Annotated in this window: 53 protein-coding genes (2 of these 53 running past the window's edge); 33 read left to right on the forward strand and 20 right to left on the reverse strand. The window is 64.5% G+C overall.

The genetic code is table 11. From position 1 onward, the window contains the following. Together EWM57_RS03805 and EWM57_RS03810 are read left to right on the forward strand one after the other, a co-directional pair. Window positions 1-1,358: the 3' portion of an outer membrane beta-barrel protein gene (locus tag EWM57_RS03805; protein ID WP_129919804.1), read on the forward strand. 226 nt of this gene lie to the left of the window's left edge; the window shows 1,358 of its 1,584 coding nt (coding positions 227-1,584); its start codon lies off the left edge, out of view; the stop codon is at window positions 1,356-1,358. A 39-nt stretch (window positions 1,359-1,397) separates the two neighbouring features. Further along, window positions 1,398-2,360, forward strand: coding sequence for a hypothetical protein (locus tag EWM57_RS03810; protein ID WP_129919805.1), 963 nt, complete (start codon window positions 1,398-1,400; stop codon window positions 2,358-2,360). 94 nt (window positions 2,361-2,454) lie between these two features. Here the strand turns inward: EWM57_RS03810 and hutI are convergent, their stop codons facing one another. After that, entirely contained in the window at window positions 2,455-3,714 is a 1,260-nt protein-coding gene (hutI, locus tag EWM57_RS03815; RefSeq protein ID WP_165370405.1) for an imidazolonepropionase, read from the reverse strand. A 76-nt stretch (window positions 3,715-3,790) separates the two neighbouring features. Next, entirely contained in the window at window positions 3,791-4,927 is a 1,137-nt protein-coding gene (locus tag EWM57_RS03820; protein WP_129919807.1) for a hypothetical protein, read from the reverse strand. A gap of 247 nt (window positions 4,928-5,174) precedes the next feature. Between EWM57_RS03820 and pncA the strand changes: the two genes are divergently transcribed. Together pncA and EWM57_RS03830 are read left to right on the forward strand one after the other, a co-directional pair. Continuing rightward, window positions 5,175-5,792: a bifunctional nicotinamidase/pyrazinamidase gene (gene pncA / locus EWM57_RS03825; protein WP_129919808.1), complete on the forward strand. Its 618-nt coding sequence runs from the start codon at window positions 5,175-5,177 to the stop codon at window positions 5,790-5,792. Continuing rightward, on the forward strand, window positions 5,789-6,310 hold the full coding sequence (locus tag EWM57_RS03830) for a 2'-5' RNA ligase family protein (RefSeq protein WP_129919809.1): 522 nt from the start codon (window positions 5,789-5,791) through the stop codon (window positions 6,308-6,310). The genes pncA and EWM57_RS03830 overlap by 4 nt, the downstream gene beginning before the upstream one ends. Window positions 6,311-6,313: 3 nt before the next feature. Here the strand turns inward: EWM57_RS03830 and EWM57_RS03835 are convergent, their stop codons facing one another. Beyond that, complete coding sequence (locus EWM57_RS03835) at window positions 6,314-7,048, reverse strand: SDR family oxidoreductase (RefSeq protein WP_129919810.1); 735 nt, start codon at window positions 7,046-7,048, stop codon at window positions 6,314-6,316. 202 nt (window positions 7,049-7,250) lie between these two features. On the opposite strand from EWM57_RS03835, the gene EWM57_RS03840 reads away from it, so the two are divergent. Then, complete coding sequence (locus EWM57_RS03840; RefSeq protein ID WP_129919811.1) at window positions 7,251-7,808, forward strand: GNAT family N-acetyltransferase; 558 nt, start codon at window positions 7,251-7,253, stop codon at window positions 7,806-7,808. 4 nt (window positions 7,809-7,812) lie between these two features. Here the strand turns inward: EWM57_RS03840 and EWM57_RS03845 are convergent, their stop codons facing one another. Together EWM57_RS03845 and ctlX are read right to left on the reverse strand one after the other, a co-directional pair. Beyond that, complete coding sequence (locus tag EWM57_RS03845; protein ID WP_129919812.1) at window positions 7,813-8,616, reverse strand: class I SAM-dependent methyltransferase; 804 nt, start codon at window positions 8,614-8,616, stop codon at window positions 7,813-7,815. A gap of 28 nt (window positions 8,617-8,644) precedes the next feature. Further along, window positions 8,645-9,568: a citrulline utilization hydrolase CtlX gene (gene ctlX, locus EWM57_RS03850; protein WP_129919813.1), complete on the reverse strand. Its 924-nt coding sequence runs from the start codon at window positions 9,566-9,568 to the stop codon at window positions 8,645-8,647. Between the two features lie 116 nt (window positions 9,569-9,684). Between ctlX and EWM57_RS03855 the strand changes: the two genes are divergently transcribed. Next, on the forward strand, window positions 9,685-10,089 hold the full coding sequence (locus tag EWM57_RS03855; protein ID WP_129919814.1) for a hypothetical protein: 405 nt from the start codon (window positions 9,685-9,687) through the stop codon (window positions 10,087-10,089). Between the two features lie 38 nt (window positions 10,090-10,127). Here the strand turns inward: EWM57_RS03855 and EWM57_RS03860 are convergent, their stop codons facing one another. The 5 genes from EWM57_RS03860 to EWM57_RS03880 form a co-directional block, all read right to left on the reverse strand. After that, complete coding sequence (locus EWM57_RS03860; protein ID WP_129919815.1) at window positions 10,128-11,312, reverse strand: DUF1624 domain-containing protein; 1,185 nt, start codon at window positions 11,310-11,312, stop codon at window positions 10,128-10,130. A gap of 50 nt (window positions 11,313-11,362) precedes the next feature. Continuing rightward, on the reverse strand, window positions 11,363-12,196 hold the full coding sequence (locus tag EWM57_RS03865; RefSeq protein WP_129919816.1) for a phosphatase PAP2 family protein: 834 nt from the start codon (window positions 12,194-12,196) through the stop codon (window positions 11,363-11,365). A gap of 89 nt (window positions 12,197-12,285) precedes the next feature. Then, window positions 12,286-13,353 (reverse strand): glycosyltransferase, encoded by a 1,068-nt coding sequence (locus EWM57_RS03870; RefSeq protein WP_129919817.1) that lies wholly within the window; start codon window positions 13,351-13,353, stop codon window positions 12,286-12,288. A 56-nt stretch (window positions 13,354-13,409) separates the two neighbouring features. Continuing rightward, window positions 13,410-14,474 (reverse strand): glycoside hydrolase family 16 protein, encoded by a 1,065-nt coding sequence (locus EWM57_RS03875; RefSeq protein WP_129919818.1) that lies wholly within the window; start codon window positions 14,472-14,474, stop codon window positions 13,410-13,412. A gap of 164 nt (window positions 14,475-14,638) precedes the next feature. Next, a complete protein-coding gene (locus tag EWM57_RS03880) occupies window positions 14,639-15,067 on the reverse strand; it encodes a BLUF domain-containing protein (protein ID WP_129919819.1) in 429 nt (142 codons plus the stop codon). A 271-nt stretch (window positions 15,068-15,338) separates the two neighbouring features. Between EWM57_RS03880 and EWM57_RS03885 the strand changes: the two genes are divergently transcribed. Next, window positions 15,339-16,292: an NmrA family NAD(P)-binding protein gene (locus EWM57_RS03885; RefSeq protein ID WP_129919820.1), complete on the forward strand. Its 954-nt coding sequence runs from the start codon at window positions 15,339-15,341 to the stop codon at window positions 16,290-16,292. Window positions 16,293-16,381: 89 nt separating this feature from the next. Then, complete coding sequence (locus EWM57_RS03890) at window positions 16,382-17,443, forward strand: TolB family protein (protein WP_129919821.1); 1,062 nt, start codon at window positions 16,382-16,384, stop codon at window positions 17,441-17,443. A 102-nt stretch (window positions 17,444-17,545) separates the two neighbouring features. Here EWM57_RS03890 and EWM57_RS03895 read toward each other — a convergent pair whose 3' ends face one another. The 5 genes from EWM57_RS03895 to hutU form a co-directional block, all read right to left on the reverse strand. Further along, window positions 17,546-17,866, reverse strand: a complete 321-nt coding sequence (locus EWM57_RS03895; protein WP_129919822.1) for a GNAT family N-acetyltransferase — start codon at window positions 17,864-17,866, stop codon at window positions 17,546-17,548. Between the two features lie 140 nt (window positions 17,867-18,006). After that, the gene (locus EWM57_RS03900) at window positions 18,007-18,834 is read right to left on the reverse strand and encodes an NADPH-dependent F420 reductase (protein ID WP_129919823.1); all 828 of its coding nucleotides are present in this window, start codon (window positions 18,832-18,834) and stop codon (window positions 18,007-18,009) included. Between the two features lie 408 nt (window positions 18,835-19,242). Beyond that, window positions 19,243-19,959, reverse strand: coding sequence for a hypothetical protein (locus tag EWM57_RS03905; protein WP_129919824.1), 717 nt, complete (start codon window positions 19,957-19,959; stop codon window positions 19,243-19,245). Between the two features lie 543 nt (window positions 19,960-20,502). Beyond that, the gene (locus EWM57_RS03910) at window positions 20,503-21,051 is read right to left on the reverse strand and encodes an REP-associated tyrosine transposase (protein ID WP_129919825.1); all 549 of its coding nucleotides are present in this window, start codon (window positions 21,049-21,051) and stop codon (window positions 20,503-20,505) included. Between the two features lie 776 nt (window positions 21,052-21,827). Continuing rightward, window positions 21,828-23,588, reverse strand: coding sequence for a urocanate hydratase (hutU, locus tag EWM57_RS03915; RefSeq protein WP_129919826.1), 1,761 nt, complete (start codon window positions 23,586-23,588; stop codon window positions 21,828-21,830). 266 nt (window positions 23,589-23,854) lie between these two features. On the opposite strand from hutU, the gene EWM57_RS03920 reads away from it, so the two are divergent. Next, window positions 23,855-24,058: a hypothetical protein gene (locus EWM57_RS03920; RefSeq protein ID WP_129919827.1), complete on the forward strand. Its 204-nt coding sequence runs from the start codon at window positions 23,855-23,857 to the stop codon at window positions 24,056-24,058. 205 nt (window positions 24,059-24,263) lie between these two features. After that, the gene (locus EWM57_RS03925) at window positions 24,264-25,256 is read left to right on the forward strand and encodes an MBL fold metallo-hydrolase (RefSeq protein WP_129919828.1); all 993 of its coding nucleotides are present in this window, start codon (window positions 24,264-24,266) and stop codon (window positions 25,254-25,256) included. An 18-nt stretch (window positions 25,257-25,274) separates the two neighbouring features. Here EWM57_RS03925 and EWM57_RS03930 read toward each other — a convergent pair whose 3' ends face one another. The 3 genes from EWM57_RS03930 to EWM57_RS03940 form a co-directional block, all read right to left on the reverse strand. Further along, window positions 25,275-26,078 carry a DUF4097 family beta strand repeat-containing protein gene (locus EWM57_RS03930; RefSeq protein WP_129919829.1) on the reverse strand — a complete coding sequence of 268 codons (804 nt, stop codon included), beginning with the start codon at window positions 26,076-26,078 and terminating at the stop codon, window positions 25,275-25,277. Window positions 26,079-26,237: 159 nt separating this feature from the next. Next, the gene (locus tag EWM57_RS03935; RefSeq protein WP_129919830.1) at window positions 26,238-27,047 is read right to left on the reverse strand and encodes a DUF4097 family beta strand repeat-containing protein; all 810 of its coding nucleotides are present in this window, start codon (window positions 27,045-27,047) and stop codon (window positions 26,238-26,240) included. A 166-nt stretch (window positions 27,048-27,213) separates the two neighbouring features. Then, window positions 27,214-28,119 carry an arginase family protein gene (locus tag EWM57_RS03940; protein ID WP_165370406.1) on the reverse strand — a complete coding sequence of 302 codons (906 nt, stop codon included), beginning with the start codon at window positions 28,117-28,119 and terminating at the stop codon, window positions 27,214-27,216. Window positions 28,120-28,196: 77 nt separating this feature from the next. Here EWM57_RS03940 and EWM57_RS03945 point away from each other — a divergent pair, with 77 nt between their 5' ends. From EWM57_RS03945 to EWM57_RS03995, 11 genes are all read left to right on the forward strand, one after another. Continuing rightward, window positions 28,197-28,652 carry a hypothetical protein gene (locus tag EWM57_RS03945; RefSeq protein ID WP_129919832.1) on the forward strand — a complete coding sequence of 152 codons (456 nt, stop codon included), beginning with the start codon at window positions 28,197-28,199 and terminating at the stop codon, window positions 28,650-28,652. A 40-nt stretch (window positions 28,653-28,692) separates the two neighbouring features. Continuing rightward, the gene (locus tag EWM57_RS03950) at window positions 28,693-29,550 is read left to right on the forward strand and encodes an SDR family NAD(P)-dependent oxidoreductase (RefSeq protein WP_129919833.1); all 858 of its coding nucleotides are present in this window, start codon (window positions 28,693-28,695) and stop codon (window positions 29,548-29,550) included. A gap of 107 nt (window positions 29,551-29,657) precedes the next feature. Beyond that, the gene (locus EWM57_RS03955) at window positions 29,658-30,392 is read left to right on the forward strand and encodes a YebC/PmpR family DNA-binding transcriptional regulator (protein WP_129919834.1); all 735 of its coding nucleotides are present in this window, start codon (window positions 29,658-29,660) and stop codon (window positions 30,390-30,392) included. Window positions 30,393-30,523: 131 nt separating this feature from the next. After that, window positions 30,524-31,588: a serine hydrolase domain-containing protein gene (locus EWM57_RS03960; RefSeq protein WP_129919835.1), complete on the forward strand. Its 1,065-nt coding sequence runs from the start codon at window positions 30,524-30,526 to the stop codon at window positions 31,586-31,588. Between the two features lie 57 nt (window positions 31,589-31,645). Continuing rightward, the gene (locus EWM57_RS03965; RefSeq protein ID WP_129919836.1) at window positions 31,646-33,106 is read left to right on the forward strand and encodes an MBL fold metallo-hydrolase; all 1,461 of its coding nucleotides are present in this window, start codon (window positions 31,646-31,648) and stop codon (window positions 33,104-33,106) included. 67 nt (window positions 33,107-33,173) lie between these two features. Then, a complete protein-coding gene (locus EWM57_RS03970) occupies window positions 33,174-34,250 on the forward strand; it encodes a proline iminopeptidase-family hydrolase (protein ID WP_129919837.1) in 1,077 nt (358 codons plus the stop codon). An 81-nt stretch (window positions 34,251-34,331) separates the two neighbouring features. Continuing rightward, the gene (locus EWM57_RS03975) at window positions 34,332-35,003 is read left to right on the forward strand and encodes a hypothetical protein (RefSeq protein ID WP_129919838.1); all 672 of its coding nucleotides are present in this window, start codon (window positions 34,332-34,334) and stop codon (window positions 35,001-35,003) included. A gap of 38 nt (window positions 35,004-35,041) precedes the next feature. Next, a complete protein-coding gene (locus tag EWM57_RS03980; RefSeq protein WP_129919839.1) occupies window positions 35,042-35,389 on the forward strand; it encodes a hypothetical protein in 348 nt (115 codons plus the stop codon). 92 nt (window positions 35,390-35,481) lie between these two features. Further along, window positions 35,482-36,558: a 23S rRNA pseudouridine(2604) synthase RluF gene (gene rluF, locus EWM57_RS03985; RefSeq protein WP_129919840.1), complete on the forward strand. Its 1,077-nt coding sequence runs from the start codon at window positions 35,482-35,484 to the stop codon at window positions 36,556-36,558. A gap of 141 nt (window positions 36,559-36,699) precedes the next feature. After that, window positions 36,700-37,251: a GNAT family N-acetyltransferase gene (locus EWM57_RS03990; RefSeq protein WP_129919841.1), complete on the forward strand. Its 552-nt coding sequence runs from the start codon at window positions 36,700-36,702 to the stop codon at window positions 37,249-37,251. 119 nt (window positions 37,252-37,370) lie between these two features. Beyond that, on the forward strand, window positions 37,371-37,616 hold the full coding sequence (locus tag EWM57_RS03995) for a Kazal-type serine protease inhibitor family protein (RefSeq protein WP_129919842.1): 246 nt from the start codon (window positions 37,371-37,373) through the stop codon (window positions 37,614-37,616). Between the two features lie 92 nt (window positions 37,617-37,708). On the opposite strand, the gene EWM57_RS04000 is transcribed toward EWM57_RS03995, so the two are convergent. After that, window positions 37,709-40,498 (reverse strand): TonB-dependent receptor, encoded by a 2,790-nt coding sequence (locus EWM57_RS04000; RefSeq protein WP_165370407.1) that lies wholly within the window; start codon window positions 40,496-40,498, stop codon window positions 37,709-37,711. 309 nt (window positions 40,499-40,807) lie between these two features. Here EWM57_RS04000 and bioB point away from each other — a divergent pair, with 309 nt between their 5' ends. The 11 genes from bioB to lysA all read left to right on the forward strand — a co-directional run bounded on the left by bioB (window position 40,808) and on the right by lysA (window position 53,168). Then, on the forward strand, window positions 40,808-41,815 hold the full coding sequence (gene bioB, locus EWM57_RS04005) for a biotin synthase BioB (protein ID WP_129919844.1): 1,008 nt from the start codon (window positions 40,808-40,810) through the stop codon (window positions 41,813-41,815). A gap of 74 nt (window positions 41,816-41,889) precedes the next feature. Next, entirely contained in the window at window positions 41,890-43,023 is a 1,134-nt protein-coding gene (locus EWM57_RS04010; RefSeq protein ID WP_129919845.1) for an aminotransferase class I/II-fold pyridoxal phosphate-dependent enzyme, read from the forward strand. A 23-nt stretch (window positions 43,024-43,046) separates the two neighbouring features. Beyond that, entirely contained in the window at window positions 43,047-43,721 is a 675-nt protein-coding gene (locus EWM57_RS04015; RefSeq protein ID WP_129919846.1) for a hypothetical protein, read from the forward strand. 19 nt (window positions 43,722-43,740) lie between these two features. Next, complete coding sequence (gene bioD / locus EWM57_RS04020) at window positions 43,741-44,370, forward strand: dethiobiotin synthase (RefSeq protein ID WP_129919847.1); 630 nt, start codon at window positions 43,741-43,743, stop codon at window positions 44,368-44,370. 136 nt (window positions 44,371-44,506) lie between these two features. Next, entirely contained in the window at window positions 44,507-45,838 is a 1,332-nt protein-coding gene (gene bioA / locus EWM57_RS04025) for an adenosylmethionine--8-amino-7-oxononanoate transaminase (RefSeq protein WP_129919848.1), read from the forward strand. Then, complete coding sequence (locus EWM57_RS04030) at window positions 45,831-47,081, forward strand: beta-ketoacyl synthase N-terminal-like domain-containing protein (RefSeq protein WP_129919849.1); 1,251 nt, start codon at window positions 45,831-45,833, stop codon at window positions 47,079-47,081. The genes bioA and EWM57_RS04030 overlap by 8 nt, the downstream gene beginning before the upstream one ends. A 204-nt stretch (window positions 47,082-47,285) precedes the next feature. Then, window positions 47,286-48,665 (forward strand): M20/M25/M40 family metallo-hydrolase, encoded by a 1,380-nt coding sequence (locus tag EWM57_RS04035; RefSeq protein WP_129919850.1) that lies wholly within the window; start codon window positions 47,286-47,288, stop codon window positions 48,663-48,665. Between the two features lie 30 nt (window positions 48,666-48,695). After that, window positions 48,696-49,340: a hypothetical protein gene (locus tag EWM57_RS04040; protein ID WP_129919851.1), complete on the forward strand. Its 645-nt coding sequence runs from the start codon at window positions 48,696-48,698 to the stop codon at window positions 49,338-49,340. Window positions 49,341-49,549: 209 nt separating this feature from the next. Continuing rightward, window positions 49,550-50,326: a slipin family protein gene (locus EWM57_RS04045; protein WP_129919852.1), complete on the forward strand. Its 777-nt coding sequence runs from the start codon at window positions 49,550-49,552 to the stop codon at window positions 50,324-50,326. A gap of 308 nt (window positions 50,327-50,634) precedes the next feature. Next, complete coding sequence (locus EWM57_RS04050; RefSeq protein ID WP_129919853.1) at window positions 50,635-51,975, forward strand: aspartate kinase; 1,341 nt, start codon at window positions 50,635-50,637, stop codon at window positions 51,973-51,975. Between the two features lie 44 nt (window positions 51,976-52,019). Then, window positions 52,020-53,168, forward strand: a complete 1,149-nt coding sequence (gene lysA / locus EWM57_RS04055; RefSeq protein WP_129919854.1) for a diaminopimelate decarboxylase — start codon at window positions 52,020-52,022, stop codon at window positions 53,166-53,168. Between the two features lie 114 nt (window positions 53,169-53,282). Here lysA and EWM57_RS04060 read toward each other — a convergent pair whose 3' ends face one another. Further along, window positions 53,283-54,944 carry an ArnT family glycosyltransferase gene (locus EWM57_RS04060; protein WP_129919855.1) on the reverse strand — a complete coding sequence of 554 codons (1,662 nt, stop codon included), beginning with the start codon at window positions 54,942-54,944 and terminating at the stop codon, window positions 53,283-53,285. A gap of 121 nt (window positions 54,945-55,065) precedes the next feature. Between EWM57_RS04060 and EWM57_RS04065 the strand changes: the two genes are divergently transcribed. Next, window positions 55,066-55,883, forward strand: the 5' portion of a protein-coding gene (locus EWM57_RS04065; RefSeq protein WP_129919856.1) for an SDR family oxidoreductase. 655 nt of this gene lie beyond the right edge of the window; the window shows 818 of its 1,473 coding nt (coding positions 1-818); its start codon is at window positions 55,066-55,068; the stop codon falls past the right edge of the window.

The raw sequence follows: 55,883 nt of genomic DNA on the forward strand, positions 1-55,883 counted from the left end.
CCGGCCAGGCCGCCCGTATTTCCTCCACGACGCCCCTGGCCTCCCCGGCGGCCCAGCAGAACCGCGCGCCCGGTCTGCCCGCGCCAGCCGGGGCCGGCAGCACCACCGCAACCGAGCCAGCAGCAGCGGCAACCTCGTCAGCGCTTGCTGTAACCAGCACAGCTCCCCTAGCGGCCACTTCGGGCAAGGCTCTGGCTTCCGGGCAAAGAAACATCGTGGCCGGGCCAGGCCGCACCGGGCGCCTGCTGCTTGCCGCCGATTCCCGCCGGTCGAAGCGGCTGGCGCGTAAGTACGGGGAAAGCTCGGCGGCGCAGACTGGCAGCTCGGAGGAGTTAGCCAGCGCTGAAATGGGCCGCTCACGCCGGAAAATGAGCCGTTCGGCGCGCCTGCTGGCCACCTCCCGTTCCCGCCAGCGGGCTTTGGGCCTCGAAATTACGGGCAGCCGTACGAGCCATTCGGAAGCGCTGGGCCGGGTAATGCGCCGCCGCAGGGCGGCCGGCCGCGCCGTAGCCGGCCCCGAGGTCGACGCAACGGAAAGCTCGTTGGGCGAAACCAGCCAGAACACGACCTCCGGGCGGCGCCGAACCCGGCAGCCGAAAATCAGCAATGCGCCCCTGGCCCTGCTGGTGGTACGCCCCGCCGTGGAAGAAGCGGCCGAGCCGGAAGTGCACGCCACCAAGCGCCGTCCACGGAAGCGCCCTACCAAGCAGGAGCTGCGCCTGCGCAACTGGAGCGCCCAGGTTCTGGTGGGCTCGGGCCTTACCTACCGGGTGTTGGGCGGCACGCCTACCCAGCTCGAAACCCTGGAGCGGCCCAGCCTGGGCTTCAGCGGCCAGGCCACGGCCACCTACGCCTTTTCCCGGCAGCTGGCGGTAGCCGTGGGCCTCGGCTACGCCGAATACGCCACAGCGCTGCACTACCAGCTCCAGAAAAAAACCCTGGAAACCGTGGAGCAGAAGGATTTCCGCGACGTGTACCGCTTCCTGACCGTGCCCGTGCAGGCCCAGCTCACCCTGGGCGGCAACGCCCGCTGGCGCTACGGCGTGCTGGGCGGCGGCACGCTGGCCCTGCTGACCGGCGCCCGCACCACCGAAGGCTCGGCCTGCAACTGCCAGCAGACTCAGTGGACCAGCGACGCGGTGAATTTGCCCTTCAACCGTACCAACCTGCAGCTCACGGGCGGCGCCTTCGCCAGCTACCAGTTCGGGCTGGGTCAGTGGCTCACCATTCGGCCCCAGGGTCAGATTTTCCTGAACTCCCTCACCACGCCCGCCAGCACCCGGGCCGACCGCCGCCCCTGGAGCCTGGGGGTGCAGGCCGGCTACAGCTGGGACCTGGACCCGCGCAACAAGCACTAGGGCTACCTCTTTCTTTCCGCTACCTGACTACCGCTACCCATGAATAAATTCCTCGTTACCGGCCTGCTACTCGTTTCCGGCCTGCTCACGGCCTGCCAGTTCGACTCCGCCACGGTAGTTTGCGAAGACGGCACCACGCCCGGCCCGGTTCTGCCAGTACCCGCCACTCTGCAGCAGCTTTACACCCAGCTTGGTGCCCCCGTGCAAACCCTGACCTACGACCCGAGCCGGGCCAACACCTTTACCGGCACGAAGGGCACGATTGTCACGATTCCGGCCAATGCCTTCGTCCGGAACGGGCAGCTTGTGACGGCGCCCGTGCAGCTGGCCTTCCGCGAGATTTTCAGCCGCGCCGATATGGTGCTCAGCAGCATGCCCACTGTCTCCAACGGCCGCCTGCTCGAATCGGCGGGGGAAGTATACCTGCGCGCCGCCCAGGATACCAGCATTCGGCTGAGCCAGGGCGCCACTATCCGCCTGCAGACGCCTACTCCGGCCAATGTGGCCTCCCGGGACTCCATGCGGCTGTTTGCGGGCCCCACGGGCACGGGTGCGGCCTGCTTCAACTGGACGCTCAACACCGACCCCGGCTCTTACCTCACACCGAATTCCAACGGCTATACCATCACTGTCGGCAGCGTCCTGTATAACTCGGGGGTGGGCTGGTTTAACTGCGACCGGTTTTACAGCAGCCCCAATCCGCAGAGTATCACGGTCAACGTCACCGGCAACAACATTGACCCGGAGAAGAACACGATGGTATTTGCTGTGTTCCGCACCTTCAACGGCTCCCTGCGCATCTGCGACTTCACTGCCCCAGGCACCTTCCGCTCCGGGGGCGTTCCTCTGGGCACGCCGGTCAGCGTGGCCGTTATCCGCACCGATGGTGGCAAGCTCTACTACGGCCGGCAGGATGGTACTGTACAGGCCAACTCGCCCTTTACCCCCACGCTCAAGGAAACGACGCCCGCCGCCCTGGTAGCCGACCTCAACCTCTTGTAATACTTTACCCGACTTATTCTTACCCCGACGTCTTTATCCTCGTCTACTTATAGTACCCCAAAACGGCCGCCTAGCTAGGCGGCCGTTTTTTGTGTTAGCTATCCTGCTGCGCTTGGCCTCCGATGATAACCTGCTGCACGGGGTTTTCGCCCAGCCAGTACGGAATTTCCTGGTAGTCGCGCAGGTCGAGCACCAGCATATCGGCGCGCTTGCCTACTACCAGGCTGCCGATTTCGGCGGCCCGGTTCAGGGCCCAGGCGGCGTTCAGCGTGACGGCCGCCACGGCTTCCTTGAGGGTAAAGCCCATTTTCAGGCAGGCCACCGACAAGGCCAGCCACAGGTTTTTGCTCGGGCAGGAGCCAGGGTTGAAGTCGGTGCTCAAAGCCACGGGCACGCCCTGCTCGATGAGCTGCCGGCCCGGGGCGTATGTTGACTGGCGCAGAAACAGCGGCACCAGCGGTAGCAGCACGGCCACGGTGGCACCCGCGGCAGCTATGCGGCCCGCGTCGGCGGCGTTGAGGTAGTCGCAGTGGTCGACGCTGACGGCGCCTAGCTCGGCGGCCATGGCACTGCCGCCCAAATCGTGGAGCTGCTCGGCGTGAATTTTCAGCCCGAAGCCCAGCTCCCGGGCCCGCGCGAGGTAGCGCCGGGAGTCCGGCACGCTAAAAGCGCCTTCCTCGCAGAAGATATCCACGAACTCAGCCTCTCCCCGCAGTTCGGGCAGCACCTCGGTGGCCAAAAAGTCGAGGTAGGCGGCCCCGCGGCCCTTGTATTCGGGTGGCACCACGTGGGCGCCCAGAAACGTGGGCACGACGCGCACGGGCTGGCGGCGGCCGGCCTCCCGGGCCACGCGCACCAGCCGTAGCTCGGTGTCCTTGTCCAGGCCGTAGCCGCTCTTGGCTTCGAGCGTGGTGATGCCGTAGCGCCGGAAGCCCTCGAGGTGGCGCAGGGCATTGGCCAGCAGCTCGGCTTCGGAAGCGGCCCGGGTGGCCCGCACCGTACTCAGGATGCCACCGCCCGAGGCCAGAATATCGAGGTAGGACTCACCCTGGAGCTTGCGCTGAAACTCCTGGGCCCGGTTGCCGGCAAACACGAGGTGGGTATGGCACTCCACCAGGCCCGGCATCACCACCCGCCCCCCGGCGTCCACAACCACTGTCTCGGCCGTTACCTTGGCTTCGTCAAGCGCCGCCATCGGGCCCACGGCCACTATTCTTTCCCCCTCGCAGGCTACAAACGCGTCGGTCAGCACTTGCCAGTCGGTCAGGGCGGCGCCGGTCAGGGGCCGGTCGGTGGGGCCGCCGGCCAGGGTCAGCAGCTGGCCGCAGTTACGAATCAGAAGGGAATAGGGCACGGGGCAGGGCGGAAAAAGTGAAGCGCGAAGCTGCAAAAATTAACCTAAAACGCCCCACTGGCGGGCGTCGGCCGGGCTACGGCGTGGCCTGCTTGCGGATAACCAGGGCGGGCAGGGGCGTGAGGTAAAATTCCTCCTTGTTGGTGAATACCTGCTCGGCGTAGGACCCGGGCTGGTGGCTGCTGCCAAACGGGAGGGCGGCCAACGGGGTGTCGGGCGCCGCGGTGGCGGCGGGCGGCAGGGCAAAGCAGGCGTCGTAGACCAAGCCCCGCTCGTCGAGGGGTCCGCTCCAGGCCACGCAGTGCACTCGAAAATCGGCCTTGGCGGGCTTGGTAAAGCCCATGGGCACCAGCTTACGGGTCACGAGGTAGTAGGCCGAGTTTACCTTGACGCGGCGCAGCTGGCAGCCCAGGGCATTGCTGAGCATCACCACGCAGCCGGCCGCGTCGTAGCAGTTGAGCTGCAGGTGAGTCATGGCCGGGTTGTTCAGGCTTTGGAGCAGGGCCTGCAGCTCTTCGGTGCGCACCACGTAGCGGGCCGTGGCCGCGTCGAGGTGGGTCAGGTTGGCGTCGGGCAGCATCGGGTTGTACTGAAACTTGGTATCTCCGCCCTCCCCCACCCGGCTGCCGTACACGTAGCGCGTGACGGCGCTGGCGGCCTGCTCGGCGGTGCGGGCCCCGGCTGCCGCCCGGCAGCTGACTTCGAGCGTGGCCGCCCAGAGCGCGGCGCCGCCCTCGGCCTCCCGCAGCCCGGCCCAGGGCGAGCCGGGCCCGCCGAGCACCCAGTACAGGCGGTGGCGGGTGGTGGCAAAGGTGGTCCAGGCCCCCGCGCCCGCTTTGCTTTCCCAGCGCAGCACCAAGTCGGCGGCTTCGATGGCTGCCGCGCCGGCGGCGGCTCCAAACGTTAGCTCCACGGTCCGCCGACCGGCCGCTCCGGCCACGGTTTTGGTGGCCGTGCCCAAACCGGCGTGACTAGCCACGGCGCGAATCGTGACGGAATCGGTGGTACCCGGCAGCTGCAGCTGAATCCGTACGGCCGGCCGGGAGTTGCCTACGGCCAATACCACCCGCTCGGGTCCGTTGGGCGCCGCGGCCTGTCCGGCGGACCCAGCTGTTGGAGCAGCCAGCCCGATGGAATTGACGAACTCCAGCCCCTGCAAGGCGGGCTGCTGAGCGGCCGCCGGCAACGCAAGCCAGATCAGCAGCCACCCCAACAGCCGACATTGCAGCCCTGGTCCGGAGAATCGAAAGAGGTTTGCCGGCTTGCGTTGTTGCTGCATGGAAAGGTTGGGTCAGCCCGGAACCTGGCCAGCAGCCGGATTTTTCGGGCTTTAAATATAACCCCAACCCGGCACCGTTCAACGGTTTATTCCCATCAGCCAGCCGTACTACCCGCCGCGGGCGGCGACCCGGCCCCGGTAATTGCCGTACAATCTCGCTCATTCCTCCTTTTTTTCCCGCATGAAGGCACTTCTGGTCATCGACATTCAAAACGACTTTCTGCCCGGCGGCCGCCTGGCCGTGGCCGACGGCGACGCCATCATTCCGCTCGTCAATGCCCTGCAGCCGCAGTTCGACCTGGTGGTGGCTACCCAGGACTGGCACCCGGCCGGCCACCAAAGCTTTGCGGCCAGCCACGCGGGCAAGCAGCCCTTCGACACCACCGAGCTACGCGGCCTGCCCCAGGTGCTCTGGCCCGACCACTGCACCCAGGGTACGCCCGGGGCTGAGCTGGCCCCCGGCCTCGACCAGCGGGCCATTGAAGCCATTTTCCGCAAGGGCACCGACCCGGAAATTGACAGCTACAGCGGCTTTTACGACAACGGCCACCAGAAATCCACCGGCCTGACCGACTACCTGCGCGGCAAGCAGATAACGGAGGTCTACGTAGCGGGCCTGGCCGCCGACTACTGCGTGTTCTACACCGCGCAGGACGCCTTGCGTGAGGGGTTTGCCACCTTTATCATTGAGGACGCTACCCGGGCCATCAGCGCCGAGGGCTTCACTGCGGCCAAGGCCGCAGTGCGAACCCAGGGCGGGCACCTGGTTCAGAGCCACGACCTGCTGCCGGCTAGATGAGCGCGCCCGACCAGTTTCCGCCCCTGATTCTGACCCTGGCCCTGGATGCGCAAGCCTCCGCGTTTTTCAACGCCCAGCGGCAGGCGTACTTTCCTCCCGAGCGCAACTACCTCCAGGCTCACCTGACGCTGTTTCACCACTTGCCCGGCCAGCGGCAGGCAGAAATAGCAACTCAGCTGCAGGAGCGCTGCCGTACTTTGGCTCCCATGCCCCTGCAAGTGACGGGCGTGCAGTTTCTGGGCCAGGGCGTGGCCTACCGCCTAGACAGTGCGGCCGTGGATGCCCTGCACCGGGAGCTGCAGGCGCTCTGGCAAGCCGACCTGACGCCCCAGGACCAGCAGCGCCGCCGCCCCCACGTGACGGTGCAAAACAAGGTGCGCCCCGAGGTAGCCCGCGCCCTGCACGCCCAGCTGACGGCTGAGTTTGTTCCTTTCGAAGCCGTGGGCACGGGGCTCCAGCTCTGGGCCTACCGCGGCGGGCCCTGGGAAGCTCTGGCTACGTTTGCCTTCGGCGCCTAGACCTTAGCGGTTGTTGATCTGCTGAAAGCGGGCGTCATTTTCGGCCCGCGAGGCCAGCCGGGCCAGCTCCGAGGTGCCGTAGCCCACTTCCTGCTCCCCGGCCGCCAGGCGCGCCATGACGGAGTCGGCGAAGTCGTCGACGGGCACGCCGAACGTGTGCAGGCCCGGGCCGCCCAGGTCGGTATTCACGGCCGGGGGCACAATTTCGAGCACCTGGATGGGCGTGGCGGCCAGCTGGTGCCGCAGGGAGAGGGTGAACGAGTGCAACGCAGCCTTGGTGGCGCTGTAGATGGGCACAAACGCGGCCGGCGCAAACGACAAGCCCGAGGTGACGTTGATAATAACCGGCGCGGCCTGCTGTTGCAGGTGCGGAATAAAGAGCGTGCTCAGGTGAATCGGGGCCTCCAGGTTGATGACCAGCTCCTGCCGCCGCACCTCCCAGTCCTCGTCGTCGGCCAGCTGCACCCGGCGCTGCACCCCGGCATTGTTGACCAGCACGTTGAGCTGCGGAAACTCTTGCTGCACCCAGGCCAGCAGCCCGCGCCGCTCGGCTTCCAGGCTCACGTCGCAGACCCGGGTGTGCAGGGCGGGCAGGTGCTGCCGGGCTTCGGCGAGCTTGTCTGCGCGCCGGCCCACGACGACAACCGTGCTGCCGGCCTGCACAAACCGCTCGGCCAGGGCCAAGCCGATGCCGGAGGCTCCCCCCGTAATCAAGACAGTATTTGCTCCTAGTTGCATGCGTTGAAAGTGGCGGGTGAGGAAAGAATCTGTAGTACCGCCGGGCGGCTCTTTTGGTTGGGTGCCGGGGCACTTTTCCCGGCGGGGCAGGGTTGAAAAAAGCTCGGCCGTACGGACCAATTCCGTTATCTTTGTCAGTTGGAATTCAGCCCGGACCGGCTGTTTTGCCTTCCCTCATCTTCTCTTCGTTACTGCCCCCCTCATGATCCGACTGGAGTACTTCACCCCTGCTGATTTCTCGCAACTTATTACCTGGGTGAAAGACGAACATCTGCTCATGAACTGGTCAGGGTCCATGTTCAGCTTCCCGCTCACCCCCGACAGCCTGGCCTGGTACATCGAGGATACGAACGACCTGCAAACTTCCGACGCCTTTATCTACAAAGCCGTGGACACCCAGACCGGGGCCACCGTGGGCCACATTTCCCTGGGCGGCCTGAGCCGCAAAAACAGCTCGGCCCGCATCAGCCGGGTGCTGGTCGGCGACACCCAGGCCCGGGGCCGCGGCATCGGGCAGGCCATGGTGACGCAGGTGCTCAAAATCGGCTTCGAGCAGCTGGGCCTGCACCGCATCGAGCTGGGCGTGTATTCCTTCAACGAGGCCGCCATCCGCTGCTACCAGAAAAGCGGCCTGCAGGTGGAAGGCACCTCCCGCGACATTCTCAAGTACGAAGGCGCCTACTGGAGCCTGGTGGAGATGAGCATGCTCCGGCCCGAGTGGCAGGCCCTGCACCCGCAGGCCGCCCAGATCAACGCCTAACCATTTAGTCTTTCACCGCCACCACCGAATACACCAGCGGCACCTTGTCGCTGAGCGGGCCGATGTGGTAGCTGCCGTCGGCGTTGGGCACGGTGTGGGCAAAGCAGTTGTAGGGCGAATACGGGTACTCGCCCAGGTGGGTGAGGCGCAGCTGTTGCCCGAGCAGGCTGCCCACAACCTCGCTCAGGCCGTGGTTCCAGGTCACGGACTGATGCTCAATGGCCGCGCTGGGTTTGGCGTAGGTGCCGGTTTCGGTTTCCACGATGGGGCCGGCGTTGAAGTAGCTGTACTGCAGGCGGGTGAAGTCGTTGTCGAACATCCAGACCACGGGGTGAAACTCGACCAGCACCAGCCGGCCGCCGGGGCGCAGATAGCGCCGCACCAGGGCCGCCCACGCCGTCAGGTCGGGCCACCAGTTCAGCACCCCGTAGCTCATAAACACCACGTCGAAGCCCGGCGCGGCGGGCAGGTGGTCCGCCAGCGCGTGCACGTCGCAGCAGATAAACTCGGCGGGCACGCCCAGCTCGGCACTCAGCCCGCGGGCCGCGGCAATGGCCACGTCGGACAGGTCGACGCCCGTGACGTGGGCGCCCCGGCGGGCCAACGACAGGCTGTCCTGCCCGAAGTGGCACTGCAAATGCAGAATCCGCTGCCCGGCCACCTCGCCCAGCAAGGCCAGTTCGATGCCGTTCAACGACGACCGGCCCGCCTTGAATGCCTCCACCGCGTAGAAATCGGAGGCTAAGTGCGGACCGGTACGGGCATTCCAAAGCGCCCGGTTCAGGTCGGTGTAGGACGGGGAAGTCATGGGCAAGCAAGAAACGGCGGGGCTAAAATCAGGCGGCGGGCAAAAACACTTCGGCCAGCATGCACCGGGCGCTGCCGCCCCCGATGGTTTCGATGGTCGGAATGGGCAGCGGCAGCAGCTCGGCGTAGCCGCTCAGGGTGTGGCGCTGGGCGGGCGTCAGCGCATCGTGGGCACTCTGCGACATCACCAGCAGCTCGATGCCGCCGGCAGTGGGCCGGAGCGTGAGCATGTTGCCGGCGAAGCGCGCCACCTGGGCCAGGGAAATGTCCACGATTTCGTGGCCGGTCGAGGTCAGCGCCTCCACCACCACGGCCCGCTCGGCCGGGTCGCGCAGGCTTTCCAGGCACACCACGGCAAAGCCGCTGCCCACGCACATCATCACGTTAGTGTGGTAGATGGCGTGGCCGCGGGCGTCGGTGGCGTGGAAGGCCACGGGGCGGTAGCCGAGGCGGGCGGCCACGTCGGCAAACAGGCCGGCATCGGTGCGGGCCGAGAGGCCGGCGTAGGCCAAGCGGTGCTCGTGGTCGAAGATGATGCTGCCCGTGCCTTCTAGAAACCGCTCCTGCCCTTCACTGCCCGACAAATCGATAACCTCCCGGATGGCAAACTGCTGCCCGAGCGCCGCCAGGATGTCGGGGCGCCGCTCGGGGCGGCGGTTGGGGGCGCACATAGGGTAGAGCAGCACGCGGCCGTCGGGGTGCAGGGTGAGCCAATTGTTGGGAAATACGGCGTCGGGCTTGGCGGGCGCGGGCGTGTCGTCGAAGATGAGCACCCGCACGCCCCGGGCCCGCAGCGTGGCGGCGGCGGCATCGAACTCGGCAAAGGCGCGGGCCTGCACGGCCGCCGCATCGAGGCCGGTGAGGGTTTGCTGAAAGTGGTTGGAAAGGGCCGTTTCCGCGTTGAAGGCGAAGTACGCAGGCCGCACCAGAAAAACCGTGGAGGCTGATTGCATGGCCAAAGTAACCGAATTGGCGCGAGAAGCACCGGCGGCCACGGCGGAGAAACCAGTTTTTTTCAACCAGCCAACAGTTGAGCCGTACGTAGAACTTTGCTCCCTACTCCTGCTTCATGTATCACTCCTTGCCCGCCCGGGAATTTCTTGATCTGAGCTACCGTGATGATGTCTGCTTCATCATCAACCGCATTCTGCGCCCCTTGGCTCCCACCGAGATTCAGGAGGCCTACGCCCTGATGCTGGACGCGGCCAACCACCACAGCTGCCAGCACTGGCTGATTGACTTGCGCCGCGACACCGAGTACCGCCCCGAGCTGCTGACCACCTTTTTCCCCCAGGCCGGCGACCGGCCCGGCATGGTCACGTATTTGGCTTACCTCGTTGCCCCGACCCTGCTCACGGAAATGGAAAACCAAGGCGATGTGCCCCTGCCCGCCCACTACGACAACCTGCCGTTTCGGGCCCAGCTGTTTGTGGATGAGCAGGCCGCCCAAGACTGGCTGACCGCCAACAACTAAGCCTCCCGCACCGGGCGCCCAGTTATCTTCCCGGCCTTCTACAGATACGACAACCACCAGTAGGTGTGCCGCTGCCGGAAGCCCTGGTACCAGCGGCAGGGCCAGTACAACGTCAGAATCACGCCCGCCCACACCACGTAGGCCCGCAGCAAACTGGGCACGTAGGCTGCCGGCCAGTCCTTGACCTCGGCAAAGGAAAAGTTGAACGGCCGACCAAACGCAATGGCGGTCCAGATGAAAGCGGAAGCGCTGATGAGCAGCAGGTGGAGCAGGTAGTAGAAAAACGGCACCTGCCCGAACGTGCGCAGCCACTGGCTCAGCCGACTGCGGGCGTTTTCCGTCGCGCTGAGCAGCAGCAGCGCCGTGCCCACGGTTAGGCACCCGAACAGCAGGGACGGTGGGTACTTGGTTACGTTCACAAACGAGAGCACCGAGTACAGCAGGCCCCGGGGCTGCACGCTCCAGGGCTGGGGGTCGCCGTACCAGTTGGTGGCCCGTAGCGCTACAAACAGCCCCAGCAGCCCGAGGCCGGTCAGGCGCAGGCGGCGCACCCGCTGGGGCAGCGGCAGCTTAAACCAAGGGCCGAGCAGGTAGCCGCCCAGCATCAGGCCCAGCCAGGGCCCGACCGAATACGCCACCAGCAGCGGCGGCAGGCCCGGCAGGGGCAGCAAAAACGGCCCGTGGTAGAGCAAGGCCCAGCCCCCATGGTCGGTGACAGGCTGGAAGTTCGGCAGCAGGTCGTGGCTGGCCACGATGACCACGGCCAGCGCCGCCAGCAGCCCCCGGGGCAGCCAGATCAGGCCCGCCAGCACCACCATGCTCCAGCCGATAACCCAGATTACCTGCAACAACAGCAGATTGTAGCCCCATTGCAGCATGAAGTTGATAACCCCCAGCTCCAGCAGCACCAGCCACAGGCCGCGGGTGAGCAGATACCGGCTCACGGCCCCGCGGCTCGGCTGCTTCTGGGCGTAGAGGAAAATGCTCACCCCGGACAGGAAGACGAAGGTCGGGGCGCAGAAGTGGGTGATCCAGCGGGTAAGAAACAGCGCCGCCGAGGCCTGGGTCACGTCTTCGGGCCGGATGCGGGTAGGGCTCCAGAACTCCCGGATGTGGTCCAGGGCCATGATGACCATCACCAGCCCGCGCACTACGTCGACGGATTGGACGCGGGCAGGGCGGGCAGCAACGGCGGGGGGTGAAACGGGCAGAGCGGAAGACATACGCGGCGGGCTGTTGGGGCCCGGAATGTAGTCCGATTTCGCCGAATGCCCTAGAGCTGCTTGGTCATCAGCAGGCCGCCGTAGGAGTAGCCGTTCACGTTCAGGCCCTGAATCGGGGTGAAGGAGTAGCCCGTGCGCCGGGCCGACTTGTGCAGCTGCGGAATCACGATGCCGGCCGTGGCGCCCACGGCGTAGCCCACGATGTTGTCGGAGAGAAAGTGCTTGCCGGCTTCGATGCGCGAATAGGCCACCACCGCCGGCACTACGGCCGCCGCCCCCCACACGAAAGGCTGGGCGGGCGAGTCGGGGTTGAAGTCGTGGAAAACCTTGGCCGCGAAGAACGTGGCCGTGGCCGTGTGCGCAGTATGGCCGGCAAAAAATGAGTTGGTGGCAATCTTGCTCGTGCGCTTGTTGCCGCCCTCCGTGCCATAGAGGTAGGGCCGGTAGCGGGTGATGTTGCCCACCGAGGTCGTGAACAGCGCATCCGTGACGAGCATCGTTTCCACGTACAGGGCCAGTACCTGCCCGTATTTGCCGCGCACGGCCGGGTCCAGGGCCAGCAGGCCCGGGGCCACCACCAGCGAGCCGTAGCAGGTCAGGTCACCGACCAGCTGGGCCCGGTCGCTGTAACGGCCCGCCGAAAACCGGTCGAACTTCGGAATGTCGTTCTTATTGAGCGCCGCCGCCTCGGCCGTGGTCAGGCCGTGCTTCTGCTGCACCCGGTACAGGCCGAAGCCGCTCACTGCCCCCAGCCCCAGAATGACGGGGCCATCGACGGCAAAGCGAGTCTGGTAAGGCGACGAGGCGGCCTTTTGGGCCGTAGCGACGGGGGCCGCCGAAGTCAGCAACGCGCCCGACAGCAAGAGGGAGGAGAGAAACTTCATGAACGAGGGAAAAGGGAGATGCCGCTGAAACGCGAAATCCGGGGCCAGGGTTAACCTCGTCCGTACCAGCCCCCTGCCCTATCCTTGGCCTACGAAAACAGGGCGCGGAAATTCTCCCAGTTCGACACCACCGAGTAGCGCCCCTCCACTGTCTGGCGGGCCGCCCGGCCCAGGCGGGTGCGCAGGGCGTTGTCGTCGAGCAGGCGGCGCAGGCTGGCTTCCCAGTCGGCGGGCGTGGTGCAGACGTAGCCATTCACGTCGTCGGTCACGACTTCCGTGTTCATGCCCACCGGCGAGACCAGGGCCGGAATGCCCAGGGCCATGTACTGCAGGGCTTTAAAAGCGCATTTACCCTTGGCCCAGGGGTCGTCTTCAAGGGGCATCAGGCCGATGTGGAAGCCGGCCAGGTCGGCAATTTCGGTGTCCTTGCGCCAGGGCTGAAACACCAAGGACCGCAGCGGCAGCTCGGGGGGCTGGTTGGAAATCACCCGGAACTCGAAGTCGTATTCCTGCTCCAGCTTGGCCAGCACCGGCACCACCTGCCCGATGTAGCGCAGCGTGGAGTGCGTGCCGGTCCAGCCGATAACCAGGCGGCCCGGTGCTTGCTGGTCGCGGACGCGGTTGTGTAGATTCACCGTGTCGATGGTCGTGGGATTGACCACGGCGTTGGGGTTGAATTGCCGGGCGTAGTCGCGCAGGTAGGCGTTGCCGCAGCTCACCTTGTAGGCCCAGCGGCAGATGCTGCCCACCTTGTGGTGCCACTTCACCCCGGCCACAATCTTGTTGGCCTCCGAGGTGTTGGGAATCCAGATGGCGTCGTCGAAGTCGTAGATAATTTTCTTGCCCAGCACCTTGGCAATCAACCACTCGAAGATGGGCGGCCCGATGGGCGAGGCTTCGCGGTGAATGAACACGTAGTCGTACTGGGGCACGGAAAACAGCAGGACAAAGCGGCGCAGGAAGCCGGCCAGGATGCCCAGGGCCTTCTGCACGGCGTGGCCGGGCTTGTAGAGAATGGCCCAGGTGTCGTCGGAGATGAACGGCGCCAGGTGCCAGGTGTGGCCCTCGGCCGTCAGCCGGTCGAGGTACTGCTCGAAGCGAAAACGTTGGGAAGGAGCTTTGCCGGCTGGATACGGCACGATAAAGAGAATACGCATGGCCACGGGAAGAGCCCGCAAAGGTACGACGGGAATGCGAAGCGCCTGTGCGGCCCCTAGTTTTTGCGCAGCGTGAAGGGCACCGGAGTCAGCATGCGCCCCAGCTTCTGAAAAAACGTGAGCTGCTCGGTGCTGGCATCCACGACGTAGGCCGGAAACTCGGTTGGGCTGGCAATGGGCTTGTAGACCCGGATGTAGTCCACGTCGAGGTGGGCCGACTCGGTGTACCAAGACCACATCTGCAGGGACAGAATCACGGCCGTGGGGCAGCGGTTGTACTTGCGCATGATGTCGGCGTCGTTGAAGGTGACAATCTTGTCGTCGTCGAAGAAAAACGAAATTTCAGTGGGCGTCCAGACGCAGGTGTAGGTGTGAAAGTCGTCGGCCAGGTCGCGGCTGCCGTGCTTTTCCACCCAGGTATTCTCACCCCGGTGGGGCTTGTAGGTATCGGCTTCGTCGTCGTAGCCGACCCCGAAAATCCGGCTGGTGTTGTACTCAAAGTCCCGCCCTTCATAGATGTTGACCTGCAGGCCCGTGGGCCAGGAGCCCGAGTGCGGAGGCTCGCCCCAGAGCCAGAAGGCGGGAAACGTGGGCTTCTTGTCTACCCGCATCCGGGCCTGAAAGATGCCGTACAGAAAGCCCCGCGACGAGCCGCCGGGGTTGTCATTGGGCGTGCAGGGCGTATCGAACACCGGGCCGGCCACCCCGCGCTTGGTCATCAGCAGTCCCGAGCGGAACTTGGCAATGCGGGGCGTGCGGGTGGAATCGGCATGGTCGGGATACACCGAGCGGTTGTTGTAGTCACTTTCGGTGGAGTCGATCCGAATGGCCTTCAGGCGCAGGTAGCGCACGGCGCCTTCCTGCCGCAGCTCGTAGTTGGCCCAGTTGTTTGTCGTCGGGTCGGGGTAATACTCGCCGCCGCCCGCGCTGGCATCCTCGGCGTCGCCGGTGAACTGCCACTTGTCGGATAGCTGCGAGGGGTGCGAAATGGTATCAAAGCTTTCCTCCAGCACCAGCTTATAGTCTTTCAGCAGCTCGCTCTGGGGCTTGAGCTTGTTTTGGGCGGCCGCCGGCCGGTACCCGCCCAGCAGCAGCAGAATCAGCGCCACCTGTACTTTCATACTTCACTCGTTACGTAACTGCGGCCACCAAACCGGCCGGCTTTAGGTGTACGGCCGCCGGCCTTCCACCGCCGGACCACGCTGCAAGATTAGCTATCCGCCGCTGGTTTTCCACCTGGGTCAACTTGCCAACGAGCCGGCCGCCGGTTTCGCGTGCGCCTTGGCTAGAGCCGGGCCCCGTCGTTTACCACGAACGACTTGAGCAGGTACAGCATTTCCTCATCGATGGCGGGCAGGTGGGCATCCAGGAAGCGGGAGCGGTACGGGTCAATGTAGCCGGTGAGGCGGGCAAAGTCGGGCCCCGACAGCGTCTGAAAGCCCATGGACCAGTCCTGGAAGATGCGGCTCTGAATCGGGCCGTCCGAGAGCGTCTCCACGTGGGTGTGGCGCGAATCGAGCTGGATGCGGCCGTAGATCAGCTGCACGGCTTCCCGAGGGCCTTCCAGCACCTGCAGAAAGCTGCCGTTGCCGTAGAGCAGCAGCCCGGTGATGTGCAGGCGCAGGTTGTTGGCGCGCGACTGCACCAGCAAAGCCTTCAGGTCGGCAAGCGTGGGCTGCCCCACGGCGCAGCTTTGGTAGACGATATGGTGCATGGCAGAATCGGAACGGCGCGCCGCCGGAAAAGCAGCCTGCCGGCCCGCGGCAACGACGGCAAGTGGCGCTTAAGAATCCTAAAATACCCACTCCGGTTTGCGAAGTCAAGCTAAACCATAGCGGCGGCGCAGGCCGGACTTTGCGCCCGGGCCACAACCTTCGCGCGGCCCGGCGGGTATTACCGCTCGGCAGCAGCGCCGGGGCGCTTCCAGTATCCTCGCTTTTTCCGGGGGCCTGCTGCCGCCCCACACGCCTGTTTTTCCTCCGCCTATGACTCCGGCTTCCGCAGCATCGCTTTCCGCCTCCCCTTCCCAGCCAGCCGCCGCGCCGGGCTTCATCGTGCTGGCCGGGGCTACCGGCGCCCTCGGGCTGCTGATTGCCCACCACCTGCGCCAGCGCGGGGCTTCCGTGCGCGCCCTGGTCCGGCCGGCGGCTCTGGCGTCGGCCGAAGCGGAGTCGCTGCGCCTGCAGGGAGTTGAAGTCGTGGCCGTGGATTACCAGCGCGCAGCCGACCTGACCCGGGTATGCCAGGGCGCCGCCTGCGTGGTGTCGGCCTTGTCGGGGCTGCGGGACGTGATTGTGGACGCCCAGTCAAGCCTGCTCGACGCGGCCGTGGCCGCCGGGGTGCCCCGCTTTATTCCCTCCGACTTCTCGGCCGACTTCACCCGCCTGCCCGAGGGCTCCAACCGCAATTTCGACCTGCGCCGGGAGTTTGCCCGCCGCCTCGATAAGGCTCCTATTCAGGCCACGTCCATTCTCAACGGCATGTTCACGGACCTGCTCACGGGGCAGGCGCCGGTGGTGCTGCAAGGGCCGCGGCGCATCCTGTACTGGGGCAGCCCCGACCAGCCCCTGGACTTCACCACGATGGTCAACACGGCCGAGTACACCGCCGCCGCCGCCCTCGACCCGAGCACGCCCCGCTACCTGCGCGTAGCCGGCGAGACAGCTACCATCCGGGACCTGCAAGCGGCGGCCCAACAGGCCACCGGCAAGCCCTTCAAGCTTTTCCGCGCCGGCGGCCTGGGGCTGCTGGCCACGATGATCAAGGTCACCAAGACGCTCATGCCGGCCCAAGACGAGGTGTTTCCGCCCTGGCAGGGCATGCAGTACCTGCACAACATGCTCAGCGGCCAGGCCAAGCTCGCCGAGCCCCTCGACAACGCCCGCTACCCCGACATCCGCTGGACGCCGGTGCGGGAGGTGCTGGCCGCCCAGCAGTAACCCTACGGGAAGCATCTGCCGCACCCCGCGCTACGCAGCCCGGGCAGCGCCGAGTAGCAGAAGTGCCGCCTGGTTTTTATGTTTAGCGCATGAAAAACGGTACTCTCCTCCCGGCCCTGCTACTCGCCGGCCTGCTGGCGCTTTCCCCCGGCGCCTTTGCCCAATCCAAGGCCAAGCCTCCCGTGAAAGCCCCGGCTCCCGCGGCGGCCGTTGCCTGGCGGGGGCGGCTGGTGTACGCGCACAGCGGGGACGTCAATCAGTACGAGTTTGCCACCAAGGCCGACCGGCTGCTGCTGCAAAAGGGGCTCGAGCCCTTTGCCGCGGCCGACGGCGACATCTACTACCTCAACGACGCGTTTCCGAAGGGCAAGTACCTGATCCGCAAAAGCAACCCCAGCGCCACGCAGTTTCGCAACGTGCTGGACATGTCGAGCGAAAACCCCGACTACAAGCAGGCCCTGGAAGACTACAGCGTGATTCGCGGCACGGGCATTTCCGCCATTCTCAGCAGCCTGCACGATCCGCGCGTGTCGCCCGACGGCAAGTACCTGGCCGTGACGGTGCTGGGCTACCAGGGGCAGGCCTTCCCTACCAACTGCGTGGCCGTCTTCGACCGGGCCACGGGCAAGCTGGTCAAGCAGTTCGACAACAAGTACTACGGCACCTGGCTGCCCGACGGCCGCCTGCTGATGAGCGGGACTTACAAAGTGGGCAGCACCGACGGCGGCCTGTACACTTCCCCCCAACCCGGCATCTTTCTCACCGAGGCGGACCTGACCGCGCCCCGGCGCATCGACCCCGAACTCGACGACCCGGCGCCCTACCACGCTACGCCCAGCCCCGACGGCCGGCGCGTGGCCTTTATTCTCAACAACCACCTCTGGGTGATGAACCTGGATGGCAGCGGCCTGCAGCAGCTCACGGCCGTTGACCGCGACAACATCGAAACCTACCCCAGCTGGTCGCCCGACGGCAAGTACGTGGCCTGCTGGACCTACAAGACCTTCGAGAAAAGCTACTTCACCGCCATTGCCGTGGTGCCCGCCGCGGCCCCGGCGCCCGTGGCCCTCACGGATCAGGCGCCCGTCTGGCCCCGCGACCCCAAGGGCTTCCGGATCAGCGGGGGCGCGGGGCAGTTTTCGTGGCGGTAGCAAAGGCTGCATGCTGACGGCGTACGCCGGGAAGAGACCCGGCCCGGTCAAACGGAAAAGCGCCGTACGGATTTCTCGGGCGGCGCTTTCCAGGTTGGTAAGTTAAGCCGGCCGAAACCAGCGCTGGTACGCCGGGGCCACCAGGCGCTGCCACTCGGGATGGCGCTTGAGGTAGCTGGTCACGAACGGGCACAGCGGAATCAGCAGGCGCTGCCGCCGCTCCACCTCGGCCAGCACCTTTTCTACCAGGGCCGAGCCCACCCCCTGCCCTTCCAGCTGGGCCGGCACCTCGGTGTGAAACAAGGCCAGGCCCTCCTCCCTATCGCCGTACTCCATGTAGGCGGTGCTGTGATTGACGGTCAGCTCGAAGCGGTGGCCGCCGGCATTATCGACGAGGGGCAGATCCTGGAGTTCGGGTTTCATAGGCGGACGGGGGTAGTTAGCGGCTAAAAGTAGGGCGGCTGGGCCAGTCTGCCGCTCCCGCCGAAGAAAAACAAACAGCGCCGCCCCGGATAACCGGAGCGGCGCTGTTTGTTTGGAGCCGGAAGCTACCAGCGGGCGGCCTACTTCAGCTTGATGCCCTGGTCGGCCATGGCCTGCTCGGTCTTGGCGTGGTTGGCCTTGAACTCGGCGTGCTGGGCCTCGGTGCGCTCGGTGCCGAGGCTGGCCAGGTGCTTGCGCAGCTTGTCGGCGGGCATGTCGGCGCCGTAGGAAGGCGTGCCGGGCTGCTGCCGCCACGACTCGTGCAGGGTGCCGTCGTCCACGGCGTCGAAGCCGAGCTCGTCTACCAGCTGCATGACTTTCTGCTTGGCGGCGGCATCATCACTCGCCACGGGCAGGCTGATGCGGCCGGGGGTGCCGGCGGGCACGCCCTTGTTCTGGAGGTGGTCGGCGTAGATGTTGTTGAACACCTTCACCACCGGCCGGCCCAGGTGCTGCTGCACCCACTCGCTTTCGGTGAGGCTGCCGGTTTCCAGCTCCGCAATCTTACCGTCGCGCAGCATGGGGTAGTAGTTGCTGGTGTCGATGATGGGCGTCTCGCGGGGCACGCCGGCCAGCAGATCCTTGGGCAGGTCGGGAATGTTCTTGAGCGGGATGGTCACCACAATGAGGTCGGTGCCGTGCTGGGCGGCTTCCTCGGCCGTTACGGCTTTGGCGCCCGTCTTCTGCTCCACGTCTTTGAGGGTTTCGGGCCCGCGGGAGTTGGCAATGTAAACCTGGTGGCCGAGGTGGGTGAGCCGTACGGCGAGGGCGCTGCCGATGTGGCCGGCGCCGATGATTCCGATGTTCATGGGTTGTGTGGTTTGGGTTGGGCGCCGGCGAGGTGCCGACGTAGGGAGGATAAACAGCGGAAGCGGGCGTTTTGCTTTTTTGGCAGGCGACAAAAGCATGCCCACCTCCCGCAAAAAGCATCTCTACGCACTGCGCCTCCCCTTTTTACGTCATGCTGAGCGGAGTCGAAGCATCTCTCCCGCTTCGTTGGGTTACAATTGTTATCCTGAGCAGAGCGAAGGACCTTCTGCCAGTTGAACGCTCATCGTTGCTGCGACTCATGCAACGGGATAAGGCCCTTCGCACGCTCAGGATGACAGCTACTTTGGCAACGTCAGCCCGCGAGATTCCCCGGCAAGCTCGGGCTGACGTTCTGGGTTTCGAAATGCCGCGTTGATGGCGAGGCAGTCAGGAATAGGCGGGGCCTCACACGCAAGTGCCCGGCCTCCGCAGATGGGAAGCCGGGCACGGCAGGTTGCAAGAGGATAGGCAAACGAAGAATAGCGGGCGACGCGGGCGGCAGCGGCTTAATTCAGGGAAGGCTTGGGCGCGGGCACCACAGGCTTGGCGGCCCCCGCGGGCTGGTGCTGGTTGAAGTACTTGCGGTCGAAGTAGGTCAGGGCTTCGGCGGGGTGCTCGTCGAAAAGCAGGCCCAGCTGGCGGGCGTTGCGGGAGAGCTGGCGGGTGAGCAGGTCCCGCTCGGCGTGGGAGCCCACCCGGGCGTCGGCCTGCTGCTTTTTCTGGCCGCTCTGGGTGGTGAGGGCCGCCAGCAGCGCGTCGCGGTGCTGGGCGTAGGTCTGTTTGAACTCGGCCTCGAACTTGCTGCCCAGCTCCGTGAGAGCCGTATCGAAGCGCTCCAGCAGGCCCGGCCAGGCGGTATGAGCAGCCCGGTAGTACTCGTCGGCCCCGCCGGGATAAAAGCGCAGGCGCTGGGCTTTGTCGCGGAGCTTGTAGTCGATGTAGTCACGGCCTTCGCCGGCCAGCCACTGCACGAGGTTGTCTTTGGCCGCCCCCAGCGTGAGGGTGGCGCTCTTGCCGGCGCTCCGGGCCGTGCCCGCCTGACTACGCTGTCCGAAGTAGGCTTCGTAACGTGCCTCGGTGGCCGAAATCAGGGCCGCAAACCGATCCTGGCCGTTGCCCTGGCGCAGCCGCTCCAGATGGTCGCGGGTGCCCGCCTCCAGCTCCTCAAAGCTGATAACGTCGTCGGCGAACCAGTCGCCAAAAATCTTGTCAAATGATAACATAAAATGGTAGTTAGGTGAAAGTTAAACCTTGTTCTAGCTACCATTTTTATTCTATATATCCTACCGAGAAACTTCAACTTGCCCGCCACAACTCTTTTTGGCCACCGGATTTTTCTCGAAGGCTTCCCAATAACTCTTTTTACCCTTCCTACCTTTTTCGGAACCCTCCCAAGAGTTCTTTTTTATACCCCTAAGTTTATCGGAGGTATAACAAGAGTTCTGGTGGGTCAACCAAGAAACGTAGGGGCATAGAAAAGAAGTCTTTGGGGCCACCCGAAGTTTTTCGGTGGGCTAACCAGAGTTTTTGTAGGGGCCGATGTTTTCGAAAAAATAGTGCGGTTAACTTACCCCGCTCGTCCTGCTAGCGCGCGTCTCTGACGCGTGCTCCCCGGTTTCGCGTCTGCGACGCGTCCGTGTGTGCCAATAGCCCGGTAGATTTGCGTCAGAGACGCGAGACCGGTGGGCACGCGTCGCAGACGCGCGCCAGCAGCGCGCCAACAGTGGACCAGCGCGCTAGTATTGCTGGCAATAAATAGCAGGCCGCTAGTCCAGAAATTCAATCGGGAGTAACCCAGCCTGGCCGGCGTAATTGGCGGCCGAACTGTAGAGATAGTGCTCCGGTGCAGCCACCGTCAGGTCGGCAACGGGATTATGGTGGATGTATTCAAGTTTTTGCCGGGCAAAGGCCGGGGTGAGCAGCTGCACAGCGTGGCTGCCATCCTGCCACAGCTTGTAGTCCTGTACGCGCCGGGTGCGGGCGGCATGAAAAGCAAAGCGGTGGAGCAGCCACTCGCGGCGGCTTTCGGGCTCGTACTGAATACGGTGCAGCAGCTTCCGGTTGGTGTGCTTTTTAAAGTCGCGCAGAAAGGCCGAGAGACTATGGCCCGCCGCGGCCCCGGCAATCAGGTGCAGGTGGCTGGGCATCAAACACCACGCGTAGAGCACTAACCCTTTCTGCTGCTGGCAATAGCGCAGACTGTCGACAATGACGGTTTTGTAGCTACCCCGCGTAAATAAGTCGACCCAGTCTACCACCGTCATGGTCAGAAAGTAAATGCCCTCCGGGTCGTGAGGGCGGTATTTGTCAGACATAAGCACAGAATAAATAAAGAATATATAAGCAGCTGGCGCGCGTCAGCGACGCGTGCCCACCGGTTTCGCGTCTCTGACGCGCCCGCCTGCGCAAGATGAACAGATGGCGTGGCTGATTCGCGTCGCAGACGCGGTACCGGGGAGCACGCGTCAGAGACGCGCGCTAGCGGGGCGCGTTGATTAGCATGAAATTGATATATTTAGGCTGGATCTTCATCATCAGCAACCACGTCATATTTTCAACTGATGCGGTAAGACTGCCAATTATGGCGCCGGTTGCGCTGAAAGGAAAAGCGCCGCCCAGGTTTCGCTGAGCGGCGCTTTTCCTTTTGTCTCTGACGCGGCAGTGGAGGAGCAAGATTCTTATTTTTATCAGTCACGAGCTACATGCTCGCGCTAGGTGGAACCAGATCAAAAATATCTACGGCTAGCATTTACAATATCAAATTCGTAAGGATTTTCCTGATTATAGACAATGGTTACTCTTACCCTTCTGGGTAGCGTGAAAAGGCTTCCCCAATCCAGTATTCTGCCTCTATTGTTTGTCCATCTCGAGTCACGAATCGAACGACTGGTTGCACAGTAGTAATCTGCCCCCAATTAGTCTTGTTACTTACCACTACACCTTGCACACGTACTCCATGTGCTTGGATATTATCATAGCGGTGTTTGGCTCCTATATAAAGAAGAGCCAATATTCCAGCTATTCCAACTAAAACGAATAAGGCGAAAATATCGAAAGAGTCTAGCACAAAGCTCGTGTCTTGATAATGCGCCTATTTGTTACCCGGAATCTTCACCCCGCGCTCCTCAGCCACTTGCTGGGCCAGCTCATACCCCGCATCCGCATGTCGGAAGACGCCCATGCCGGGGTCGGTGGTGAGCACGCGGCGCAGACGCTCGGCCTTTTCGGGGGTGCCGGTGGCCACTATCACCATGCCGGAGTGCGTGCTGTTGCCGATGCCCACGCCGCCGCCGTTGTGCAGGCTCACCCAGTCGGCCCCGGAGGCCGTGTTGGCCAGGGCGTTGAGCAGGGGCCAGTCGGCCACGGCGTCGGAGCCGTCCTTCATGCCTTCGGTTTCACGGTTGGGCGAGGCTACCGAGCCGCAGTCGAGGTGGTCGCGGCCGATAACGATGGGGGCCGATACTTCGCCCCGGGCCACCAGGTCGTTGATGACCAGGCCGAACTTTTCCCGCTCCCCGTAGCCCAGCCAGCACACCCGGGCGGGCAGGCCGATGAAGGGCACCTTGGCCTGGGCCTTTTCGATCCAGCGGGCCAGCATCTTGTTGTCGGGGAAGGTTTCGAGCAGGGCCCGGTCGATGCGCAGAATATCGGCCGGGTCGCCACTGAGGGCGGCCCAGCGGAAGGGGCCCTTGCCCTCGCAGAACAGGGGGCGGATGTAGCCGGGCACGAAGCCGGGGTAGAGGAACTGGCCGTTTTCGTCGCGCACCTTGAGGCCGCCTTTTTCGGCCTGCCCGCGCAGGTTGTTGCCGTAGTCGAGGGCCACGGCCCCGCCGGCCTGCATGTCGATGATGGCCTGGCAGTGCTTCACGATGGAAGCCAGGGCCTGGCGCTTGAACTCCTCGGGGTTGGTTTTGCGCAGCTCCAGCACCTGGTCGATGTCGCCCTCGGGAATGTAGTCCATCAGGTCGTGGGCGGAGGTCTGGTCGGTGACCACGTCGGCCTTGAAGCCGCGGGCCAGCAGCTCGGGTAGCACGGTGGCGGCGTTGCCGGTCAGGCCGATGCTCCAGCCTTTGCGCTCAGCTTTGTATTGCTGCATCAGCTCCAGGGCGTGGTTTAGGTCGCGGGCCTGCTCGTCCACGTAGCCTTCGCGCACCTTCTGCTGCACCCGGGCGTCGATGGGCTCGATGACCAGGCACACGCCGTCGTTCATGCTCACGGCCAGCGGCTGAGCCCCCGACATGCCGCCCAGGCCGGCCGTCACGGTGACGGTGCCGGCCAGGGTGCCGCCGAAATGCTTGTCGGCCACGGCGGCCAGGGTTTCGTAGGTGCCCTGCAAAATGCCCTGGGTGGCAATGTAAATCCAGGAGCCGGCCGTCATCTGCCCGTACATCATCAACCCCAGCTTATCCAGCTCATCAAAGTATTCCTGGGTGCTCCAGGCGGGCACGATGTTGCTATTCGCAATGAGCACCCGGGGCGCGTGAGCCCAGGTGCGCAGCACGCCCACGGCCTTGCCCGACTGCACCAGCAGGGTTTCATCGGCTTCCAGCTCCTTCAGGCTCTTGACGATGGTCTGGTACTCCTTCCAGTTGCGGGCCGCGCGGCCGGCGCCCCCGTACACAATCAGCTCGTCGTAGACTAGGCTCACGGCCGGGTCGAGGTTGTTTTCCAGCATGCGCAGGGCCGCTTCGGCTTCCCAGGTTTTGCAGCGCAGGGTGGTGCCGTGCTGGGCCTTCACGGTTTCGGCGGGCTTGTACTCGTAGTACATGGGCCGGGTCGTGGACTGGGCGGGCGCGGAGTTGGAAGTGGCTTCGAGGTTGAGTTCGGGCGTGTCGAGGGCGGAGTGCGACATGAGGAAAAAGGCGGATTGGGTGGACTGGGTGGGAATAATTGGGCTGGAAGATAGGAGTTTTCCCGCTCCACCCCACTACCGCGGGCCCAGCCGGGGCCCGGGCTGGCCGCACCCGGGCTGCTCCGGCCGCGGCCAGCCCGGGGCGCCAGCGGCCGGCGTTGAAATTTCAGCTTTCCAATCCGCATTAGCCGTACACGGAAAGCGGCCGGGTTTGTCCCGGCTGACGGCCCTTCTTTGTTCCCACGTTCTTTTCACCGACCAACCCCATGAAAAAGCTTCTTTTCCTCGCCCTGGCCGCGGCCTCCTTCTCCCTGGCCGCCTGCGAACCGGGCGGCAGCAAGCTCGAAGGCACCAGCGACGGCAGCGTCCACGACGGCACCGTGGACGCCGGCATCCGCCGCCAGGATACGGCCAGCACCATGCCCAACGGCAGCGGCGGCATGGCCATGGACACCACCGTAGCCAAATAGTCGTTACCGGCTCCGCCAGCTCGGTTGCGCCAGGGCCCTTCCTGCGGGAAGGGCTTTTTTTGCGCCCGGCGGTTGGGAATTATGACTTGGCGGCCGGACCAGCCTGCCTCGTATCGAACCGCAGCAGAACCGTAAAAGTGGAGAAATCCGCACCCCGCCCGGGAAATTATGCGTACTGACTGGCTCCAACTACTGCACGAAAGCCATGAAACAAGTTGCCAAGGGCGTCCACCAGCTCACGATTCAGCGGTTCGTTAATCTATACTTCGTCGAAACCGGCCGCTCCGGGGAGTGGGTGCTGGTTGATACCGGACTGCCGGGCTCAGAAAAAGCCATTATTGCCGCCGCCGACGAGCTGTTTTACCCCGGCACCCACCCCGAGGCCATCATCCTGACCCACGGCCACATGGACCACTCGGGCTCGGTGCAGGCCCTGGCCGAGCACTGGAAAGTGCCGGTGCTGGCCCACCCGCTGGAAATGCCGTTTCTGACCGCCAAGGCCGTGTATCCGCCCGCCGACCCGACCGTGGACGGGGGCGGCAGCCTGGCGTTCGTGGCCCGGTTTTTCCCGCCCCAGTCGTTTCAGCTCTCCGACTTCGTGCAGGCCCTGCCCGCTGATTCCGAAGATGAGGTGCCCTACCTGCCCGAGTGGCGCTGGCTGCACACACCCGGCCACGCCCCGGGGCAGCTGGCCTTGTTCCGGGAGTCGGACCGCACCCTGCTCGGCGGCGACGCTTTTGCTACGGCCAACCACGAGTCGGTGCCGTCCCTGTTGCTCCAGCGGCCGGCCATCAGCGTGGCCGGGGCCCCGTTTAACTACGATTGGGAACAAGTGCGCAGCTCGGTGCAGAAGCTGGCGGCCCTGGAGCCGGCCGCCATCGGCTGCGGGCACGGCCCGGCCGTAGCAGGTCCCGAATTCACTCAACAGCTTCACCACTTAGCCAACAACTTCCCCATGCCCAAGCACGGTCGTTACGTTTCTCAGCCCGCCCACCTCGATGGCACGGGCGTTGTGTCGGTACCGCCAGCGGCCAAAGATTCGCTGCCGGGCAAGCTGGCCATTGCCGCCGCGGGCGTGGCGGCCCTGGTGGGGGTGGCCCTGCTGGTTAAGAAGCAGAAAAAGCATCAGCAAAACCGCTACCCGCGGCCCAAGCCCGAGCGGGCCCGCAACCCGCGCACCGGCAAAATCCCGGAGTAGCCAAGTGGTTTTGCGGGCCTAAAGCTGGGTTACTTTCACGCTGCCCTTCACGGTGACGGCCTTTACCAGGGCCCCGCCCTGGCCCAGCGTGGCCACTACTTGCTGCTGCAGGGTCGGCGACTTGCTCACGGGCAGCTTGCCGGCACTGACCGAGCCCACGGTGGTGGCGGCGTAGAGGCGGGCGGAGTAGTTCTTGGGCAAATCCCAGGTGATGCTGCCGTTGGTAGTTTGCACGTCGAGCCCCTCCCCGACCCATTTGGGCCCGGCCAGCTTGATGCGCACGCCGCCGTTGATGGTGCGCCCGCGCAGGCTGCCGCCCACGTTGGTCAGGGAAATAGCGCCGTTGGCGGCCTCAAACGTGACGTCGCCTAATAGGTCGCTCAGGTTGATACCGCCGTTGAGCGTGCGCAGGGTCAGGGCCATGCGGCGGGGCACAAATACCTCGTAGCTCACGGCCCAGCCCAGCTCGCCCTCGGCCGTGCTTTCGGCGCGCAGGGTGTAGTCCTGGGCCCGGATGGTAATGCTTTTGCCCAGCTGGCGCGCTTCTTCCTCACTTTTGCCCCAGGCCAGAATTTTGGCCCGCACCCGCACCTCGTTGCCGTCCCAGCCCTTCACGGTGATGCCGCCGTTGGCCCGGCCGTCGATGGTGATGCCCTGACCGGTGGGCGCGGGCAGGATTTTGTCCCGGGTTTCGCAGTAGCGCTTACTGCTGCTGCTGGTGAAGGTACCGTCGCCGCAGGTGGTGGTAAACACCGGGGCCGACTGGGCCCGGGCGCCGGTGGCCAGCCCGCTCAGCAGCAGAACAAAAAGCGAAACTCTCATGAAGCGCGGTGGGGAACGGGGGTGGAAGCTGGGCTTAGAAGGGAGAACAACGCAGAAAAGTTGCCCGCCGAGGTCCGGGCCGCCAAAAAAGCCAGCCGCTGCCCGGACTATGTTCCGCGCCGCGGCTGGCATTGCCGTTTTTGGGGGGCAACTTTGCCGTTAGCGCTGACGCACGCTAATGCCGCCGTTGGTGGTCACGGCCTTGATAGTAGCGCCACCCTGGCCCAGTGTGGTCATGATTTCCTTGCGCATCATGCCCGACTTGGTTACCGGCAGCCCACCCGCGGTAATGCCGCCCATGGAGGTGCTGGTCACGAACTTGGCCGAGTAGTCCTTGGGCAGGCTCCAGCTGATGCCGCCGTTGGTGGTTTGTACGTCGAGGCCCTCGCCCTGCCACGTGGGGCCGGTGAGCCGGATGCTGACGCCGCCGTTGGTGGTTTGGCCCTTCACCTGCCCGGCCACGTTGGCCAGGGAAATTCCCCCGTTCTGGGTGGTAAAGGTAATGGCCGACTCCAGGTTGCTCAGGCTGATGCCGCCGTGTTTGGTTTGCAGGACCAGGGCCGTTTTGCGGGGCACAAATACCTCGTAGCTCACGGCCCAACCCTGGATGGCGCCCTGGGCGGCGGAGCTGGTGGCGTGCAGGGTGTTGGCAGCGGTGCTGATGGTGATGCCTTTGGCAAGCTGGGTTGCCTCAGCGTCGGTTTTGGCCCAGGTCACTACTTTGGCCCGCACCCGCACGTCGGAGCCGTCCCAGCCCTGCACCGAGATGCCGCCGTTGTCCTGCCCGTCGATGGTCAGGGTCTGGGGGCCGGGGCTGGGCAGGGTCAGGTCCCGGGTTTCGCAGTAGCGCATGCTGGAGCCCTTGGAGGCACCCCGCTCGTCGCAGGTGGTGGCGAAGGAGGGCGCGTTTTGGGCTACGCCGACGTAGGAGGCAGCGCTGAGCAGCAGGATGGAGGCCAGCTTTTTCATGGGTTGAGGAAAAGATAGTGGAGGTTGGTTTGGGCTATAGATGCCAGGCGCGGACCCGACGTTGCCTCAAACAACGAAATATTTCGTAGATAATTTTGCGCGCCTTCGCCACAGCCCATAACCCACTGTTTTATTACCCCTTACCAGCTGACCACCGGCGTCAGGCTTACCCTTTGGCTACCCCGGTTAAAAAGGCGGTGATGATGGTGGCGGCCAGGCGGGCCGTCTGGTTGTCGCGGTCGAAAACCGGATTGAGTTCCACTACTTCAAACAGGCGCACCGGGGCTTTCTGTCCGGCCAGAAACGCGGCTTCGGTGGCCTGGCGGGGCGTAAATCCGTCGGCGCTGGGGGCCGATACGGCGGGCGCGAAGGCCTCGGCGCACCCGTCGATGTCGAAGCTCACGAAGGCTGGGCCGGCGGCCGTGGCCCGCTGCAAGGCCCGGAGCTGGTAGAGGGCTATGCCGTCCTGCTGCACGTGGGCCAGGGGCACGATGGTGGCCTGCTGCTGGTGCAGGAAGTCAATATCTTCTTTGGTGTTGAGGTTGGAGTGCAGCCCGATTTCGGTGAAACGGCTCCCGGTCAGGATTCCTTCGCGCAGGAGCTTGCCAAAGGGCGTGCCGCTGCTGATCAAGTCGGGCTTGTGCTTCACGTCGGCGTGGGCGTCGAGGTTGATACCGCCCACGGGCTGCCCGCCGGTAGCGTCGAAGAGGCCCCGCACGGTGCTGTAGGTGCCGTCGTGGCTGCCGCCGAGCACCACCACCCGCGGGTACTGGCTTAGCAGCTCGCCCAGGCGGCGGCGGATGGTGGCGTGGTTCTGGGCGTGGTCGGGGTGGCGCAGGTCGAGGTTGCCGGCGTCGGCGATGCGCAGGGCGTCGAGGCTCACATCGTGCTCCAGGTTGTAGGTTTTGTGGTAGCGGCGCAGCTCCCGGCGGATGGCGTCGGGGGCGTGCTGGGCGCCGGCCCGGCCGCCTTCGAGCACGGTGCCGAAGTCGAGGGGCAGGCCCACGAGGCAGACGTCGGCTTCGGGCAGCTCGGTGGCGGGGCGGATAAGGTCACGCAGAAAGGTTGGCATGGCACGAATGTAGGGGGAACCGGACATTCCCCGTAACGTGCCGCCGCCCGCTCCGGTGCCATTGCGTACCTTTCGCCATGCTCTACCGCTTTCTCTTTCTGCTTTTGCTGGCGGCCCCCGCCCGGGCCCAGCAGCCTCAGCAGCCTCAGTCGGCCAAAGCCGGCCGCATTGCCACGCCGGCCGCTTCCTTTTTTGCCAGCTACACCTACCTGAGCTACGCCATTGTGGACCGCCAGACCAAGGCCGCCCCGATTCAGGCCCGGGGCGTGGGCGGCACCCTCACCCTGCACCCCGACGGTACCTTCCAGAAACGCCTGACGTTGCAGGGCAACGGCGGCATCATGCACTTCGATCAGGACGGGACGTTCACCTTCAGCGGGCAGCAGATTACGTTTTCCTACCGGGACAGCAAAGGCCAGCCCCGCACCGACCAGGGCACGTTTCGCCTGCAGTCGGGTGTGGGTCTGCTCACGCTTACGCTCAACGGCTTTCCGGTTGGCAACCAGGGCATCTACACGCTGCGGGCCCAGTAGGCCCCGGCCGGATCTGGCGGAATCGGGTTAGCTTGCCGCTATGCAAAACTCCTCTCCCGCCCTGCTGATTACGGGCGTCTCGACCGGCGTGGGCCTGGCCGCCGCCCGGGCTTTTCTGAGCCGCGGCTACCGCGTGTTTGGCAGCGTGCGCACTGCCGCCGACGCGGACCGGCTCCGGGCCGAACTGGGCCCGCACTTTGAGCCCCTGCTTTTCGACGTGACCGACGCCGACGCCATTGCCCGGGCCGTAACCGAAGTAGAAACGCAACTGGCCGGCGCCCCGCTGCGGGGGTTGATTAACAACGCCGGCGTGGCCTTCGGCGGCCCCCTGCAGCATCAGCCCATCGAGGTGGTGCGCCAGCATTTCGAGGTCAACGTGCTGGGGCTGGTGCAGGTCACGCAGGCGTTTCTGCCTTTGCTGGGCGCCCAAGCCGATTTTCGGGGCCAGCCGGGGCGGGTGCTGAACATCGGCTCGGTGAGCGGGCAGGTGGCCACGCCGTTTATGGGTGCCTACGTGGGTACCAAGCACGCCCTGGAAGGCCTTACCGCGTCGTGGCGGCGGGAGTTGCAGCTGTTTGGGGTGCCGATGGTGCTCATTGGGCTGGGCGTCACCAAAACGCCCATCTGGGACAAGGGCATCAACCTGGAGCCCTACCGCGCCACGCCCTACCTGGGGCCGGCCGAGCGGTTTGCCAAGGTCGTCAACCGCACCCGGGAAAGCGGGCTCAGTCCCGAGTACGTCGCCGGGCGGCTGGTGCAGATCATGGAAACTCCGCGCCCCAAGGTGCGCTACACCATCGTGCCCGACTACACCCGCAACCTGCTCACGTGGCTGCTGCCGGCCCGCGCCCTCGACCGGCTCATAGCCCGGGGCCTGGGGCTGCGGCCGGCCAAGTAGCGCAGTGCGTTGCGCCCGGCCGGGCTTTCTGCTAACTTGCAGCCCCTTTCCGGGCCCCCACCCGCCCGCAACACTCACTATTTCACAATCTCACAAGTTCACCATAAATGGGAAGAGCATTTGAATTCCGCAAGGGCCGCAAAATGAAGCGTTGGGACAAGATGTCCAAGGACTTCACCCGCATCGGCCGCGAAATCGTGATGGCCGTGAAGGAAAGCGGTGCCAACCCCGACACCAACTCCCGCCTGCGCACGGCCATGCAGAACGCCAAGGGCGTAAACATGCCCAAGGACCGCGTGGAGGCCGCCATCAAGCGCGCCAGCAGCAAGGAAGAAAAAGACTACCAGGAAGTGGTGTACGAGGGCTACGCACCCCACGGCGTGGCCGTCGTGATTGAAACGGCCACCGACAACCCCACCCGCACCGTAGCCAACGTGCGCATGTACTTCAACCGCGGCAACGGCGCCCTGGGCACGGCCGGCTCCTCCGACTACACTTTCACCCGCAAGGGCGTGTTCCGCCTCGCCGCCGAAGGCCTCGACCTCGACGAGCTGGAGTTGGAGCTCATCGACGCCGGCGCCGAGGACGTGTACGCCGACCAGGAAGAAGACGAGCACGGCGCGGTGAAAGACTTCATCGTGGTCGAAACCGCCTTCACCGACTTCGGGCAGATGCAGAAAGCGCTGGAAGAAAAAGGCCTGAACGTGGTGTCGGCCAACCTGCAGCGCGTGCCCAACACCACCGTCAGCCTGGAAGGCGAGCAGCTGGATGAGGTGATGGCGCTGATTGAGAAGTTTGAGGAAGACGACGACGTGCAGGCCGTGTACCACACGCTCGGCTAGCCCACGGATTCAAACTGAAATGCCCAAACGCGGGCCGCTCCGATCAGGGCGGCCCGCATTGTTTTACGGCCAGGCAACGTCCGGGGCGCTTTCGGCTTCTTGCCAGTGATACCTCTCCTCAATTTACCGCTATGAAAACTATTCTGCTGCTGGCCCTGCTCCTGCTTTCCGCCCTCGTTGCCCCGGCCCAGCACGCCGGCCTGGCGGCCCTGCTCCAGCAGCAGCGCGTGCCGGGAATGCAGTTGATTCACACGAAAGGCGGCAAAACCACCGCGTACTCCGTGGGCCAGCGCCGGGCCGGACAGGCGGCGCCCGTCACGGCCGGCACCATCTTTCAGGCGGCTTCTTTGGGCAAGGTAGTGCTGGCCTACGCCGCTCTGCGCCTCGTGGATCAGGGCCGCCTCGACCTGGACCAGCCGCTGCTCACCTACGGACCTTATCCCCGCCTGAACGGGGAACCCCGCGCGGCCCGCATCACCGCCCGCATGGTGCTGGGCCACACCACCGGCCTGCCCAACTGGGCCGACAACCCGCTGGGGCCCACCTGGAAAACCTCGGTTTTGCGCCTGAAATTCGCCCCCGACAGCTGCTGGAGCTACTCTGGCGAAGGCTACGCCTTTTTGCAGAAAACGCTGGAGCACATCACCGGCGAGTCGTGGGAGGTGCTGGCCCGGCAGCAGGTGTTTGGACCGCTGAAAATGACCAATAGCAGCTTTGTGTGGCAGCCGCGCTTCGCCGCCAATGCCGCCACCGGCCACGACAAAGCCGGTAAGCCCACCGAAATCCGGCAGTTTCAGGAGGCCAACGCCGGTTTCAGCCTGCTCACTACCGCCGCCGACTACCGCCGCTTCGTGCAAGCCCTGGCCACGGGCACCGGCCTGACGCCCGCCACGGCCCGGCTGCTCACCACCGCCGCCAACGCGGCCAACCGTTGCGGCCACGCCCCCACGCCCACCGACGCCCGGATTGCCTGGGCCTGCGGCGTGGGGTTGGTGAACACCTCCCGCGGCCCGGCCCTCTGGCACTGGGGCGACAACGACGACTGCCAGAACTTTTTTCTCACCTTTCCCGCCACCGGCGAAAGCCTCGTCTTCTTCACCAACGGCGCCAATGGCCTGCGCCTCACCGATGAGCTGCTGCGGCGCTTTGTGGGCCCCGGCGAGTACTACACCCAACAGTGGCTCAACGAGAAATAAAGGAGCAGCCGGGCCGCTTCCAGCTACCTTCGCTCCGCTCCCGCTTATTTCCTGACTATGCTATTCCCCCGCCTATTCCCGCTGTTCCTACTTTCGATTCTGCTGCTGCCCGCCGCCCGCGCCCGCGCCGCCGACCCGCTGCGGGCCTGCTGGCAGCAGCAGGCTCAGCCCCTGCAAACTCGCTCCCTCAGCCTGCGCTACCACGAAACCCTGGCCCAGCTCGAACATAGCTTCCAGCCCTGGCAGGCCACCAATTACACCGGCTCCGGCCGCATCTGGAGCCGCGCCGACGCCTTTTCCAAAGCCGACACGCTGCAGCAGGGCGCCAAAATCTACTTCTCCCGCACTCAGCTTACCCCCGCCACCCTGCTGTTTCAGGACTACGGCGACAAAGCCCTGACGCCCGTCACCCGGGAGGCCTTTCTGGAATATCCGGTGCAGGCGGCCCGCTACGCCCCGGCCACGCTGATTCAGTATTTCTACGCCCGTAAAGTCAAGCCCAGCGCGGAAAGCAGCCGGGGAACGGCCGTCTACCAAGCCACCCTGCACCAGACCGTCGTGCGCCTTTACATCAGCCGCGCCGACCACCGCCTGCTGAAGGTCACGGCCCTGAGCGACGACGAGCTGCTGGGCGACGTGCTGACCACTTATTCGTACCAAGACTACGCCACGCTGGGCCGGCTTAGCTATCCGCGCACCATCACCATCGACAAAGTCAATGGCCGGCTCACCGACCAGGTCACCATCACGGCCGCCGAGCTGACGCCCCAGGTTCCCGCCCTGCTCACCGCCCCGGCCGGCTACCAGCTGGCGCCCGCCGCCGACAAGCCCGCCCAGGTAACCGTCACGCACCGCGGCCCGCACCTGCACTTTCTGGAACTCAAGCACACCGACGACCGGGTGCTGGTGGTCGAGTTCGACTCGTTTCTGCTGGTGGCTGAGGCTCCGCTCAACAGCCGCAACGGGGAACTGATTCTTGCCGAAGCCCGCAGGATTGCGCCCGCCAAGCCCATCCGCTACTTCGTGGCCGGGCACTACCACCCGCACTACCTGGGCGGGGTGCGGCCCTTCGTGCAGCGCGGGGCCACCATCCTGACCACCGCCGCCGACGAGCTCTACGTGCAGTATCTGGCCGCCGCCCCCCACACCCTGCGCCCCGACAGCCTCCAGCTGCACCCCCGCCCCCTGCGCACCGAGGAAATTCAGGGCGTCAAAACCATTGCCGAGGGCGGCTTCGAGATGCAGATTCACCACATCGGCGCTCAATCGGCGCACACCAGTGACTACCTGATCTACTACTTCCCCACCGAGAAGCTGCTTTTCGAGGACGACCTGGCCTGGATTCCGCAAAAGGGCGAGGTACGCAAGGCCAGCGCCCGCCAGGCCGGGCTCTACCAGGCCATCCAGGACCGCAAGCTCGCCGTCGACACCCTCGTGCAGTCGTGGCCGGTGCAGGACTACGGGGTCAAGTCCGTTATTCCGTTTCGGGAGCTGGAAGCGTCGGTGCGGGGCAAGTAGGGCAGTTTGCGCCCGGCCCGGATTATGGGTAGGTTTAGCGCTCCACACACTTCCTACCCTGCGCCCCATGCTTACTTCTACCCGTTTTGCCGCGCTGGCCCTGCTGCTGACCGGCCTGGCCTCCTGCTCCCAGCCCACCAAGCCCGCCGCCACCGCTTCCGCCGCCCCGGCTTCGGCTCCGAGCCTGGCCAGCTACTTCCCCGAGCCCGATTCGAGCCAGGTGCAGACCGGCGGGGTGCAAATTATTCCGATTACCACCCCCAAGGGCAAGTTTAACGTCTGGACCAAACGCTTCGGCTCCAACCCGCGCATCAAGCTACTGCTGCTCAACGGCGGCCCGGGCGCCACGCACGAGTACTTCGAATGCCTGGAAAGCTTCCTGCCCCAGGACGGCATCGAGTTTATCTACTACGACCAGCTCGGCTGCGGCAACTCCGACAACCCCAAGGACACCAGCATGTGGAGCCTGCCGCGCTACGTGGAGGAAGTGGAGCAGGTGCGTCAGGCCCTCAAGCTCGACAAAGACAACTTTTACCTGCTCGGCCACAGCTGGGGCGGCATCCTGGCCGCCGAGTACGCCTTCAAGTACCAGCAGCACCTGAAGGGCCTCGTCATTTCGAACATGATGATGAGCATTCCGGAGTACAATCAGTACGCCGACAAGGTGCTGGCGCCCCAGCTCAAGCCCGCCGTGCTGGCCGAAATCCGGCAGATTGAGGCCAAAAAGGACTTTCAGAACCCACGCTACATGCAGCTGCTCGAAGCCAACTTCTACAACGAGCACCTCTGCCGCCTGCCCCAGCTGCCCGAGCCCATGACCCGTTCCCTGGGCAAAACCAACCAGTCGCTCTACGTGACCATGCAGGGCCCGAGCGAGTTTGGCGCCTCCGGCAAATTGCTCAACTGGAACCGGGTGCCCGACCTGCCCAAGCTCGCGGTGCCCGTGCTCAGCATCGGCGGCAACCACGACACGATGGACCCCAAGCACATGCGCATGGTGGCCGAGAAAGTCCAGCACGGCACGGCCCTGATTTGCCCCAATGGCAGCCACATGAGCATGTACGACGACCAGCAAGCCTACATGCGGGGCCTGCGCCAGTGGATGCTAGGCGTGGATAAGGGCGAGCAGCAGGTGAAGCTGTAGAGACGCGATACTTCGCGTTTCGTTGTTGAACGACTGGCACGAATACCAACCATTGTCATCCTTACCCAACCCGACCGCCCAATGACCGTTGAACTGATTCCCGTCATTGAGGTTGGCTACCACAACCAGAGCCTGCCTGCTCCCACCAACTTTCCAACCTGGAAGTATCCCGCCGAATGGGACGAGTACACGGCTCTTTCCCACGCCAAAGCCGGCTTCCCCGCGCCGCTAGTTCCGTTTGTCCCGGGTCTTGGCTTCTACCGGGCCATTGATATCGAACTGGGCAATCTGGCTAAGCTCACCGTCGACCATCTCCAGGGCTATTTCGATGGCACCTGGGCCCTAGAGGATACCTGCGCGTTTTTTGGCGGCTATGTGCTGCGCCTGGACGGGCAGAACGTCCTATTTCCGCAGTGCTGCGGCCAGCTCAACGACATTATTTACTGGAAGCACATAGCCAAATACGGTCGTGCAGCCTACTACCAGGGGCACCCGGCCCCCTCTGTGACCTTCACCCCCGACGAGGTTGTGTTTGACTGCCGGGAAAAAGACGAAGGCTTTCAGCCCGAAACCCTGCCCGAAATCAGAGTTTCCAGACCCGCCTTATTCGAAGCCTATGATAAGGCAGTGCAGGAGCTGAGCGTCTTTGCTCACCGACTCCAACAGGTTCAGCAGAACCAGCAACTAGCCGTTGGGGACATTGCCAACCTGCTGATCTACCAAAATGGCGAGTTTCCTGACGAGCAACCGTAATTCCGGCTCTCCACATCATTCCCGCAGACCTCTTCCCCATGCCCGTTCCCTACCGCACCCTTTTCCTGCTCGACAGCGCCGAGATGAGCCTCGTCGAAATCAAGCGCCTCGACCGGCCCGACGAGCCCGACCGCGGCACGCTCTACAGCTGGCTGCAGTTCGATAAGGCTGCCGGCACCCTGACCAAGCTTGATTTCGTGTCGATGGATTCCCAGCCCGAGGCCGAGCAGCGCGAGTTTCGCCAGGGCCAGCTCCGCTTCGACCTGCGCGAGGCCACGTACCGGCCCGCCGATGACACCTCGCCCCGCACCCTGCTCGTGTGCCCGACAACCGAGCTGCCCGCCGCCCTGGCCGCCGCCATCGACCGGTATTTGCTGACGGCCTAGCTTGGCGGCGCAGTGCCTTCCACCCCGGTTCTGCGTAACTTGCGGCCCCGCCCGCGCCGTTTGCGGGCTTTTCACCCTTTGCCGCCTGCTTTATGCCCAGTTCCGAATCCACCCGCCTCAACAAGTACATCAGCGAAAGCGGCGTCTGCTCCCGCCGCGAGGCCGACAAGTTCATTGCCGAGGGCAACGTATTCGTGAACGGCAAGCGGGCTAAAATCGGCGACCAGGTGAGCCGCAAGGACAAGGTGGTCGTCAACGGGCAGCACATCGAGCCCCGGGCCCCCGAAGACGCCATCTACATTGCCTTCAACAAGCCCCCGGGCATTACCAGCACCACCGAGACGAGCGTCAAGGACAATATCATCCGCTACATCAAGCACAGTGAGCGGATCTTCCCCATCGGCCGCCTCGACAAAGACTCCCAGGGCCTGATCCTGCTGACCTCGGACGGCGACATCGTCAACAAGATTCTGCGCGCCGGCAACAAGCACGAGAAGGAGTACATCGTGATGGTCGACAAGCCCATCCGCGACGAGTTCATCGAGGGCATGAGCAACGGCGTCTCCATCATGGGCATCATGACCCAGAAGTGCGAGGTCAAGAAGGAAACCAACTACATTTTCCGCATCACCCTGATCCAGGGCATGAACCGGCAGATTCGCAAGATGTGCGAGGCCTTCGGCTACGAAGTGGTGCAGCTGGAGCGCATCCGGGTGATGAACATCACCCTCAAGGGCCTCGGCGTGGGCGACTGGCGCGAGCTGACCGAAAAAGAGCTGGCCGGCATCATGGAGATGACCAAGAACTCGTCGGGCACCAAGGAAGCCTCCCTGCCCAAGCGCCGCGCCCCGGTGGTGAAGCAGCTGGGCTGGGACGTGAAGGGCCCCCGCACGGCCGAGCAAGGCGCCTTCGACGAACAGCCCGCCCGGGCCCCGCGCGCGCCCAAAGCCGCCGGTACCGCCAAACCTAGCAAAGCCGCCCCCGGCAAAGCCAAGCCCAAGGCCAAGTCGAAGCCCGAGCCGGATTTCTTCTTCGAGGAAAAGCCCACCAAGAAAGCCGCCGCCAAGGCGGCCCGGCCCAGCGTGGCCGGCAAGAAATTCAAGCCCGCGGCCAAAACCCTGAACCGCGCCCCCAAAGGCAACGCCGGCCGCCGCGGGGGCAGCCGGTAAAAGCTCTTTTCATTTCTGTCATCCTGAGCTTGCGAAGGACCTTATCCCGCCAGAACAATCGTCAAACGGCTCGTTCCCACGGAATAAGGTCCTTTGCGTTGCTCAGGATGACAGAGTAGGATAACGGGTTACCTTGCGTCCATGCCCATCTTCGTCGAAACCGAGCGGTTAATTATGCGCGAACTGCTGCCCTCCGATGAGGCGGGCATGTTCGCCATGGACTCCGACGCCGAGGTGCACCGCTACCTGGGCAACCGGCCCGTGACCCGCATCGGGCAAAGCCGGGAGCTGATTGCCTTCGTGCGCCAACAGTACGTCGACCACGGTATTGGGCGCTGGGCGGTGGTGGAAAAGCAGACCGGAGAGTTCGTGGGCTGGTCGGGGCTGAAGCTGCACCCGGGCCCTACCAACGGCCACACGCACTACTACGACCTGGGCTACCGCTTTCTGCGCCGCTACTGGGGCCGGGGCTACGCCACCGAAACCGCCCGGGCCTCGGTCCGCTACGGCTTCGACACGCTCCGGCTGCCCCGCATCTGCGGCATTGCCGACGTGCGCAACCTGGCCTCGAACCACGTGCTGCAAAAAGCCGGGCTGCGCTTCGTGGAAACCTTTGAGCTGCCCCACGAAGGCTCCCATAACTGGTACCAGCGTGAACGGACGCAGTGGCTGGACAACCGGACCGCCGGTTAATCAGGGTTTTTCAGCACTTCAGGGCCTGATGTCACAAACGCGGGCACTTTGGCCTGGCGCGGAGCCCCAACGGAGGGTAGTATTGGCGGAATCTTTCACCCTAACCGCCTTTCCGTGCTATGAAACAACTGTTCCTTTTCTCCCTGCTGCTCCTGACCGGGGCCTGCGCCAAGGAAACGCCGAATCCGACTGCTCCCAAGGCCCAGACCAGCACCAACGTCAAAGGCGACGACACGCAGTGCCTGGACGTGTACGACCCGGTGTGCAGCAACGGCGTCACCTACCCCAACGCCTGTTACGCCCAGAAGGCCGGCGTCACGTCGTACACCCGTGGGGCCTGCGACGGCAGCGGCGGCGACATTTAACCCCGGCCCTCTCTCCTTTCCACAACCGAAAAAAGGCCCGCGTCAGCAACGACGCGGGCCTTTTTGGTGGAGCGGACAACTCCTGGTCAGCCCTATTTCACGTTGACGAGCAGGCCCAGGTAGGCCAGCCGCCCGATCTGCGGGCCGCCGATGATCTGAATGTTGCGGGCATCGAAGGCATTCGAAACGCCGGCCTGCAGCGTGGTAGCCAACTTGGGCACCGTGTAGCCCAGGTAGGCGTCGGCGGTACGGTAGGTCTGGATCTGGCCGGTGGCGAAGGGCATTTCCTGCTGGTGGCCCTGCACCCAGCGGTAGCTCAGCGAATACGACAGGTTGGTGAGCACCGTACCCGAGGCGCCCAGGTTGTACTTGTGCTTGGGCGTGTTGAAGAACGTGCGGAAGCCGGCAGGCAGGTTGCTGCGGTCCAGCACGTTGAGCGAGTAGTTGCCGCTCAGGTTCAACGCCTTGCTCACGTAATACGTCAGGCCGAACGTGGCGCCCTGGGTGCGCACCTCCTGGCTGTTGTTGTAGGAAGCGTAGATGATGCGCGCCGGCGACTTGCTGCCATCCGTGAAGCCCGAGGCCAGGCCGGCATTCACCTGGGCCGGGGTGGGCCGGGTGCCATCCACATTGCCCACGAAGGCCGTGCCCCCGATAAAGTCGGAGTAGCGGCTGCGGAAGTAGCTCAGGTCGAGGTACAGGTTTTTCACGATGCCGCCCTTGTAGCCCACTTCCACGGTGTTCACGCGCTCCAGCTTGAGCTTGTTGAGCGTCAGCTCGTAGCCCGCCAGCGACGTGCCGGGCACGTAGGCCTGGCCGGCGGCGTTGGTGAAGCTGTAGCCCTGGAAGCCGTTGCCCACGTTGCCCAGCAGGATGAAGGTGCCCACGTCGGAGCGCAGGTACTGGTCGGTCTGGGAAGGGCTGCGGAAGGCCTGGCCGTAGCTCGCGCGGAAGTTGTGCTGCTTAAGCTCCCCGAGCGAGTACACCACCGCGGCCCGGGGCGAAAACGAGGGGTCGAAGTTCTTGAAGTGGTCGAGGCGGCCGGCGAAGGACAGCTTCAGGCGCTCTTCGAGCAGGGTTTGGGTCACCTGAGCGTAAGCGCCGTACTCACGGTTGATGATGCGCTGGTTGTCGGTGTCGTCAAACAGCTTGCCGCCCGAGCCCAGGTGGTATTCGCGGTAGGCCCCGCCCAACGTCAGGTTGGTGCCCACGTCGGAAATGCGGAAGCTGCGCTGAGCGCTGATATCGTTCAGGAAAGAGTTGAAGTTCTGCTGGGCGCCGCGGCCGGGCTGGTCGTCGGTGGAAATCTTCTCGCGCAGGGTGGCAAAGCGCGGGTCCGAGCTTTTGAGCTGGGTGGCATCGGCCGCGGCTTTGGCGGCGGCCTGGGCATCGGCGGGGCTTAGCTTCAGGTCCCGGGCCTGGTTGTAGGCCTGGTTGTAGACGTAGAAATACTGCTGGTAGTACTTCGTGGTGCCGCCCTCGGTGGTGGGCGAGTTCAGCAGCTGGGCGCTGAGCTGGGTCAGCTCGTAGCTGTTGCCGGTGAAGTCCTCGGTGGAATAGGCCCGGATAAAGCCCTTTTCGCTCTTCAGCTCGGCCCGGTACTGGTTCGTGCCCAGGCCCTTGATGCGGAAGCGGCTCAGGTTCTGGTAGGTGGCCGTGCCCACGCCGCGCTTGGCTTCCAGGGTCAGCTTCAAATCGTCCTTAATCAGGTACGACACCGCGCCCTGCAGGCGGTACGAGCGGGTTTTCTGGTCGGGGCCAATCAGCTCCCGCTCCGTGAAGCCGGGCATGTACACCGTCTTGCCGTAGAGCTCCGGGTTCACCTTGTAGCCAATGGCCGGCTGGTCCTGGTAGGGCGTGTACACGTTGCTGATTTCGCCGTAGCGGTTCACCGCGTCGTAGCCCAGCGAGGAGCCGGTCGGGTTCACGCTCGAGCCGTTGGCGTTATAGTTGTCGGCAATCCAGTCCTGGGCCTGGAAGGCGCTGGCGGTGAGCTTGACGGCGAACTTCTCCCCGAACTTCTTGGCGTAGCGCAGCTGGCCGTCGAGCAGGTTCCGCTCCCCGCCGCGCAGGCGCACGCTCAGCCCGTCGTACACGAAGGGGTCCTTGGAGTTGAACAGCACCACCCCGCTCAGGGCATTGGAGCCGTACAGGGCCGAGGCCGGGCCGTGGATAATTTCGATGCTTTCCATGTCGAGCTCCGGAATGCCGACCAGGTTGCCGGGGCTCAGGTTGAGCGAGGGCAGGGCCGTGTCCATGTAGTCGACGAGCTGAATCACGCGCTCCGACTTGGCCGTGTTGAAGCCCCGGGTGCTGACGGAGGTAAACAGCATGGAAGCCGAGTTCACGTCGATGCCGGGCAGGCTGCCCAGGCCGGCCAGGATTTCGGGCGTGCTGATGCGCTTGATCTGCTCGGCCGACACCTTGTCGATGGTCACCGGGGCGCGCAGGATGCTTTCCTCCACCCGGGAGGCCGACACGACGGTTTCGGTCAGCAGGTTGGCGCTGCGCACCAACGACACGCTGAGCAGGTTGTCGGCCTTGGTGAGCTGCACGGTCTGGGACTCGTAGCCCACGTAGGCCACTACCAGCTCCACGGGGCCATTGCCGAAGGAGGCGTTCAGGCTGAACTTACCGAACTGGTTGGTGCTGGTCCCGATAAAGGTGCCCTTGATGAAGACGGTGGCGCCGGGCAGCGGCTCCCCGGCGTCGGTGAGTACGACGCCGCCTACGGAAGCCTCGGCGGGGTCGGTGCTGGGCGTCGACGCCGTTTTACGCTTGGTGGGGGCCGCCTGGGGCTTGCCGCCCCCGGTCGGGGCAGCGGCCAGGGGCGGCGCCTGCAGGAGGGCCGCCACCAGCAAAGCCGAATAAACTTGTTGCATGTGGTGTGAAATAGGTAGGTCAGAAAGATCAAAACTACCTGGTCGGCCCGGCTGCTGACGGGCCTTCTGCGCCAATGGCGGGTTTGACGCTGCCAACGGCGCCCCAGCCTCGCTCAACGGCGGGCCCGGCCGGGTGATTTTGCCCTTCACTTCCAGCCCTCCAGCCCGGAGCGGGCACTTTACCGACGAGTTTAGGCGCCGCGTAAGCGGGCTGCCGCGTATCTTGCGGCCCCGCGGGCAGCGGTTGCGCCGAAATGCGCTGCCCCTGCCCGCGTCCCACTGCCCCATCCCACGACCAATTCTTCCCATATGCTGCTCCGTACCGACTGGACTCTCGACGAAGTAAACGCCATCTACCACCTGCCCGTGCTGGAGCTGGTGACCCGCGCGGCCGCCATTCACGCCCAAACCCAGGCCACGGGTGAAGTACAGGTCTGCACCCTGCTCAGCGTCAAGACCGGCGGCTGCCCCGAGGACTGCGCCTACTGCCCCCAGGCCGCCCGCTACCACACTGGCGTGCAGGCCCACAAGCTGCTGCCCGACGCCGAAGTGCTGGCCTCGGCCCAGCGCGCCAAGGACGCCGGCTCCACCCGCTTCTGCATGGGCGCCGCCTGGCGCGAAATCCGCGACAACCGGGACTTCGACCGGGTACTGGGCATGGTCGAGCAGGTCAACGGCCTGGGCCTGGAAGTGTGCTGCACCCTGGGCATGCTCAACGAGTACCAGGCCGAGCGCCTCAAGCAGGCCGGCCTCTACGCCTACAACCACAACCTCGACACCAGCCGGGAGCACTATGACGACATCATCACCACCCGCACCTACGACGACCGGCTCAACACCCTGGAGCACGTGCGCAAGGCCGGCATTTCGGTGTGCTCGGGCGGTATCATCGGCCTGGGCGAAACCGACGAGGACCGCGTGGCCATGCTCCACACCCTGGCCACGCTGCCCGCCCACCCCGAATCGGTGCCGGTGAATGCGCTGGTGCCGGTGCAGGGCACGCCCCTGGCCGACCAGCCCCGCGTCAGCGTCTGGGAGATGCTGCGCATGATTGGCACGGCCCGCATTCTGATGCCTCACACGATGGTGCGCCTCTCGGCCGGCCGCCAGGAAATGCCCGTGACGGAGCAGGCTCTGTGCTTCCTGGCCGGTGCCAACTCCATCTTCTCGGGCGAGAAGCTGCTGACCACGCCCAACCCCGACTTCGACGCCGACCAGCAGATGTTTGCCCTGCTGGGCCTGACGCCCCGCAAGTCGTTCAAGGACGTGCCCGAGGGTGCCACGGTGCTGGGCAAAACGGCCGTCGTTGAAGCCTAAGTTCTAGCCTTGCCTGCCAGCGCCCCTTTTTGCAAAAAGAGGGGCGCTGATTTTTTAGCCTGGTTTCCCGCCGCATGTTTTCCTCTCCCCTGCACCAGCGCCTGCACGCCGAGCTCCTCCGGCGCGACGCCCACGGCACCCGCCGCCGCCTGCCCCCGCCGGCGGCCGGCCTGGTCGACTTCAGCTCCAACGACTACCTGGGTTTGAGCCGGCACCCGGCCATACAGGACGCGGTGCAGCAGGCGGCCGCGGAACCCGCTGGCAGCACCGGCAGCCGGCTGCTGACCGGCAACTCTGCCGCCGCCGAGGCGCTGGAAACCACACTGGCCCGGTTTCACGGGGCCGAGGCCGCGCTGCTGTTCAACTCCGGCTACACGGCCAACCTGGGTTTTTTCAGCGCCGTACCCCGCCGCGGCGACACGATTTTCTACGATGAAGCCAGCCACGCCTCGGTCAAGGAAGGTATCCGGGCCAGCTTTGCCACGGCCTACAGCTTCCGGCATAATGACTTAACTGACCTGGAGCGTAAGCTACAACGAGCAATGGGCGCGGTGTTCGTGGCCGTGGAGTCGCTGTATTCGATGGATGGTGACTTGGCCCCGCTGCCGGAGTTGGCCGCCTTCTGCCGGGCGCGCGGGCTGCACCTGGTCGTCGACGAGGCCCACTCCAACGGCATTTACGGCCCCGGCGGCGAAGGACTGGTGACGGCGCTGGGCCTCGAAGCCGACGTGTTTGCCCGCATCCTGACCTTTGGCAAGGCCTTGGGCAACCAGGGGGCGGCTGTGGCCGGGCCGGCCGTGCTGCGCGACTACCTGCTCAACTTCAGCCGGCCGTTTATCTACACCACGGCCCTGCCCCCGCTGACTGTTGCCGCCCTCTCGGCTGCCTACGAGCTGCTGCCTACGCTGGACGCCGAGCGGGCCCGGCTGTCGGCCCTTTCCGACTACCTCAAGGCCACGCTCAACGCCGTACCCGGCCTGCGCGTGCCCACAGCCAGCCACGTCATTCACCCGGTCTTCTTCACGGAAAATCCGGGGCCGGCACAAGTTCGGCGGGTGGCTGCCGCTGCCCAGGCCGCCGGCTTCGACGTGCGCGCCATTGTGGCCCCCACCGTGCCCGCCGGCACCGAGCGGCTCCGGCTGATTGTGCATTCATACAATACGGAGGCGGAAATTGATGGGCTAGCGCGGGTGCTGGGCAGGTTTTAGCGAAGCCTACTACTATCTAACCGATGAAGATGCGAAAAATAAGAGGCATGAAGCGCAGGCATAAATCCATTGAAAAATGGATAGTCGATAACATGCCTTTTAGATATGATTTACTCGAAACATATAAGGAGGACCATTGTGACATTGTCGTTCATCCTTGGTGTGACTTATCTATGACAGGCAGCATAATTCCACCAGCAAAAGGAAAAACTAAGCTTTTGATGATTCAAGGCTTAACCAGAATATACTTTGCGTGGAAAGAACAATTAGAAGTCTCACAACAAGATTATTATTTAAAAATATGGTTGTTCAATGCTAGGTTTGATCTATCCCGCGTTGTGTGCGCTGTAGGAGAGAGCAAGGATTTCTATGAAAAACAGCTGGAGGGGGTGAAGGATGAATATCTGCCAACGAACACATTCTCAAACGCGCATTCGTTAATGTCAAATTTCTCCTGGCAGCGCAAAGATGACAATGACTGCTACAGCAACAATGATTTGGCAAGCCCGGAAGACTATTCCAGCATCGATGACTATCTGAAACAAGAAAATTGGTTTAACAAACTATTGAAAAAACCCCATACTACTACCCTACTCGGAGACGCAAAAGGCAATTTCACGGAAGCACACTGTTTTCACCGTGGCGACATTTGGATTGGAGGCACAGAACAGGGCATCAAATCACAAGGCATTAAGTAAACGCTGACATTAACAGCTTTTGGAACGACTCTTCATCACCGGCATCGGCACCGACGTGGGTAAAACCCTGGTAGCCGCCATTCTTACCGAGGCCCTGCAGGCTGATTACTGGAAGCCCGTGCAGGCCGGCCTGACGCCCGCCACCGACGCGGGCACCGTGCGCAGTCTGGTACAGAACCCGGTCAGCCGCTTCTGGCCCGAGCGGTACCGGCTGCAGCTGCCGGCCTCGCCCCACGCCGCTGCCGCCGCCGAAAGCCTCACCCTGCGGCCCGAGGATTTTGAGCTGCCCGAAACCACGAACCACTTGGTCGTGGAAGGCGCGGGCGGCTTGCTGGTGCCCCTGGCGCCGGGCTTTCTGGTGGCCGACCTGATGCAGCAGCTGGCCCTGGACGTGGTAGTAGTGTCGCGCAACTACCTGGGCAGCATCAACCACACCCTGCTCACGCTCGAAGCCCTGCACGCCCGGGGGCTGCGGGTGCGCGGACTGGTCTTCAACGGGGAGCCCACGCCTGCCACCGAAAGCTTCATCCGGGAGCACACCGGCGTGCCCATTATGCCCCGGCTGCGCCCCGAAACTGACGTTTCGCCGGCCGTCGTGAGCCGGTACGCGGCAGAATTCCGGGCCTGGCTGGAAAATTCGGCGTCCTGATGCGCCGGGTTACTTCCCTTGCGTTCAGGGGGCTGGGCGGCCCGCACGGCCAAAACCCGCGAACCGGGGGCCGGTGGCCGTAACCCCGGGTGGCGTCGGCGGTTGTAGCTTTGCCTTTCCCCAGCGTTGCTTTGCCGTGAACCCAGCCCTTTCCCTTGCCGCCCGCGACCACGCCGTCTTGTGGCACCCCTACACCCAGATGCAAACCGCGCCCTTGCCCATTCCCATCGTGCGGGGTGAGGGCAGCTGGCTCGTGGCCGAAGACGGCACCCGCTACCTCGACGGCATTTCCTCTTGGTGGGTGAACCTGCACGGCCACGCCCACCCCCACATTGCCCAGCGCGTGAGCGAGCAGCTGAGCACTCTGGAGCACGTGCTGTTTGCCGGCTTCACCCACCCCAGCGCCGTGGAGCTGGCCGAACAGCTGCTCGAGATTCTGCCCGCCAACCAAGCCCGGGTGTTTTACTCCGACAATGGCTCGACGGCGGTGGAAGTGGCCCTCAAGATGGTGCTGCAATACTTCCACAACCTGGGGCAGCCCCAGCGCCGCACCTTTCTCTGCTTCCAGAACTCCTACCACGGCGACACCTTCGGGGCCATGGCCGTCAGTAGCCGCGGGGTTTTCACCGAGCCGTTCTGGCCCCTGCTCTTCGACGTGGAGTTTGTGGAAGTGCCGGTGCCGGGCCGGGAAGCCGAAGCCCTGCGCCAGCTCGACGCCCTGCTGCTCCGCCCCGACGTGGCCGGGTTTATCTTCGAGCCCCTGGTGCTGGGCACGGCCGGTATGGTCATGTACGAGCCCACGGTGCTAAGCGAAATGCTGGACCGCTGCCACCGGGCCGGCGTGCTCTGCATTGCCGACGAAGTCATGACCGGATTCGGGCGCACCGGGCCGCTGTTTGCCAGTGAGTTGCTGAGTGAGCAGCCCGACATCATGTGCTTTTCCAAGGGCCTGACCGGGGGTACCCTGGCCATGGGCCTGACCACCTGCGCGGCGCCCATCTACGAAGCTTTCCTGAGCTACGACAAGATGCGGGCCCTGTTTCACGGCCACTCCTACACCGCTAACCCCGTAGCCTGCGCCGCCGCCCTGGCCAGCTTAGAGCTGACCCGGGCCGAGGAATGCACCCGCCAGCGCCAGCGCCTTGAAGCCAGCCACGCCGCTTTCCGCCGCGAAATCGAGGAGCAGCCGGGGATTCGGGCCGTGCGGCACCGGGGCACCATCCTGGCCGTGGAGTACGACCCCGGCGAGGGCACCAGCTACTTCAGCCGCCTGCGCGACGCCTTCTACCAGCTCGCCCTCGACAGCCACGTGGTGCTGCGCCCCCTGGGCAACGTGGTGTACCTGCTGCCGCCCTACTGCACCACCACCGCCGAGCTGGAGCTGCTCTACGCCGTGCTGCGCCGCATGCGGGAGCTGGTGCTCGACTTTACCCCCGCGCCCAATCTGCCCGAAATTCTGCATGACTAACCCCTTGCCTTCCGACGAGCTGATTCTGCTCCGCGGCCGGGGCCGGGTGTCGGCGTTGGGAATGGCGGCCGCGGCATACGCCGCGGGCCAGCCCGGTTTCGCGGCCCGGCCGCTGGGCGCCACCACGCTGGCTGCCGCCGCTGTGCCGTCCGAGGTGGAGACAGTGCTGGCCGCCCTGCGCAAAAGCCAGCCCGCCTACCGCCAGCTCGACCGTACCGTGCTGCTGGCCATCCTGGCCGCCCGGCAGGCCGCTGTAGAAGCCGGCTGGCACCTTGAGCAGGATGAGGTCTTGCTGGACCAAAAACTAAAAACCAATTCCCCAAAACCAGCCACTCTTGCCGTCAGCATCGGCTCTTCCCGGGGCGCGACGGGTCGGACGGAGCACTACCACCACGAGTTTCTGACCACCGGCGACGTGGCCGCCGCGGCTTCCCCGCTGACTACCCTGGGCAACGTGGCCAGCTGGGTGGCCTACGATGCGGGCAGCGTGGGCGGGGCGGCGCTGAGTCATTCGAGCACCTGCAGCAGCGCGTTTCAGGCCCTGGGCAACGCCCTGGCCTGGCTCCGGGCGGGTATGGCTGAGCGGTTTCTGGCCGGCGGCACCGAGGCCCCGCTCACCGACTTCACCCTGGCCCAGATGCACGCGCTGGGCATCTACTCGCCCTTCGCTGCCCCCGATTTTCCCTGCCGCCCCGGTGCCGGGCGCCCGTCCACGTTCGTGCTGGGCGAGGGTGCAGCGGTGTTTGCCCTGGAGAAAGTCGGCCGGGCGGCGCTGACGGCCCCGGCGCAGCGTGCGCCCCTCTTTGTGCTTGAAAGCGTGGGATTCGGCTTCGAGGCCATTGGCAGCAAAACCGGCCTTTCGCCCGACGGCCGGCACTTCCAGACCGCCATGCGCCAGGCCCTCCACCAAGCCGGCTGCGCCCCGGCCGCCGTGGACGCGGTGGTGCTACACAGCCCCGGCACGCCCGCCGGCGACGCGGCCGAGCGGCAAGCCGTCAGGGCCGTATTTGGGGCTGAGCTGCCCGATTTAGTATCCAATAAATGGCTGCTGGGTCACACCCTGGGCGCTTCCGCTGCCCTCAGCCTCGACTTCGCCTGCCAGCTTCTCGCCACCCAAACCTGGCCTGCCCCGCCCTTCGCCACTGACCTCACGCCCGCACCAACCCGCCCGATTCGGCGGGTGCTGGTAAATGCGGTGGGCTTCGGCGGCAACGCGGCCAGCGCGCTGGTATCGGTGGTGTAGCCCGTCGGTAGCGCCAGTACCACACAAATCGAAAATCAGATCCAGTGCTACTTTCATCGGGCCTCGTTGAAAGTAGCACTGGATTTCGATTGGCAGAATTTGCTACCGCCAGTGCCGGTTTCCGTACTTGGGGCTGCCCGGCCTCACTTCGCCGGCACGTTGCTGCCTAGATACCACCTTTGTCCTTCTGCTCACTTACTGCTTATGTCCTTGAAATTCCCCGCTGCCGCCTCCTTCCTTGCCCTTGCCACGCTGGCCGCGCCGGCCGCCCTGCACGCCCAGTCGGCGGCGCCGGCCACCACGCCCGACGCCACCATCCGGCAGATGGTGGAGGCCGTGTCGGCTAAAAACCTGGAGGCCGACGTGCGCCGGCTGGTCAGCTTCGGTACCCGCCACACGCTGAGCGACACCAAGGACAAAAAGCGCGGCATCGGCGCGGCCCGGCGCTGGGTGGAAGACGAGTTCAGAAAGTACAGCAAGGCCAGCGGCGGCCGGCTGGTCGTCACCCAGGACACGTTTACCATCAAGCCCGACGGCCGGCGCATCAACCGGCCCGTGGTGATGGCCAACGTAATGGCCACCTTGCCCGGCACCGACCCCAACGACACCCGAGTCTTCATCGTCAGCGGCCACATCGACTCTAGGGTGAGTGACGTGATGAATGCCACGGCCGACGCGCCCGGCGCCAACGACGACGGCTCGGGCACGGCCGCCGTGATGGAGCTGGCCCGGGTGATGAGCCAGCAGAAATTTCCCTGCACCCTCATTTTCGTGGCCGTGCAGGGCGAAGAGCAGGGCCTCTACGGCTCGACCCACCTGGCCCAGCGCGCTAAAAAGGAAAACTGGAACCTGACGGCCATGCTCAACAACGACATCGTGGGCAACTCCACCGGCCACGACCCCGAAATCAAGGACGACAAGCACCTGCGCGTATTCAGTGAGGGCGTGCCGGCCGCCGAAACGCCCGATGAGGCCAAAACCCGCCGGGTGCTTAGCTCCGAAAACGACTCGCCCTCCCGGCAGCTGGCCCGCTACGCCCAGACGGCCGCCAAGCAGTACGTGGACGGCCTGGAAGTGGTGCTGGAGTACCGCCCCGACCGGTTTCTGCGCGGCGGCGACCATACGCCCTTCAACCAGCAGGGCTTCACGGCGGTGCGCTTCACAGAGATGAACGAGGACTTCACCCACCAGCACCAGGATCTGCGCACCGAAAACGGCCGCGCCTACGGCGACACCCCCGAGGGCGTCGACTACCAGTACCTGCGCAAAAACACCGGCGTGAACCTGGCGACCCTGGCTGGCCTGGCCCTGGCGCCCGCCGCGCCCCAGAACGTGGGCGTGCTCACCAGTGGCCTCACCAACCGCACCGAGCTGAAGTGGGAAGCCCCGAAAGCCGGCGAAAAGCCCGCGGGCTACTACGTGCTGATGCGCGAAACCAGCGCCCCGCAGTGGCAGCAGAAGTTCTACGTGACCGACACCAAGGCCGACCTACCCCACAGCAAGGACAACTACCTGTTCGGAGTGGTCAGCGTGGATGCGGAAGGCCACGAGAGCCTGCCGGTGCTGCCCAAGCCGGTGCGGTAGGCAGCAGATTTACAACTTGAGGGTTATAGCGTGAAGATTAAACAGGTTTTAAAGACTGTTACCGTACTTCTGCTATGGCTGATTGCGCCCTCCGTTTCTGCGCAATATCAAAAAAGCGCCCTGGAGATTCAGATCGAGCAACTGGTAGCCGACCTGCGCCGTCAACGGATTGACACCGTCTGTACCTACCAAGAGTACTGCGTAGGCTGCCGGGGTAGCCGGGTTGCTGATGACTCGCCCTGCACTACCAAGGGAATCCTGATTCCAACCTATCTATTCTGGCAGAAAGCGGGCCGCACGTACCGGCAGTATCTGGACAACTGTGAAACGCGCGTACCGGAGGAAATAGCAGCGGAGTTTTGGGCTTATACCAGCCGTTTTAAGCACCAGCTACAAGTCGAAGAAATCAAGGACTTTCATATCATGGATAATGGAAAGCCAGAGCAAGTGTCTCGGAACCACGGGGGCAGCTTCTCATTTGACATTATCCTCGGGCAGGATACCATCAAGCAATACTTCGACGACTTCGCGCTTACCAAATTCACTCGGTTTGCGCGCAAAAAGAGCTTCAACATTTATTACCGATCAAACCACCGTACCCACACTTACAAACTGCAACGAATGCTGTCCCATGCGGCGGCGCAGAAGCCGGTAGCAGTTCCACCAAAAGGATAGCCGTAGGCGGCCACTTTGCCACCTTGGCAATTCGGCATTACCGAAATGAAAAATGCGTGGTAGCCAAGCGGGTATTAAACTGATTGGCGACAAAAAAAACAGTTGGTTTACGCCGCGCAAGCGCCGGTCCGCTATTATCGAAGCGGCAGCTTTCCGGAGTTGGCACGGCGGGTGCGGCTTAGCGGGCACAACCAACTTCTTGCTTTGCCATGCTTCTTACCACTGCCGCCATCATCGTCGTTTTCCTGCTCCTGGGTTTGCGCGTAGCCCAGGAATACGAGCGGGCCATTGTGTTTCGGCTGGGCCGCTACGTGGGCCAGCGCGGACCCGGGCTGTACTGGATTATCCCATTCATCGAGCGCCGCGTGACGGTGGACATGCGCACCAAGACCGTGGAGCTGGAGCAGCAGGAAACCATTACCAAGGACTCGGTGACCATCAAGGTGAATGCCGTGCTCCGGTTTAAGGTGCTCGACCCGGCCAAGGCCATCATCAAGGTTGCCAACTTCAACCAGGCCGTGTACCAGCTCTCCGTCACGGCCCTGCGCAACGTCATCGGCCAGCACCAGCTCGACGAGGTGCTCAAGTCGCGCCAGGAAATCAACGCTACCTTGCAGCAGCTCGTCGACGCGGCCACCGAGCCCTGGGGCGTGCAGATTGAGATGGTCGAAATCAAGGACGTGGAAATCCCCGAGTCCATGCAGCGGGCCATGGCCCGGGAGGCCGAGGCCATCCGCGAGAAGCGGGCCCGCATCATCAAGGCCGAGGCCGAATTGGAAGCCAGCATCAAGCTCACCCAGGGCGCCAAGCAGATGGAGCAGAGCCCGATTTCGCTGGAGCTGCGCCGGATGCAGATGCTGTCCGAAATCGGCATCGACAACAATACCACGACCATTGTGATGGTGCCCTCGGAGTTTACCAACGCCGCCCGCAGCCTCTCCCAGCTGGTGGGGCCGGGGGAGAAAAATAGCGGCCCGTTGCAATAATCTGCGCCCGCCTGCCGTACTTGCACCCGCAAACCCTGCTGCGGCCGCTGCTGGCGCCGCCTAGTTTTTCGGTATGAACCGCATTTCTTTCCCTTCGTCCGCGCAGTTTTCGGTGGCCTCGGCTGGCCGAACCGCCATGCCCGCGACGCGTAAGAAATGCCTGAAACGGACCACGACCTGACCGTCGCGAACCTTCATGCCATCTTCCCTTGAGCATTGAGCGCCGGTCCTTCCAGACCGGCGCTTTTTTTGTCGTTTTTTGGCCGTTTGCGCGGCGCCTTCCCGTGTTACTCCCAGTTTCTGTCCCTATGAAAGTTCTCAAGTTCGGCGGCACGTCCGTCGGCAGCGCCGAGCGGATGCGCGCCCTGCCCGCCCTGATTCAAGGCTCCGAGCCCCGCATCGTGGTGCTCTCGGCCATGTCGGGCACCACCAACGCCCTGGTCAGCATTGCCCGCCTGCTCTACGAGGGCGACCAGACCGCCGCCAACTACCAGATTGAGATTCTGCGCCAGCACTACCTCATCGTGGCCCGGGAGCTGCTGCCCGACCCGGCCGTGGCCTCCGAGGCCATCCATCACCTGGACGCCTCATTCAAAAGCATTTTCGGCCTGACCCGCAACCCGCTTTCCCCCGCCGGGGAGCGGCTGATTCTGGCCCAGGGCGAGCTGCTGAGCACGTTGCTGTTTCACCGCTACTACACCGGCATTCTGGGAAAATCGGCCACGCTGCTGCCCGCCCTGGACTTTATGCGCCTCGACGCCAACGACGAGCCCGACGCCGACTACATCGAGCAGCACCTGGCCGCCACGCTGGCGCAATTTCCGCAGGAGCAGCTCTTCATCACCCAGGGCTACATCTGCCGCAACGCCCACGGCGACATCGATAACCTCAAGCGCGGGGGTTCCGACTACTCGGCCTCGCTGATTGGGGCCGCCGCCCACGCCGCCGAAATCCAGATCTGGACCGACATCGACGGGCTGCACAACAACGACCCGCGGGTGGTGGAAGGCACCTACCCCATCCGGGAATTGTCGTTTGACGAGGCCGCCGAGCTGGCTTACTTCGGAGCCAAGATCCTGCACCCGAGCTCGATTCTGCCGGCCGCCAAACACGGCATTCCGGTGCGCCTGCTCAACACCATGCAGCCCGAGGCGCCCGGCACGCTGATTTCGGACCGCACCGGCTCCGATGCCATCAAGGCCGTGGCCGCCAAGGACGGGCTGGTGGCCATCAAGGTGAAGTCGAGCCGGATGCTGCTGGCCCACGGCTTTCTGCGCCACCTGTTCGAGGTCTTTGAGCGCCACCGCACCTCCATCGACATGATTACGACCTCGGAAGTGGCCGTGTCCCTGACCATCGACGACGCCACGCACCTGCCCGAAATCCTGGAGGAACTGCGCGGCTTCGGCACGGTGGAAGTCGACGAAAACCAGACCATCGTGTGTTTGGTCGGTAACCTGATTCAGGCCGACCACGGCTCGGCTCGGCTCGTGTTCAACGCCCTGCGCGACATTCCGCTGCGCATGATTTCCTATGGGGGCTCGCCCAACAACATCAGCATCCTGATTAATACCGCCGACAAAGCCCGGGCCCTGCAGGTGCTCAACGAAGGCCTGTTTCAGCGCAACACCGAAGTAGCGCACTCCTAACGGCAACCCGCCGGACGCATCATTTACCACTGCTTAGCTTACCCATGTCTTTTTCTCTTCCGGCCGCCGCGGCCGCGCGCGAAACGCCTTTTTACCTCTACGACCTGGCCCTGCTGGAGCAAACGCTGACGGCGGTGCAGCAGGCGGCCCGGCCGCGCGGCTTTCAGGTGCACTACGCCCTGAAAGCCAACGCCAACGCCCCCATCCTGGAGCTCATCCAGCAGCACGGGCTGGGCGCCGACTGCGTGAGCGGGGCTGAAGTGCAGCGGGCCCTGGACACGGGCTTTGCGCCGGACCACATCGTGTTTGCCGGCGTAGGCAAGTCGGATGCGGAAATCAAGCGGGCTTTGGCCGCCGATATCTGGTGCTTTAATGCCGAGTCGGCCCAGGAGCTGGAGGTGCTCAACGAGCTGGCCGGGGCCCAGGGGCGCAAAGCCCGGGTGGCGCTGCGCATCAACCCCAACGTGGACGCCCACACCCACCACTACATCACCACGGGCCTGGAAGCCAACAAGTTTGGCATCAGCCTGCAGGACCTGGGTGCGGTAGTTGACCAGCTCGGCGCGCTGCCCCACCTCGAGCTGGTAGGCCTGCACGCCCACATCGGCTCCCAGATTACGGATCTGGGCGTGTTTGCCGAGCTCAGCCGCAAGCTCAACGAGCTGCAAACCTGGCTCGAAGGGCGGGGCCACCACCTGCCCCACCTCAACGTGGGCGGCGGCCTGGGCATCGATTACCACGCGCCCGACGCCAACCCGATTCCGGATTTTGAGGCCTATTTCCAGGTGTTTGAGCAGCACCTGGTGCGCCGGCCCGGGCAGCGAATCCACGTGGAGCTGGGTCGGGCCATTGTGGCCCAGAGCGGGGCGCTGGTGAGCCGGGTGCTGTACGTGAAGCGCAGCCAGCAAACCAACTTCGCCATCCTCGACGCGGGCATGACCGAGCTGATCCGCCCCGCCCTCTACGACAGCTACCACCTGATTCAGAACCTGAGCAGCCAGGGTTCCAAACAGCTCTACGACGTGGTAGGGCCCATCTGCGAGTCGTCGGACACCTTCGGGCGCGAGGTGGCTTTGCCCGAAACCAAGCGCGGCGACCTAGTCGTGATTCGCTCCACCGGCGCTTACGGGGAGGTAATGGCCTCGAACTACAACCTGCGCGAAAAGGCGGAAGCGGTATACGTGGGCCAGTAACGGGCGGCCTGCCAAACGTAAAAGAGCCCTTCCTCGTCCCGACGAGGAAGGGCTTTTTGCTTACGTGAGTCGTCGAAACAGCTGGCCGCGCCGCTCAGTCTGGCAAATGTGTTTCTACCAGCCGCTGGAATACAGGGTCCACTCCCCCACTTTCTCCTGGGTGGAAAACGCGCGGAGCAGCCACTGCCGCTCGGGCTTCACCTCGCCTTTGACCAGCAGCACCGGGTGCTGGGTGAGCAGGGTGCGCACGTAGGTCTCCCGGGTGGAATCGGTGAGGTAGACCAAGTTCTGCTGCCACGTGAGGCCGGGCTCAAACTGCGTTTCCCGGGTCAGGTTGTGGTTGCCGTCGTGCAAGGACACCGGCAGCCGGCCCAGCTCAAAGGCCAGGGACGGCAACAGCTGGTCGTACACCAAGATGGGCCGGCCCGTGAGCTGCCGGCGCGCCAGCAGCTCGGCCAGGGGGCGGCTGCCGTTGAAGCGCAGCTGATTCTGGTGCAGAATCGGCTTGGCCGCCAGCAGCAGGGCCGCGGTGAAGATGGTGGCAATGGCCAGCAGCCGGGGCGCCACCCGCACCTGGTCCCAGAGGGCGTGCTGGAGCACCAGCAGCACAATGCCCGTTGCCGGCCACAGGGCCGTGGCCGGGCTCACTTCCAGCGGCACGGGCAACACCGTCACCAGGGCCGGCAGCAGGCACAGCGCCGCCAGCACCAGGCCGTAGAAAAAGCCCAGCCCGAGGTACCAGCGCTGCAGAGCGGCGTCGCTCAGGCGGCCTAGGTAGTACACGGTCAGCAGCGCCACGCCCGCAAACAACGGCAGCACGTAGAGCAGCAGCTTGGAGCTGGACAGCGAGAAAAACACCAGCGGCAGCAGCACCCAGAAGATGAGCACGTTGCGCCACTGCTGCGACACCTCAGCCCAGCGCGTGCGCACGACTTGCGTTATCAGCGCCGCCGACCAGGGCAGGCTCGTGGCCGGGGCCAGCACTAGGTAGAACCACCAGGGCTTGGCCCGCCCGAAGGTCTGGGGGTTGGCGAAACGCTCCACGGTGTGCTCAAAGAGGAAGTAGCGCACGAAGGCCGGGTTTTCAGCAATCAAATACAGATACCAGCTCAGGCCCACGAGCACAAACAGGACTAACCCCAGGGCGTGGTGCAGCGTGAAAGGGCGCCGGGGCTGCTGCTGACGGAAGTAAAACCCGATAATGGCCATCAGCGGCAGCACGAAGCCCACCGGCCCCTTGGTCAGGAAAGCCAAGCCCAAACTCACCCAGAACAGGTAGAGCCAGCGCCGGCCGCCGGCGTGGTAGTAGCGCAGAATGCCGTAGGTGGCGGCCAGCTCCAGGGTTTGCAGATAGGCGTCGGTGGTCACGTTCAGGGCCGAAATCAGCACCACGGGCAGCGTGCCGTAGACCACGGCCGCCGCCAGAGCCCGGGCCCGGTCGTGGGCGAAGAGCAGCAGGCCCAGCCCGTAGACCAGCCCTATTTGCAGCAGTACGGCCAGCACCGGCAGCAGGCGCACCCCGAAGGCCGTAGGCCCGGCCAGGGTCAGGCCGGCAGCCGTGAGCCAGTAGGTAAGCGGGGGCTTGTGAAAGTGCTGAATGCCGAGCAGACGCGGGTGCAGCCAGTCGTGGGTGGTGAGCATTTCGCGCCCGATTTCGGCGTAGCGGGCCTCGCTGCTTTCCAGCACGCCCCAGCTACCGAGTCCGACGAAAAAGCTCCCGCCCAGCACCAGCACAAACAGCCAGAGCCAGGTACGGGACGAAAGGGAAGCGGGCATAGAGCAGAAAGTGAGGGGAGAGCGGCAAAGTTAGCCAGAAAGGTGCGCCGCGGCTACCGATAACCAAACCGCCGGGCGCAGGTTCTATTTGCGTCCTCTTTTCCCACTCCGCTCCGCCGCCATGAAAATCCTGCTCACCGGCGCCAACGGCTACATCGGCCGCCGCCTGCTGCCCCTGCTTGTCGAGGCCGGCCACGCGGTGGTGTGCCTCGTGCGCGACCCGCGCCGCTTCGAGCTGCCCGAGCGGCTCCGCCACCGCGTGCAGGTAGCCCAGGGCGACCTGCTCCGGCCCGATTCCCTGGTCGACCTGCCCCTCGATATCGACGCGGCCTACTACCTGGTGCACTCCATGAGCGGGCACGACCAGGACTTTTTCCGGGCCGAGCAGCTTTCCGCCCGGCACTTCACCGACTACCTCGACCGCACCACGGCCCGGCAGGTTATCTACCTCAGCGGCATTGCCAACGACAAGTCCCTCTCGGCCCACCTTCGCTCCCGCAAGGCCGTGGAAAAAGTACTCCGCAAAGCCCGGCAGGCCCAGCTCACGGTATTGCGGGCCAGCATCATCATCGGCTCTGGCTCGGCCTCGTTTGAAATCATCCGGGACTTAGTGGAAAAGCTGCCGGTGATGATAACGCCGCGCTGGCTGAACTCGCGCTGCCAGCCCATCGGCATCCGCGACGTTATGTTTTACCTGACCGCCGTGCTCGACCACCCCGACTGCCTGGGCCAGAGCTTCGACATCGGCGGGCCCGACGTGCTGACCTACAAGCAGATGCTCGAAGGTCTGGCCCAGCAGCGCGGCTACCGGCGCTACATTTTCACGGTGCCGGTGCTCACCCCGCGGCTCTCCTCGTGGTGGCTGTTTCTGGTCACGCGCACCACCTTTGCCCTGGCCCAGAGCTTGGTTGAAAGCCTGCGCAACGATACGGTGGTGGC

This window comes from Hymenobacter persicinus (assembly GCF_004167665.1).
GTDB classification, from domain to species: Bacteria; Bacteroidota; Bacteroidia; order Cytophagales; family Hymenobacteraceae; genus Hymenobacter; species Hymenobacter persicinus.

Bases quoted from the DNA above. Each gene is read 5' to 3' on its own strand.
- EWM57_RS03875 (WP_129919818.1), bottom strand. From the start codon at position 14,474: ATGAAAGTACAGGTGGCGCTGATTCTGCTGCTGCTGGGCGGGTACCGG.
- EWM57_RS03940 (WP_165370406.1), bottom strand. From the start codon at position 28,119: ATGCCAACCTTTCTGCGTGACCTTATCCGCCCCGCCACCGAGCTGCCC.
- bioB (WP_129919844.1), top strand. From the start codon at position 40,808: ATGCTGCTCCGTACCGACTGGACTCTCGACGAAGTAAACGCCATCTAC.
- EWM57_RS03880 (WP_129919819.1), bottom strand. From the start codon at position 15,067: ATGCACCATATCGTCTACCAAAGCTGCGCCGTGGGGCAGCCCACGCTT.
- EWM57_RS03920 (WP_129919827.1), top strand. From the start codon at position 23,855: ATGAAAAAGCTTCTTTTCCTCGCCCTGGCCGCGGCCTCCTTCTCCCTG.
- EWM57_RS03990 (WP_129919841.1), top strand. From the start codon at position 36,700: ATGCCCATCTTCGTCGAAACCGAGCGGTTAATTATGCGCGAACTGCTG.
- EWM57_RS03885 (WP_129919820.1), top strand. From the start codon at position 15,339: ATGACTCCGGCTTCCGCAGCATCGCTTTCCGCCTCCCCTTCCCAGCCA.
- EWM57_RS03955 (WP_129919834.1), top strand. From the start codon at position 29,658: ATGGGAAGAGCATTTGAATTCCGCAAGGGCCGCAAAATGAAGCGTTGG.
- EWM57_RS03860 (WP_129919815.1), bottom strand. From the start codon at position 11,312: ATGTCTTCCGCTCTGCCCGTTTCACCCCCCGCCGTTGCTGCCCGCCCT.
- EWM57_RS03950 (WP_129919833.1), top strand. From the start codon at position 28,693: ATGCAAAACTCCTCTCCCGCCCTGCTGATTACGGGCGTCTCGACCGGC.
- hutU (WP_129919826.1), bottom strand. From the start codon at position 23,588: ATGTCGCACTCCGCCCTCGACACGCCCGAACTCAACCTCGAAGCCACT.
- EWM57_RS04010 (WP_129919845.1), top strand. From the start codon at position 41,890: ATGTTTTCCTCTCCCCTGCACCAGCGCCTGCACGCCGAGCTCCTCCGG.
- EWM57_RS03840 (WP_129919811.1), top strand. From the start codon at position 7,251: ATGATCCGACTGGAGTACTTCACCCCTGCTGATTTCTCGCAACTTATT.
- EWM57_RS03835 (WP_129919810.1), bottom strand. From the start codon at position 7,048: ATGCAACTAGGAGCAAATACTGTCTTGATTACGGGGGGAGCCTCCGGC.
- EWM57_RS03970 (WP_129919837.1), top strand. From the start codon at position 33,174: ATGCTTACTTCTACCCGTTTTGCCGCGCTGGCCCTGCTGCTGACCGGC.
- rluF (WP_129919840.1), top strand. From the start codon at position 35,482: ATGCCCAGTTCCGAATCCACCCGCCTCAACAAGTACATCAGCGAAAGC.
- EWM57_RS03900 (WP_129919823.1), bottom strand. From the start codon at position 18,834: ATGCTTTTGTCGCCTGCCAAAAAAGCAAAACGCCCGCTTCCGCTGTTT.
- EWM57_RS03845 (WP_129919812.1), bottom strand. From the start codon at position 8,616: ATGACTTCCCCGTCCTACACCGACCTGAACCGGGCGCTTTGGAATGCC.
- EWM57_RS03895 (WP_129919822.1), bottom strand. From the start codon at position 17,866: ATGAAACCCGAACTCCAGGATCTGCCCCTCGTCGATAATGCCGGCGGC.
- EWM57_RS03935 (WP_129919830.1), bottom strand. From the start codon at position 27,047: ATGAAAAAGCTGGCCTCCATCCTGCTGCTCAGCGCTGCCTCCTACGTC.
- EWM57_RS03980 (WP_129919839.1), top strand. From the start codon at position 35,042: ATGCCCGTTCCCTACCGCACCCTTTTCCTGCTCGACAGCGCCGAGATG.
- EWM57_RS03870 (WP_129919817.1), bottom strand. From the start codon at position 13,353: ATGCGTATTCTCTTTATCGTGCCGTATCCAGCCGGCAAAGCTCCTTCC.
- EWM57_RS04060 (WP_129919855.1), bottom strand. From the start codon at position 54,944: ATGCCCGCTTCCCTTTCGTCCCGTACCTGGCTCTGGCTGTTTGTGCTG.
- EWM57_RS03910 (WP_129919825.1), bottom strand. From the start codon at position 21,051: ATGTCTGACAAATACCGCCCTCACGACCCGGAGGGCATTTACTTTCTG.
- EWM57_RS03965 (WP_129919836.1), top strand. From the start codon at position 31,646: ATGCTATTCCCCCGCCTATTCCCGCTGTTCCTACTTTCGATTCTGCTG.
- EWM57_RS03925 (WP_129919828.1), top strand. From the start codon at position 24,264: ATGAAACAAGTTGCCAAGGGCGTCCACCAGCTCACGATTCAGCGGTTC.
- EWM57_RS03890 (WP_129919821.1), top strand. From the start codon at position 16,382: ATGAAAAACGGTACTCTCCTCCCGGCCCTGCTACTCGCCGGCCTGCTG.
- EWM57_RS04000 (WP_165370407.1), bottom strand. From the start codon at position 40,498: ATGCAACAAGTTTATTCGGCTTTGCTGGTGGCGGCCCTCCTGCAGGCG.
- EWM57_RS03855 (WP_129919814.1), top strand. From the start codon at position 9,685: ATGTATCACTCCTTGCCCGCCCGGGAATTTCTTGATCTGAGCTACCGT.
- EWM57_RS04015 (WP_129919846.1), top strand. From the start codon at position 43,047: ATGAAGATGCGAAAAATAAGAGGCATGAAGCGCAGGCATAAATCCATT.
- EWM57_RS04050 (WP_129919853.1), top strand. From the start codon at position 50,635: ATGAAAGTTCTCAAGTTCGGCGGCACGTCCGTCGGCAGCGCCGAGCGG.
- lysA (WP_129919854.1), top strand. From the start codon at position 52,020: ATGTCTTTTTCTCTTCCGGCCGCCGCGGCCGCGCGCGAAACGCCTTTT.
- EWM57_RS04045 (WP_129919852.1), top strand. From the start codon at position 49,550: ATGCTTCTTACCACTGCCGCCATCATCGTCGTTTTCCTGCTCCTGGGT.
- EWM57_RS03830 (WP_129919809.1), top strand. From the start codon at position 5,789: ATGAGCGCGCCCGACCAGTTTCCGCCCCTGATTCTGACCCTGGCCCTG.
- EWM57_RS03905 (WP_129919824.1), bottom strand. From the start codon at position 19,959: ATGTTATCATTTGACAAGATTTTTGGCGACTGGTTCGCCGACGACGTT.
- EWM57_RS03810 (WP_129919805.1), top strand. From the start codon at position 1,398: ATGAATAAATTCCTCGTTACCGGCCTGCTACTCGTTTCCGGCCTGCTC.
- pncA (WP_129919808.1), top strand. From the start codon at position 5,175: ATGAAGGCACTTCTGGTCATCGACATTCAAAACGACTTTCTGCCCGGC.
- EWM57_RS03865 (WP_129919816.1), bottom strand. From the start codon at position 12,196: ATGAAGTTTCTCTCCTCCCTCTTGCTGTCGGGCGCGTTGCTGACTTCG.
- ctlX (WP_129919813.1), bottom strand. From the start codon at position 9,568: ATGCAATCAGCCTCCACGGTTTTTCTGGTGCGGCCTGCGTACTTCGCC.
- EWM57_RS04035 (WP_129919850.1), top strand. From the start codon at position 47,286: ATGTCCTTGAAATTCCCCGCTGCCGCCTCCTTCCTTGCCCTTGCCACG.
- EWM57_RS04030 (WP_129919849.1), top strand. From the start codon at position 45,831: ATGACTAACCCCTTGCCTTCCGACGAGCTGATTCTGCTCCGCGGCCGG.
- EWM57_RS03930 (WP_129919829.1), bottom strand. From the start codon at position 26,078: ATGAGAGTTTCGCTTTTTGTTCTGCTGCTGAGCGGGCTGGCCACCGGC.
- EWM57_RS03975 (WP_129919838.1), top strand. From the start codon at position 34,332: ATGACCGTTGAACTGATTCCCGTCATTGAGGTTGGCTACCACAACCAG.
- EWM57_RS03995 (WP_129919842.1), top strand. From the start codon at position 37,371: ATGAAACAACTGTTCCTTTTCTCCCTGCTGCTCCTGACCGGGGCCTGC.
- EWM57_RS03960 (WP_129919835.1), top strand. From the start codon at position 30,524: ATGAAAACTATTCTGCTGCTGGCCCTGCTCCTGCTTTCCGCCCTCGTT.
- EWM57_RS03945 (WP_129919832.1), top strand. From the start codon at position 28,197: ATGCTCTACCGCTTTCTCTTTCTGCTTTTGCTGGCGGCCCCCGCCCGG.